This is a genomic window from Streptomyces sp. NPDC104307 (assembly GCF_055584045.1).
The window spans coordinates 166,741-209,682 of the sequence record NZ_JBVJMU010000015.1; the positions used below are offsets into that span (position 1 = coordinate 166,741).

Here is a 42,942-nt window from a genome sequence, read left to right on the forward strand (position 1 = left end):
ATACACGGCGAGCATCACCATCAGGCTTCGCAATCTGGCCGCGCTCCTCGGAAGCGAGCCGTACCGTGGCGCACAGTCGGCAGTCGATCTCCGCGCGCACATTCACGAAGTGACCGTCCGGCCCGCTCTCGCCAGCAATCCTACGGAGTCCCGATGGCCGCCCGGCCCGCACAAGATCATTTGGTCACCGATCGCAGCCTTCTTTCCACCAAGGCGTACGGCACGGGTAAGCACCTGGCTGCTCGTCAGTCCCTCTACCAGTGGCAGACCCCGAGCCACGACCTTCCGGGCATCGTTGTGGACGAACTGGCCGACGTACGCGGTGTCGTCGCCGACGTGGGTTGCGGTAACGGGAAGTTCGTCGCCCGGGTGCGGGACGACCGTCCCGACCTGAACGTGCTGCCCATGGACGTCTCTCACGGCATCCTCGGCGCCATCCCCGGAGCAGTCGTTGCGGACGTCCAACAGCTGCCCATAGCGGATGGAGTCCTCGGCGCGGTTCTTGCGCTGCACATGCTGTATCACGTCCAAGACCAGGCCAAGGCCGTACGGGAGTTGGGCCGTGTCCTGGCACCCGGCGGCATCGCGATCGTCTCCACGAACAGCCAGACCGACAAACGGGAACTGGAGCACCTTTGGCGCCGGGCCGCAGGCGATGTGCTGGGCATCCAGGAGGGCCCGGCCCGCGTGCAGTTGTCCGCCCGATTTACCCTGGAGGACGCTCCGGCGATCCTCGGTACGGTCTTCGGTGAGATCCGCACGATCCCCCTTCCAGGGGTGATCGAGGTGACCGACGCTGAACCGGTCGTCGCGCACTTGGCCTCGTACGAAGCCTGGGCCGACAAGATGGGCGTTCCGTTCGGGGATACGATCGAGCGCGCGCGGGAGCGCGTCAACGAGACCATTCAGGCAGAGGGCTCTTTTCGTATCACTTGCCTGGGCGGCATGCTCGTATGCCGAAAGAACGGTGATCGCGCACCCCAATCGAGGCCGCCGGGTCTTGTGCGGGATCAAGATTAGCTGGTGCACGATGCCTCCTCCAGGGCGTCTTCCCAGGTGTGCTGCTCGGCGTGCCCGGCGAACAGACAGCAGCCCTCACCGTCAGGACCCGGGGCGACTGCCGCGCAGTCCGGCAGCACGACGAGTTGCGCCTCGTCCGTCCCGTGCCAGCGGAGCCACAGCGCGGTCCCGTACGCGCAGGCGTCGGTGAGAAGACCGAAGTGGTCGCTGTCGTCGTGCGCGGACATCTGGCACTGCACCGCCCGGTCGACGTACGTGGCGGCCGACTTCTCCCGTGCTTCCCGTGCCAGGTCGAGGGGCACCCGGCGCCAGTGCGCGCACCGCATCATGACGTCACCCGAGAGGAGGCTCCAAGGTGCGGGGAGTGGTCCCTGCAGCGCGGGCACGTGCATGGCGGGAAGCGACCGGGGTTGTCGAGGGCCATGGGGACCTCGTCTTCCTGTACCTCTGCCACCTGGCCCCAAGTCCGGCCGGAGTCGCGGGAGACCCGGAGCGTCATGAGGGCTCTCGGTGCAGAGCCCAGGACCTGCGTCTGCGCCTTTCCTTCCGGCTCGTGCGCCAGAGCCTTGTCTCTCGTCGTCATGACCGAACTCCTCTGTGAATCCCGCAGCTCGTCTGGGGCAACATCCAGGAAAGCGCGCGAAGTCCGAGGTCTCCACGGCATCCATGCGGCAGTCTTGCCGCAGGTCCGTGCACGGGCTCTGAAGGCCCCGAAACCGCGGGAAGGCGGCGCCATGGGACTGGCGGAACGACGCAGGGCCCTGGGCTACAGTCAGGAGAAGTTGGCCGAGTTACTCGGTGTCGACCGCACTACTGTCGGCCGCTGGGAAAGCGGCAAAGTCGCCCCTCAGCCGACCCAGCGAAGGTCCTTGGCCACCGCCCTCGAAATCAGCCTCCAAGAGCTGGACGCTCTCCTGGTACCGCTACGAGGCGCAGACCGGACGGCCGCAGGGCACCAGTCCAGTGACCCCCCGAGCGCGGGAGACCCCGACGAAATGATCCGCCGCGAATTCCTCCGCATACTGACTGTCAGCGGGGTCTTTACCACCCTGCCGGTCGAGGAGGCCGAGGCCCTCACCGAGGGCGTCCGCCGTGGGGCGCCCGCCGACTTCGCACGCATGAACAGCCATCTCTGGCAGGTCTACCAACTGGCCCGATCCAAGGGCTCCGTGTACCCCGTCGTCCGTGACCAGCTGACGACACTGAACGAGGCGTTGGCGGGCCACCGTGGAAGCGCGCGGCCCCTTCTCAACGCAGCCTCCGACCTCTTCCAGCTGGCCGGAGAGGTGGCGTTCGACAGCAACCGGTACTCCGACGCAGCCGCGTCGTACTCGCTCGCGGCATCGATCAGCAAGGATGCCGAGGCGTACGACCTTTGGGCATGCGCGCTCGTTCGCCACGCCTACGTGGACATGTCCGATCAGCGCTACAGGCAGGCGGCGCAGGTGCTCGACGCGGCCGAGCGACTGGCCGGGCGGGGGGACAACAACCTCTCTACTCGGTATTGGGTCGCTTCCGTCCAGGCCGAGGCATACGCAGGCCTTGGCGACCTGGACGCGTGCGAGCGTGCGATGGATCAGGCGGAGACCGTCCGCGACCTCACTGCGGACAGCGTCAACGGGGGATGGCTTCGGTTCGATGGTGCGCGGCTGGCCGAGGAACGTGGATCGCGCTACGTACAGCTCGGCCGTCTCGATCTGGCGGAGAACGCCTTGAAGGATGCCCTGGAGCAGACGGCCCTTGCATCCGGGCAGTCGTACCGGCGACGTGCAGCAGTGCTCACCGACCTGGCCGCCATCGGCGCGAAGCGACAGGACGTCGAGCAAGTCGTGGCGTACGGCGGGGAAGCTATCGACCTCGCCCGAGCCTCCGCGTCCGGGTACGTCGCCCGTAGACTCCAAGCCCTGTGCGACGAGTTCGGTCCCTTGAGCCGCGACCACCGCGTGGCGGAGCTGGGGGCGGAGATCGCCACGCTGAGCACGCCGTGACGAGAGGGGTAGGCATGCCGCAGACCGAGGGTGCACGACTGTTCCGGGAAACCTGGATCGCGGGAGTGCACCAGCATTTTCCCGGGGAGCCGAAGGCCGGCTACGTCACCCCGTGGGAAGACACCCCGCAGTGGGAGCGCGAGGCCGCAGGCTCGGTCTACGACCAGGTCCGGCAGTTCGTCGAAGTCAGCGGCGGCCGCACATCAAGGTTGTCCCGTGAGCAGAAGAGCCGGTTCGTCGCGATGTGCTGGACGGCGCAGATGTTCAAGCACTTCGAGGAGCCGAAGCCGGGCTACGTAGCGGACTGGCCCGACCTGCCGTCCTGGCAGCAGGAGACGGACGCCGACATCTTCGAGGCCATCGAGAAGGCGTGCAGCTGATCATCGCTGGATGCCGGTGGGGGCAGAGCGTCGACCGATGGGCTTCTCCACGGTGACGCCGGACCATCCGCAGCCCGCAGCCCTCACGGCAGCAGCCGCTGCTCCTTCGCCACGGCTACCGCGCCGGCGCGGGTGTCGACGTCGAGCTTGTCGTAGATGCGGCCCAGGTGGGTCTTGACGGTGGCCTCGCTGATGAACAGGGCGCGGGCGATGTCGCGGTTGCCCAGGCCCCGGGAGAGCTGGCCGAGGATGTCGCGTTCGCGCTCTGTGAGGGTGGGCAGCGGTTTGCGCATGCGGGCCATGACGCGGCTGGCGACGGGCGGCGAGAGGGTGGTGCGGCCCTGGGCGGCGGAGCGGATCGCGGCGAAAAGCTCCTCGGGGCGTTCGGCCTTCAGCAGGTAGCCGGTGGCGCCGGCCTCGATGGCGCGGGTGATGTCCGCGTCCGTGTCGTACGTGGTGAGGACCAGGACGTGGGCGTCGTCGGTGGAGGCCACGATCCGGCGGGTCGCCGCGACGCCGTCGATGCCCTCGCCCAGCTGGAGGTCCATGAGGACGACGTCGGGGGTGAGACGGGTGGCCAGGGCGACGGCCTCCTCGCCGCTGCCTGCCTCGCCCACCACCTCGATGTCGGGCTCGCTGCCGAGGAGGGCGAGGAGCCCGGCGCGTACGACTGCGTGGTCGTCGCAGAGCAGGATGCGGACGGGTGTGGGGACGGGCGGATGTGCGGGCGGGGGCGCGGCGGTCATTCGGGGTCCTCGGGGGTGATGGAGGTGAGGGGGACGGTGGCCGTGACCACCGTGCCTTCGCCGGGCGCGGACTCGATGGTCAGGGTGCCGCCGAGCTGACTCAGCCGGGCGCGCATCGCGGGCAGCCCGTGCCCGCGCACCCCGCGCGCTTCGGTGGACGCGGTGGGCGTGAAGCCGTGGCCGTTGTCCGCGATGTCGAGGACGGTCCGGTCGTCGAGGTGGGTGAGGGTCAGGGCGGCCTCGGTGGCGCCCGCGTGCTCGGTCACGTTGGCCAGGGCACCCTGGGCGATCCGCAGCAGCGCGGACTGCACCCGGCCGGGCAGCGCGGCGGCGGGTGCGCCCTCGACGTGGCAGCGGACGGTCAGCCTGCCCTGCGCCTGCGCGGTCTCGCGGGCGGCGAGCGCGTGCAGCGCCGCGTCCAGGCCGCCGCCCTCCGCCAGGTCCGCCGGGGCCAGGTCGTGGACGAAGCGGCGGGCCTCCGCGAGGTTGCGTTCCGCGATGCCGGTGGCGGTACGGATGTGGCGGCGGGCGGTAGCCGGGTCCGTGTCCCAGGTGCGGTCCGCTGCCTGGAGCAGCATCTGCTGGCTCGACAGGCCCTGGGCCAGGGTGTCGTGGATCTCCATGGAGAGCCGCTGGCGCTCCGCGAGGGTGCCCTCGCGCCGTTCGGTGGCGGCCAGTTCGCGGCGGGTGCGCAGCAGGTCGTCGATCAGCTCGTTCTGCGTGGCGGCCTGGCGCTGCATGTGGACGAAGACGGCGGTCGCGACGGCCGCGACGGCGGGCGGGGCGAGGATCAGGTTCGGGTCGAAGCCGTCGGCCAGCCGCAGTTGCGCGGCGACGACGAACAGGGTGAGCAGCGCGACCAGAGCGAGCGCGGCGCGCGGCGGCAGGATGCGCAGCCCGGTGTAGAAGAGCGGCACCGCGCACCACGCGAAGCTCGGCGCGAGGACGACCAGCACCATCCACACGGCGACCAGCGCCCCCAGCCAGAGCAGGCTGCGCGGGGTCGGGCGGGAGCCGAGCACCGGCCCGATCACGTACAGGGCGGCCAGCGCGACGGACAGCCCGATGATCCACGGGGTGCGGGCCTCGCCGGGGTGACGCAGCAGGAACCGGGTCAGCGAGGCGCCCAGGAGCAGGAAGAACGCGGCGTGCATGAGCAGGGAGAGGCTGCGGGTGTCGGGGTCGGCCCGCTCATGTCCGGAGAGGCCCCGGGTGTCGGGGTCTCCGGATTGCCCGGCTGCGCCCGCAGAGTGGCTTCGCCGCTTCATCTCTTACCCCCTTCTCCCGGCCGTGCCCCGTTCCGCGCACTGTCGCTGACCTGCGCGGACACTCCATCGTCACCCCGAACGACCCGGTCCGCATCAACCGATCGGCCGATGGGGCCGTCAGCCGTACCGCGCGCGGGGTCCAGCCGGTACGCCGACCGTACGGCCCCGGGTCCGGCCCAAGGATGGAACACAGACCACAGGAACACTTACGGCCACTCCAGAGGAGCCCACCATGAAGAAGATGTCGCTGCGCACCCGCGTCCTGACCGGTGCCGTCGCCGCCGCCGCCCTCGGGGCCGGCACCCTCGGCGCCGTGTCCGCGAACGCCTCCGCCCCGGCCGCCGCGCCCGCCACCGCCGTCAAGGCCGACACCGCGAACCGGAACCTCCAGCAGTCCACGCACCTGACCGTGGACGCCGCGTCGAAGGCCGCGCAGGCAGCCCTGGACGCGGCGGAGAAGGAGCACCAGAAGGTCGCCGTCTCCGTCGTCGACCGCAACGGCAACACCATCGTCACCCTGCGCGGCGACGGCGCGGGCCCGCAGGCGTACGAGTCGGCCGAGAAGAAGGCGTACACCGCCGTGTCCTGGAACGCGCCCACCTCCGAGCTGGTCAAGCGGCTGACCCAGACCCCGAACCTCAAGGACATCCCTGGCACCCTGTTCCTCGCGGGCGGCGCCCCGGTGCAGGTCAAGGGTGCTCCGGTCGCGGGCATCGGAGTGGCGGGAGCGCCCAGCGGCGACCTCGACGAGAAGTTCGCCCAGGCCGGCGCCGCCGCCCTCGCCAAGTAGCCGGACCGGACACAGGAGAGACACATGAACGCCCTCGATCAGCAGCTGCTCGACGCCGCACGCACCGGCGACACCGATTCCGTGCGGACCGCGATCGAGGGCGGCGCCCGGGTGGACGTCCGCGACGAGGAACTGCGCACGCCGCTGCTGCTCGCCGTCCACGGAGAGCACGTCGAGGTGGCCCGGCTGCTCGTCGCGGCGGGCGCCGACCCCGATGCGCAGGACCGGCGCGAGGAGAGCCCCTGGCTGGCCACGGGTGTCACCGGCAGCGTCCCGATGCTGCACGCGCTGCTGCCGGCCGGGCCCGATCTGAAGCTCCGCAACCGGTTCGGCGGCATCGCGCTGATCCCGGCGAGCGAGCGCGGCCATGTCGCCTACGTACGGGAGCTGCTCAAGGTCACCGACATCGACGTCGACCACGTCAACCGGCTGGGCTGGACGGCGCTCCTTGAGGCCGTGATCCTCGGCGACGGCGGCCGGGCACACCGGCAGATCGTCGAGCTGCTGCTGGCCGCGGGTGCGACGCCGGGGCTGCCGGACGGCGACGGGGTCACGGCCCTGGAGCACGCGGAGCGCCGGGGCTTCGCGGAGATCGCGGCGCTGTTGCGGGATGCGCGGTGAGGGCCAGTCCTGCCGGGCAACCCCGTCCCGCCCGGCAGTCCCGTCACCCGGTGAAAGCCCGTCACGCGGTCGTCGCCCTCGCGGCGGTGGCGGTGCTCGTGGGCTGCGCGGCGGACCGGTCGCCCGCCACCCAGCCCACCGCGACCACCACCGCGACCACCACCCCGAGTGCCCCCACCGCGAAGCCCTCCGCCGCGAAGGCGCCGACCAACGCGGCCGGCACCACCCCCGACGGCACCCTGCTCGTCGCGGACTTCGGCGGGGACACCGTGACGTTCGTCGATCCGGAGCGCGGCGCGTTCGACCGGGTCGAGGTCGGCACCGCCCCGTACGGGCTGGTCGTCGGCGCGGACGGCCGGGCCTGGGTGGCGACGGCCGAGGGCGTCGCGGTCGTCGACACGAAGACGCGTACCCGGACGGCCCGCATCCCGTACCGGACGGCGACCGGCCCCGTCACGACCGGCGAGTACCGGGGCGGCGGCATGGGCATCGCCCTCGCGCCCGACGGCCGGCACGTCTACGTGGGCGTCAACGTGCCCGGCGCGAACGGGGTGCTGGAGGTCATCGACACCGGCACCCGCGCGGTCACCGGCACCGCGCCGGTCGGCCGCCGCCCCTTCGACGTGGACGTCTCGCGCGACGGCGGCGAGGCGTACGCCACCGGCCACGACTCCTTCGACGTGACCGCCGTCCGTACGGACACGCTGCGCACCCGGCGGATGGAGGTCGCCCCATACGGCACAGAGGGCGGTCTCGGCTCCTGGCTGAAGCCGCACTACGCGGCCGTACGGCCGGGGGACGGCAAGCTGCTGCTGCCGTTCGAGGGCGAGCGGCTGGCGGTTCTCGACCCGCGCACCGGGAAGGTCGACGTCGAGCGGATGACGGCCAACACCCACCAGCACGGCGCGGCGCTGACCCCCGACGGCACGCTGCTCGTCGTCGGCACCGGCCCGATCGCGTCCGACGACGAGGACGCGTCGCTGACCGTCCGCGCCCCCGACGGCACCGAACGCGTCGTGCCCCTGGACGGTCCGCACGAGGACGTGGCGGTCTCCGCCGACGGCCGCACGGCGTACGTCACCGGGGGCTTCACCCGGGACGGGTACTGGAACGGGATCACCGTCGTCGACCTGGCCGGTGGCACGGCTCCGGTCCGGCTGGCGGCGGGTAACCGGCCGCTGGGGATCGCGGTGCTCTGAACCCACGGCCCGGGAAACCTTGGTCCGGGCATCCCCCTACTCCGACATTCCGCACATAGGATCATCGGCGTGGATCATCGACATCCGGTACGCGGCACGGCACGCACACCCCGCAGGGCCGCTCCGGTCGTCCTGCTGCTAGCCCTCGCTCTCCTCGCCCCCGCCTGTACCGGCGGGGTGGAGGGCAAACCGGGCGCCCCCGGGGTGCGCGACCCGTACTTCCCCAAGCTCGGCAACGGCGGTTACGACGTCACGCACTACGGCCTCACGCTCGATGTCGACCCGGACGAGCAGACGCTGCGCGGCACCGCCGAGATCACCGCACGCGCCACCCAGGACCTCAGCTCGTTCAACCTCGACCTCGACGGTCTCACCGTGGACTCCGCGACGGTGGAGGGCAGGCCGGCCGCCGTCAACCGGGCGGGCAGCGAGCTGACGCTGCGTACGGATCCGAAGGCCGAGGACCGGCTCCGTAAGGGCGAGACGTTCCACACCGTCATCCGCTACTCCGGCTCCCCGAAGACCATCACCGACCCGGACAAGTCGGAGGAGGGCTGGCTGCCGACCGACGACGGCTCCGTCGCGCTCGGTGAGCCGACCGGCTCGATGGCCTGGTTCCCCGGCAACAACCACCCGAGCGACAAGGCCACGTACGACGTGTCGGTCACCGTGCCCAAGGGGCTGACGGCGGTGTCCAACGGGGTGCAGGCCGGGCCGCCGACGACGGAGGGCGGCCGCACCACCTACCGCTGGCACACCGCGGAGCCGATGGCGAGCTATCTCGCGGTCCTGGCCGTCGGGCGGTTCGAGACGAAGACCTCGACGATGGCGGGTGGCATCACGGTGTTCACCGCCGTGGACCCGGAGTCGGCGGAGGCGAGCGCCAAGACCGTGGCCCGGGTCCCCGAGGTCGTGAAGTGGGAGGCGGAGCACTTCGGCCCGTACCCGTTCTCCGCCACCGGCGCGATCGTCGAGCGAGAGGACGACGCCGGGTACGCGCTGGAGACGCAGAACCGGCCGTTCTTCCCCGGCCCGCCGAGCGTCGGGCTGCTCGTCCACGAGATGTCGCACCAGTGGTTCGGTGACTCGGTCACGCCCGCGAGCTGGCGGGACATGTGGCTCAACGAGGGCCTGGCGACCTACGCGGAGTGGCTGTGGGAGGAGGAGAAGGAGGACACCCCGGCCCAGGAGTCGTTCGACGAGGCCTACGCGGACGACGACAACTGGGCCTTCCCGCCCGCCGATCCGCCGTCCGGGTCCAACATCTCGGACCCGCCGGTCTACGGGCGGGGCGCCATGGTGATCCACAAGATCCGCGAGGCGGTGGACGACGACAAGAAGTTCTTCGCGCTGCTCGCGGGCTGGACGAAGGCCCACCGGCACTCCAACGTCACCACCGCCGACTTCACCGCGTACGTGGAGAAGGCGACGGGGCTGGACCTGACGCAACTGTGGAAGAAGTGGCTGTACGGCGGGAGCCGGCCCGCCGCGGACGGCTGACCGGCTCCCTGAGCAACGGATGGACGATCGGGGATCGGGCGTTACTTCACGTTGACGCCGGTCCAGGCGGCGTCAACGGCCTTCAGCTCGGCGCTGTCCGCGCCGTAGAGGTCGGTCGCAGCCTTCTCGGTCGCGGTGCGGGCGTCCGCGTAGTCGGTGGAGGAGGTCATGTACTCGGAGAGGGCCTTGTACCAGATCTGGATGGCCTTGTCCCGGCCGATGCCGGTGACGGTGGAGTTGTCGGAGGTCGGGGAGTCGTAGTCGACGCCGTTGATGGTCTTCGCGCCGCTGCCCTCGGCCAGCAGGTAGAAGAAGTGGTTGGCGACACCGGACGAGTAGTGCACGTCCTCGTTGCCGACGCTGCTGCTCCAGTAGTCGGCCGAGCCGCCGTCCTTGCTCGGCTCGTCCATGTAACGCAGCGGGGTGCCGTCGCCGTTGATGTCGATCTTCTCGCCGATGAGGTAGTCACCGACGTCGGTGGCGTTGTCGGCGTAGAACTCCACCGAGGTGCCGAAGATGTCGCTGGTCGCCTCGTTGAGGCCGCCGGACTCACCGACGTAGTCGAGGTTGGCGGTGGACGAGGTCAGCCCGTGGCTCATCTCGTGCCCGGCGACGTCGAGGCCGGTGAGGGCGCTCTTGTTGTCGGCGCCGTCGCCGTACGTCATGCAGAAGCAGCTGTCGTCCCAGAACGCGTTGACGTACGCGTCGCCGTAGTGGACCCGGGAGTACGCGGCCTTGCCGTCGCCCGCGATGCCGTCGCGGCCGAGCACGTCCTTGTAGAAGTCCCAGGTCTCGGCGGCGCCGTAGTGGGCGTCGACCGCGGCGGTCTGGCGGTCGTTGCCGGTGCCGTCGCCCCAGGTGTTGTCGTCGTCGGTGACCAGGTCGCCGGTGCCGCTCTCGCCCTGGTTCAGGTCGTACGTCTTGTGGCCGCCCCGGTCGCCGTCGGTCAGCTCGAAGCCGGAACCGGACTCGGTGGTCGACAGGTCCACCTTGCCGCTGTACTGGCTGTTGCCGACTCCGGCGGTCTCGATCTCCTCGTAGCTGTGCAGGACCTTGCCGGTGGTGGCGTCGGTGAGGATGCGCTTGCGGCTCGGGGTGCCGTCCTTCTGCACGCCCGTCTTCACCGACTGGAGCGCGAGGACGGGCTTGGAGCCGCCGGCCCAGATGACCTTGCGGGCGCCGGCCACCGTCTTGATCTTCGCCGTCGTGGACGGCACGGATATCTTGGCGTCGGTCGCCCGGGTGACGCTCTTGAGCTTGCCGTTGCTCGCGGTGTGGGTGACGAGGTCGCCGCCGATGACGGGCAGTCCGGCGTAGGTGCGCTCGTAGCGGGTGTGGACGGTGCCCTTGGCGTCCTTGATCACGTCACGGGCGATCAGCTTCTCCTTGCCGCCGAGCTTGAGCGTGGCGGCGGTCGAAGAGGCGTCGGTCTGAGCCGACTTGATGGCCGTGGTGCGCGCGGCGGCGGCACTGAAGGCGGGGGAGGAGGCGGAGGAGCCGTTGTCGGGGGCGGCCGTCCGGGCGTTCGCGGTACCGGTCTGCACTCCGACGACGACCATCGCGGCCACGGCGGCCAGGGCTGCGGCGCGACGGGTGTTCATGTGGGGGGTCATGGGTTCTCCGTTGCTCGTTCCGTGGGGGGTTACGAGCGGAGAGCGTGCCACCGAATGACCGACATTGACGGTGTACCAACAATTACCTCACAATTCTTTGACCAGTTCTTGTCCGACTGGGGTGCGTCGGTGTCCGCTATCCGGCGGACTTCCTTCGGTTGGGTAACACCGCGTGTCGTGGGCCCCGTTGGGCGTGATCAGTGGTATGCGGACACGCCGGAGCCCCCGGCCGCAGGACGTTCGGCCGGGGGCTCCGGTGAAGCGGTGGGACGGAGCGTCAGAGGGTGACGCCGAAGTCCTGGGCGATGCCGCGCAGGCCGGAGGCGTAACCCTGGCCGACGGCACGGAACTTCCACTCGGCACCGTTGCGGTACAGCTCGCCGAAGACCATGGCGGTCTCGGTGGCGGCGTCCTCGCTCAGGTCGTAGCGGGCGATCTCGGCGCCGCCGGCCTGGTTGAGGATGCGGATGTAGGCGTTGCGCACCTGGCCGAAGTTCTGGCTGCGGGTCTCGGCGTCGTAGATCGACACCGGGAAGACGATCTTGTCGATGTCGGCCGGCAGGCCCGCCAGGTTGACGGTGATCTGCTCGTCGTCGCCCTCGCCCTCACCCGTGACGTTGTCACCGGTGTGCACGATGGTCTGGTCCGGCGTCGCCTTGTTGTTGAAGAAGACGAAGTGACCGTCGGAGAAGACCTTCCCGGCGGCGTTGACCGCGATCGCGGAGGCGTCGAGGTCGAAGTCCGTGCCGGTGGTGGTACGGACGTCCCAGCCGAGGCCGACCGTGACGGCGGTGAGGCCGGGGGCCTCCTTGGTGAGGGAGACGTTGCCGCCCTTGGACAGGCTTACTGCCATGGGAAGTCCCTTTCATCTGTCATGTGCGGGCTTCGTGCCGTCACGAAGCTACCGTCACCCTCCATAACGCGGACAAGGGACCGAGAGGTTCCTTCCGTCTTTGCTTTCTTTGCCGAACGGTCCTCCGGGCACGACCGCGGTGCCGTCGTAAAGAAGGTGACGAACACCCGGTGGGCCAGGGAACATGGGTGTCATGTCCGGGCCCTATGTCATCCGCGGTGCGGTCTCCCTGCCGGAGGCCGAGCTCATGTGGCGTTTCTCGCGGTCCTCCGGGCCCGGCGGGCAGCACGTCAACACCACCGACTCCCAGGTCGAGCTGCGCTTCGACCTCGCGGCGACCGAGTCGCTGCCGGAGGTGTGGAAGGAGCGCGCCCTGGAGCGGCTGGAGAGCCGGCTGGTCAACGGGGTGGTGTCGGTCCGCTCCTCGGAGCACCGCTCGCAGTGGCGCAACCGCGAGACGGCTGCCGTACGGCTCACCTCGCTGCTGGCGGAGGCCACGGCGCCGCCCCCCAAGCCGCGCCGCAAGCGCAAGATCCCGCGCGGCATCAACGAGCGCAGGCTGCGCGAGAAGAAGCAGCGCGGCGACACCAAGCGCGGCCGCTCCGGGCGCGACTGGTGAAGCCGTGGCCGGTGGCCGGTGGCCGGTGGCTGGGTGGCCGGTCTCAGCCCAGCTGCCGGTAGCGCCCCCGGAAGTACGTCAGCGGGCCGCCGTCCTGCGTCGGCAGCTGCGCACTGAGCACCCGGCCGATCACCAGCGTGTGGTCACCCGCCACGACGCGCTGCTCCGTACGGCACTCCAGCGTGGCGAGCGCGCCCCCGGCCAGCGGCGCCCCCGTGATCTCCCCGCGTACATAGGGGATGTCCTCGAACAGCAGCCGGTCGCTGATCCGGCCCTTCATGGCGAACCGCCCGGCGATGTGCCGCTGGCTCTCCGACAGCACGGAGACGGCCCACAGCGGCTGCTCCGCCAGCAGGTCGTCCATCCGTGAGTCGTTGCGCAGGCTCACCATGACCAGCGGCGGGTCCAGCGAGACCGACATGAAGGCGGTCGCGGTCATCCCGACGTCCTCGCCGCGCCCCTGCTCGTCGAGCGGCGGCTCCTGGGCGGTGACCAGCACCACGCCGGCGGCCAGTCGGGCAAGGGCACCACGGAACTCGTCGTTGCTCACCCCCTCAGCATGGGGGACGGGCCGGGAACGCGGGGTGGGGGGCTTCGTCTGCAACACACCGGGCACGCTAGTCGTGCACGGGCCGGCGGCGCATCGGGCCAGGGAACCAGCCAGGTCCTAGGACCTGGCGGAGAGCTGGAGGTAATCCTTTACTATCTGTTGTGACTTGTCTCACAGAGCGCGATATTTGTTGACCCTGTGTACCGGGTGTACAGCTCACTGTGATTCAGTGGCCGTGACACTGCAGTAAGTACGTCAAGTACGCCGATATGAAACCTGGAGTGCTGTCGAGGTCTCGGGGAGTGCGAGCGATGGAGGCCGAGTCGGAGCCGTACGTCCGTCTTGCGACGATGCGGCAGCTGCACCAGGCCGTGGCCGATCTCAACACGGCGCGGAGCCTGGCCGACACGCTGCAGACCGTGGCCGACGGAATCGTCGCTGGTCTCGGCTACGAGCTGGCCTGCGTCAACCTCGTCCGTCCCGACGGTGACCTCGTGGTCGCCGCCTTCGCCGGGAACAGCGCCGCGGAGGCCCTGATCACCGGCCGCGTCGGCTCCCGCACCTCCTGGGAGCGCCGGCTCGCCATGGGCGAGATATGGGACGAGCTCCGCTTCATACCGCACACCGACGGCTGGGTCCTCCTCGACGACGACGTCCCGCAGTGGTACACCGAGGGCCCCGAGCCCCGCTTCGAGGACGAGTGGCACCCGCAGGACCGGCTCTACGCCCCGATGTACGCCTCCGGCGGCGGCTCCGACCTCCTCGGCGTCATATCCGTCGACCGCCCCCGCAACGGCCGCCACCCCGGCGCCTGGGGCCGCGAGGCCCTCCAGATGTACGCCTCCCAGTCGGCCATCGCCATCAGCAACGCCAGGCTCCGGGCCAACATGCAGCGCGCCCTGGTCCGCCTGGAGCGGGAACAGCAGGCGCTGCGGGCCAGCGAGGAGTCCTTCCGCCAGGCCTTCGAGTACGCCCCCAGCGGCATGGCCATCGCGGAGATGGGCGGCGACCAGCACGGCCGGCTGCTGCGCACCAACGACGCCCTGTGCCGGCTGCTCGGCCGCCCCGCCTCCGTCCTGCGCCGCTACTCCTTCGCGGACCTGGTCCACCCCGAGGACATCGGCACCCTGCTCCGCACCTCCGCCGAGGGCGGCCGTGCCGAGCTGCGCCTCGGCCGCCGGGACGGCACCTACCTCTGGGTCTCGCTGCGCAACTCCGTCGTCGCGGACACCGCGGACGGGCCGCGCTTCCTGCTCACCCACGTCGAGGACATAGAGGAGCGCAAGCGCCACGAGCTGAACCTCGCGCACCGCGCCTCGCACGACGCCCTCACCGGCCTGCCCAACAGCGCAGAGCTGCGCTCCCGGCTCAGCGCCCGGCTCTGCGAGCGCCCGAACGCGATGGCGTCCACCGACGTGCAGGCGCTGGACGCGGCGTACGGCGATGTGGACGAGGCCCGGCTGCACGGCTTCCCCGCCGACGGCTTCGACGCCGGGGCGGGCGTCGGCCCGTACGACCACCATGTGCATTCCGTCGCACCCGACACCGGCCAGGACGACGGCTCGAAGGGCCTCGCGGTGCTCTTCTGCGACCTGGACGGCTTCAAGTCGATCAACGACCGCTTCGGCCACCACACGGGTGACGCGGTCCTCATCGAGGTCGCCCGCCGGCTCACCACCTGTGTCCGCGACGGCGACACCGTCGCCCGGCTCGGGGGTGACGAATTCGTCGTGCTCGCGGACGGGCTGGGCTCTGCGGACGCCGCGGACCTGGCCGTACGCCTGCGTAACGCCATCATTCCGCCCATTCGGGTCGACGGCCGGGCGGTCCGCGTCGGGGCGAGTTTCGGCATCGGCTGGGCCGCCTGCGGCATGACCGCGGAGGAAGTGCTGCGCTCCGCCGACCAGCGGATGTACGTCGAGAAGCGGTCCCGCTCGAAGGTTCACCGGAGGGCCGGCTGACGTTCTCCGGGGCGTTGCGCGGGTACCCCGCCCCGGTCCCCGCCGCACCTTCGGCAATTCTTGGGCTGGTCCGTTCGGGGTAGGCTCGGCCGGTCGGCGTGGGCTGACGGTATACGGCGAGTGGCCGACGACATGGTGAGGAGTGACCCAGGGATGGCCGGGAACAACGGCGCGAGCACACCCGAGGACGACGACCCGTTCGGCTACCTCTACGAGGACGGGCGCGCGGCCGGTGCGCAGCCGCCCGGTCAGGGCGGCCAGGGGGGCTACGGCTACCCGGGCCCCGCCGCGCAGCGCGGTGTCCCGCGTACCTCGTACAACCAGGTGCGGACCGTCGGTGAGCGCCAGTACGGCCAGCAGGTGCCGCAGCAGGGGGCCTACGGCTACCCGCCGCAGGCGCAGAACAACGCCCAGTACGGGCAGCAGCAGGGCCAGTACGGACAGCAGCAAGGCCAGTACGGACAGCAGCAGGGCCAGTACGGGCAGCCGAACGCGCAGTACGCGGCTCCGGAGACGTATCCCGGCGCCCCCACCTCCCAGGTCCCGCACCAGGGCGGCCGCTCCAACGGCGGCGGCCCCGGCAGGGGCGGCCCCAACACCAAGGGCCTGCTGATCGGTGCGATCGCGGTCGTCGCGGTGGTGCTCATCGGCATCGGCGCCGCCCTGATGACGGGCGACGGCGACAAGGGCAAGAAGAACGAGGACGCGGCGTCCTCCTCCTCCGGCGCGGCCGGTGAGGTCGAGGAGTCCCCGAAGCCGCAGCAGTCCAAGACCTCCGAGGCGCCGCCCGAGCTTCCGAAGCAGGACGCGGCATCGCTCAAGCTCGGCGGTGACGCGAGCCTCGACAACACCGTCAAGGGCGCCAAGAGCAACAACGGGCAGTACATCAGCCTCAACGCGGTCGGCAGGTCCGCGACCTGGTCCGTCGAGGTGCCGGAGGCCGGTGAGTACACGCTGTTCGTGACGTACGGGGTGCCGGGCAAGGACGCCAAGACGTCCCTCACGGTCAACGCCGAGGACCCCCGCGACATCAACATGACGAACTTCGCCCACGCCCCCGAGGGCGATCTGGAGAAGGGCTGGACCCGGACGTACGCCTACGTCAACCTCACCAAGGGCGCGAACACCCTGATGATCTCCTGCAACGACGGCGACCAGTGCGATGCCAACCTGGACCAGCTGTCGCTGAAGGCCGGTCACCAGACGCGCTGACGCGCCCGCCCCGCGCATGACGACGGCCCCCTCGCCTTACCGGTGAGGGGGCCGTCGTCGTGGACGCTCAGCCCATCAGCGCCAGGAACCCCGCCACCGTCGCGGCCATCGCCTCGCGGCCCGGGGCGATGTACTTGCGGGGGTCGACGCCCGTGGTGTTCTCGGCGAGGTAGGACCGTACGGCTCCGGTGAACGCGGTGTTCAGGGCCGTACCCACGTTGATCTTGACCATGCCGGAGGTGGCGACGGCCTGGCGGATCTCGTCGTCCGGGACGCCGCTGGAGCCGTGCAGCACCAGCGGTACGGGGACGGCGTCGCGCAGTCGGCCGATCAGCTCGTGGTCCAGGGCGGCGGTGCGCTCGGTCATGGCGTGCGAGGAGCCCACCGCGACGGCCAGCGCGTCGACACCGGTCGCGGCGACGTACGCGGCGGCCTCCGCCGGGTCGGTGCGGACGCCGGGGGCGTGGGCGTCGAGCGGGGCCTCGCCCTCCTTGCCGCCGACCTTGCCGAGTTCGGCCTCGATCCAGATGCCGCGCTCGTGGCCCCAGGCGACGGCCTCCGCGGTGGCCCGGACGTTCTCCGCGTAGCTCAGCTTGGAGGCGTCGAACATGACGGAGCCGAAGCCCTCGTCGTGCGCCTGGTGCAGCAGCTCCACGGACTCGACGTGGTCGAGGTGGAGGGCGAGCGGGACGGCGGAGGTGCGGGCGACGGCGGCGGCGGCCGCCGCGATGGCGGAGAGCCGGCCGCCGTGGAACTTCACGGCGTTCTCGGAGATCTGGAGGATGGCGGGGGCCCCGGCCCGCTCCGCGCCGGTGGCGATGGCCTCCGCGTGTTCCAGGGTGATGACGTTGAAGGCGGCGATCCCGCGTCCCTGGGCCTGGGCGGCGGAGACGAGTTCACCGGTACTGACGAGCGGCATTGCTGACCTCTGTTGATTCCTCGGGCCCGTGGGGGCCCGGTGGGGGTGCGGGGCGGCGCTCAGGCCGCTCCGTCTGCGTGTTCCTCGATGGCGACGCGCGGCAGCAGCTCCTCGTAGGCCGCGCGGTCGAAGTCACCCGCGGTGGGGGCCAGCACGGTCGCCGTCGACAGTGCCACCGCCCGTCGCAGCCGGTCCGGCCAGCTCAGGCCCTCGACGAGGGAGGAGAGCAGTCCGGCCACCGCGGAGTCGCCGGCCCCGGTCGGGTTGCCCTTGACCGCGGCCGGCGGGGAGGCCCGCCAGCTGCCGTCGGGGGTGACCGCCAGCATGCCGTCCGGGCCCAGCGAGGCGATCACCGTGTGCGCGCCTCGGCGGCGGGCGTCGCTGGTGGCGCGGGCGGGTTCGCGGGAGCCGGTGAGCTGGGCCAGTTCGTCGGCGTTCGGCTTGATGAGGTCGGGGCGGGCGGCGATGCCCCGGCGCAGCGGTTCGCCGCTGGTGTCCAGGAGCACCGGTACGCCTGCGGCGCGGGCCGGCCGGATCAGTTCGGCGTAGGCGCCGACGTGTATGCCGGGGGGCAGGCTGCCGCACAGGGCGACCGCGTCGGCGCCGATGAGCAGCTTCTCGTAACTGCGGAGGAAGGCGGTCCACTCGTCGGCGGTGACGTGCGGGCCCGGTTCGTTGAACTGGGTGGTGTCGCCGGTGGTCCCGTCCACGACGGCCAGGGTGCGGCGGGTGTCGCCGGCCACCGGGACGAGCGCGTCGGTGAGGCTCGCCCGGCCGGCCGGGAGGTCCGCGAGCAGTTGCCGCAGTACGGAGCCGGTGGCGCCGCCCGCGAAGCCGGTGACGACGCTGTCGTGGCCGAGGGCCGTGAGGACCCGGGCGACGTTGATGCCCTTGCCGCCGGGCCGCTCGGAGAGATCGGTGACCCGGTGGCTGGCGTGCGGGACGAGGGCGGGTACGCCGTACGTCAGGTCGAGTGCCGTGTTCAGCGTGACCGTGAGGATCACTCGGCCGCCCCCTCGATCGTGCTGAGCGCGGATGCCGTAGCGGAACCCGCTGTTCCTGGTTGGTTCGCGGACGATCATGCCAAAGAGCCGGCGGCGGGCCCAGACCCGGGGGACAACCGCCGTCTCTTCGTTACGTTCTGTCCGCGATTCGGACCGGTGGCCGTCAGGCCGGCACCGGCACCGGCTGGACGACCCACTCGCCCTTGCGCATGACGCCCTTGAGCGAGAAGTCGGCGTCCAGGACGACCAGGTCGGCGTCCTTGCCGGGTTCCAGCGAGCCGACCCGGTCGTATACGCCGAGCAGCCGGGCCGGGTTGGCGGAGATCGACTGGACCACGTCACCGACCGGGATGCGGTCGATGGTGACGGCCCGGTGGAAGGCGGTGTCCAGGGTGAGGGTGGAGCCGGCGATGGAGTTGCCCTCGACGAGCCGGGCGACGCCGTCCTTGACCTCGACGGCGAGCGGGCCCAGCTGATACTGGCCGTCGCCGAACCCGGCCGCGTCCATGGCGTCGGTGATCAGGGCGACGCGGTGGGCGCCCGCGTGGTGGTAGGCCAGCTGGAGGGCGGCGGGGTGCAGGTGCGTGCCGTCGTTGATCAGCTCGACCGTGATCCGCTCGTCCTCCAGGAGGGCGGCGATCGGGCCGGGCGCGCGGTGGCCCAGGGGCGGCATCGCGTTGAAGAGGTGCGTGGCGACGGTGGCGCCCGCGTCGATCGCCTCGACGGTCTGCTCGTACGTGGCGTCGGTGTGCCCGATCGCGGCGATGACGCCGTGCTCGGCGAGCAGCCGTACGGACTCGATGCCGCCGGGCAGTTCGGTGGCGAGCGTGAACATCTTCGCGGTGCCCCGGGCGGCGTCCATCAGCTTGCGGACCTCGGCCGGGTCCGGGTCGCGCAGCAGGCCCTCGCTGTGCGCGCCCTTGCGGCACGGCGAGATGAAGGGGCCCTCGAAGTGGATGCCGGCCAGGTCGCCCTGCTCGACGAGCTCGGAGAGGATGCCGGCCCGTCCGGCGAGGAAGTCCATCTCGCCGGTGACGGTGGAGGCGACCAGGGTGGTGGTGCCGTGCTCGCGGTGGGTGCGGACGCCGGTGAGGACGTCCTCCACGGTGCCGGAGGTGAAGGAGGCGCCGCCGCCGCCGTGGTTGTGCATGTCCACGAAGCCGGGGACGATCCAGTGGCCGGACAGGTCGAGGCTCGGCGCGTCCGGTGCCGGACCGGCGGCGATGCGGTTGCCTTCGATGACCACCCGGCCGTTCTCGACGGTGCCGGTGGGGAGTACCACCCGGGCACCTGCGAGAACTGTGCTGTCTGCGCGTCCGGCCATCAGGCGGATACCTCCGTGGAGAGAAGATCCCAGGCGAGCAGCCCTGCGCCCAGGCATCCGGCGGTGTCCCCGAGAGCCGCGGGGACGATGTGGGGCAGCTTCTGGAACGTGATGCGTTCCTCGACGGCCGCACGGAGTGGTGTGAACAAGGTTTCCCCCGCCTCGGCGAGACCGCCACCGATGATGAGCGTGCGGGGGTCCAGCAGGGTGAGCGCGGTGACGAGCCCGGCGGCGAGGGCGTCCACGGCGTCGTGCCAGACCGCGAGGGCCGCCGGGTCGCCCGACTCCACGGCCTTGGCGCAGTCCGCCGCGTCGGCCTTCGGGTCGCCGGACGCGGTGGCCCAGGCCCGGCTGACGGCGGCGGCGGAGGCCAGCGTCTCCAGGCAGCCGCGCTGGCCGCAGGGGCAGTCCGGGCCGTCCGGGCGGATGACGATGTGGCCGATCTCGCCGGCCGATCCGTGGGCGCCCGCCTCGATGGAGCCGCCGATGCCGATGGCCCCGGCGATTCCGGTGCCCAGCGGGATGAAGACGAAGCGGTCGGCGCCCCGGCCCGCCCCGATCCGGCCCTCCGCGAGTCCGCCGGTCCTGACGTCGTGGCCGAGGGCGACGGGGACGCCGCCGAGCCGCTCACCGAGCAGTCGGCGCATGGGGACGTCGCTCCAGCCCAGGTTGGCGGAGTAGAGCGCGACGCCGTTCTCGGCGTCGACGATGCCGGGTACGGCGACGCCTGCGGCGAGAGCGCTCTCACCGAAGTGCTCCACGCCGTACGCGCGCAGATCCGCCGCGAAGGCGAGGATCGACTCCACGACCGCGTCGGGGCCGCGCTCTCTGCCGGTCGCGCGCCGTGCCTCGTAGAGCAGGGCGCCATCGGCCCCGACCAGTGCGGCCTTCATTCCGGTGCCGCCCACATCGAGGGCGATGACGTGTTTCACGGGAAACAGTTTCGCCCGAGGAACCCCAAAAGGTCTAGTCCACTATCGCTGTTTGTTGCGCATCCATACAAAATCGGCCCGCAACCGGGCGGCAATCAGCCGTGAACGCGCCCGCGTGCGCCCTCGGAGGTCACCCGACAGCCTCTCAGCCCGGCAGGATCACGCTGCGCGACAGGTTGCGCGGGTGGTCCGGGTCGTAGCCCTTCGACTCCGCGAGCGCCACCGCCAGTCGCTGGGCCCGGATCAGATCGGCCATCGGGTCGGCGGCGGTACGGGCCACGAGCGTCCCGCCGACCCCCTCGACCTCGCCCGCCAGCCCCTCGGGCAGCGCGCCGAACACCCAGGCCACCCGGTTCGGCCCGGTGATCGCGATCGGGCCGTGGCGGTACTCCATCGCCGGGTAGGACTCCGTCCAGGCGCCCGCCGCCTCGCGCATCTTCAGCCCGGCCTCCTGCGCCAGCCCGTAGGTCCAGCCGCGCCCCAGGAAGGTCCACTGCTCGGCCGCGACCACCGCCTCCTCCAGCGGCTCCGTCACCGCCAGCTCCGCGTCCACCGCGGCCTCTGCGACCGTCTTCACGCCCGCCGGGAGCGGCCCGGACGCTTCGAGCCCGGCCCGCAGGAAGGCGAGCGCGGTGGTGGCGAACCGGGTCTGCACGACCGACTCCTCATCGGCCCAGTCCAGGACCGCCACCGTGTCCGCGGCGTCCATCACCGGTGTCTTGGGGTCGGCGGTCAGCGCGACGGTCGGCGTCTTCCCGCGCAGCTCGGCCAGCAGCGCCAGCACCTCGCTCGTGGTGCCGGAGCGGGTGATCGCCACGACCCGGTCGTAGGACCGCCCGGCCGGGAACTCCGAGGAGGCGTATGCGTCCGTCTCGCCCTGCCCGGCCGCCTCGCGCAGCGCCGCGTAGGCGATGGCCATGAACCAGGAGGTGCCGCAGCCGGTGACGGCGACCCGCTCGCCCGGACGCGGCAGCCCCTCGGCCACCGCTCCCGCCTCTGCGGCACGCCGCCAGCAGCTGGGCTGGGTAGCAATTTCTGATGCGGTACGGGACATCCGGTACGGCTCCTCGCGGGGATGGGCGCGTATAAAGGTCTGGACCATTAGAGGGTGCTGGAGGGCTAAGGGCCTTGTGCCGGACCCTCGTTGACCGAGACCTACTTAGCAGTCGCTCCGCGTCCCGTGCAATGCTGCTGCGTTGCCGAAGCGATACCGGGGTGGTGTAGACCTCCTCGGAGGCGGTGGGGCAAAATCGCAGCTCATCCGGAGCGCCCCACGCCGACGTGGTGGAGCGGATGGCGCGATCGACAAGAACGGACTGGGTTGTGCAGCGGCGTTACTTGGGACTGACGGCGGCTGTCGCCGCTCTGGGGATGACGGCGGCGCTGTCGGGCTGTGGCGGCGGAAGCGACGGCGGAGACGTCACGCTGAAGCTGGTCGCGGCCGATTACGGCACCGGCGAGGCGAACAAGTCGGACAAGTACTGGGACGGTGTCGCCCGGGGCTTCGAGGCGTCCCACCCCGGCATCAAGGTCGACGTGACCGTCCTGCCGTGGACCGACATCGACCGCAAGGTCGCGGAGATGGTGAAGGCCGGAAAGGCCCCCGACATCGCGCAGATCGGCGCGTACGCGGACTACGCCAAGGCCGGGAAGCTCTACTCGGCCGACCAGATGCTCAGCGTCCGCACCCAGGCCAACTTCCTGCCGGTCCTCGCGGACGCGGGCCGGGTCAGCCAGGTCCAGTACGGACTGCCGTTCGTGGCCAGCACCCGGCTGCTCTTCTACAACAAGAAGCTCTTCGGCCAGGCGGGCCTTGACGCCCCGAAGACCTGGAGCGACATCGCGAGCGACGCCGCCGCGCTCAAGCAGCGCGGCGTGAAGTTCCCGTTCGCGCTGCCGCTGGGACAGGAGGAGTCCCAGGCCGAGACACTGATGTGGCTGCTCAGCGGCGGCGGTGGCTACACCGACGACGTCGGCTCGTACAACATCGACTCGGAAGAGAACATCAAGACGTTCGACTGGCTGAAGTCGAACCTCGTCGACAAGGGCCTGGTCGGTCCCGTCGCCCCCGGCAAGCTCAACCGGGCGAAGGCCTTCGAGGCGTTCACCAGCGGTGACGTCGGCATGCTCAACGGCCATCCGACGCTGATGCAGGAGGCCCAGAAGAAGGGCGTGGACGTCGGCATGGTGCCGCTGCCCGGTATCACCGGGCCGAGCACCAGCTCGATGGGCGTCGCCGACTGGATCATGGGCTTCAAGCAGAACGATCACCGGGTCGAGGTGGGCAAGTTCTTCGACTTCATGTTCAGCGACAAGAACGTCATCGACTTCGCGGACACCTACGACCTGCTGCCGGTCACCGACAGCGCCTCGGCCGCGATGGAGACCGACCCCAAGTACAAGCCGCTGTACAAGTTCCTGGACGCGCTCCAGGGCGCGCAGCTCTACCCGTTCGGAAAGACGTCCTGGGCGCAGGCCAGCGAGTCGATCAAGAAGAACATCGGTGAGGCGGTCGAGCCGGGCGCGAAGCCCGAAAGCGTGCTGGCGCGCATAGCGCAGGAGTCCACGGCGGCGGAGAGCGCGGAGTAGCGGAGCGTGGGTCACGGTCTTCGGGTTCGTGGCCCGCGGGCCGCGCAATATATTGGCTGATATGACCGCCCTCCCCCCGGACTCTCCCGACGAGCCCGCCCCGCCCACTCCCGGACTCTCCGACCGGGACCGCGCGGTGCTGGCCGTGGAGCGACAGTCATGGGCCGGGCCCGGGGCGAAGGAGCGGGCGATCCGGGAGCGGCTCGGCATCTCCCCGACCCGCTACTACCAGCTGCTGAACGCCCTGCTGGACGACCGGCGCGCCCTGGAGGCCGATCCGGTCACGGTGAACCGGCTGCGACGGGTGCGGGAGGCCCGGCGGGGGCGGCGGTGAGGTCCGGGGCGGCCCGGCGACCCCCGGAGGCGCGGCATCACCCGGGGGCTCCGCCCCCGCACCCCCGCGCCTCAATCGCCGGCGGGGCTTGATTTTGCCAGCCGTCCAATCGCTCGCGGGGCTTGATGTGCCCGGCCGTCCAATCGCTCGCGAGGCTTGATTTTGCCGGCCTCTTCGCGTGGCGGGCCGACGGCGGTCGGCCATTTCCAGCCCCTCCGGCGATTGAGGAGCGGGGTGCGGGGCGGAGCCCCGGTCGGGCGCCCGCCCCGGTCTGTCCCGCGCGCAGGCCACCGCCTATAGGCTCGGGCGCATGGGCAGCCACCCGCACACCCCACCCCTGCCGACCCCGACGACCCCCGCCGGACGGGAGGGCCTCGCCGCTCTCCTCGGCCGGCCGGACCGCGCCGTCATCGCGCTCGATTTCGACGGCACCCTCGCGGACATCGTGCCGGACCCCGAACAGGCCCGCGCCCACCCCGGGACCGTCGAGGCGCTCGCCGCACTCGCTCCCCGGGTCGCGTCGATCGCCGTGATCACCGGCCGCCCGGCCGGCGTCGCGGTCCGCTACGGCGGCTTCGCCGGGGTCGCCGGACTGGACCACCTCGTCGTCCTCGGCCACTACGGCGCCGAACGCTGGGACGCCGTCTCCGGCACCGTCCACGCTCCCGCCCCGCACCCCGGCGTCGCCGCCGTGCGGGCCGAACTGCCCGGATTCCTCGACAGGTTCGACTCCTGGCACGGCACCTGGATAGAGGAGAAGGGGCAGGCGCTCGCCGTCCACACCCGCCGCGCCGAGGACCCGCAGGCCGCCTTCGAGGCGCTGCGCGGCCCCCTCGGCGAGCTGGCCGCCCGGCACGGCCTGATCGTCGAACCTGGCCGGATGGTCCTGGAGTTGCGGCCCGCCGGCATGGACAAGGGCGTCGCCCTCACGCGGTACGTGCGCGAGACGGGCGCCGAGTCCGTGCTGTACGCGGGCGACGACCTGGGCGACCTGGCCGCGTTCGCCGCCGTGGAGAAGCTCCGCACCGAGGGCCCCGACGGCACCCCCGGCCTGCTGGTGTGCAGCGGCGAGGCGGAGGTGCCGGAACTGGCCGCGCGCGCCGACCTGTTGCTGCCGGGCCCCGGAGCGGTCGTCGGTTTCCTGTCAGCCCTGGCGCAGCGCCTCTAGCTGGTCCAGGAACCACTGCTGCGGCGGCAGCGCGGTGGCCGCCTCCGCCAGCCGCTCCGTGCGCTCCGCGCGTTCACCGTCCGCCATCGTCAGCGCCTCGTGCAGGGCGTCGGCGGTGGCGGACACGTCGTACGGGTTCACCACGATCGCGTCGTTACCCAGCTCCTCGTACGCGCCCGCCTCCCGCGACAGCACCAGCGCGCAGCCGTGGTCGGAGACGACCGGGACCTCCTTGGCGACCAGGTTCATGCCGTCCCTGATCGGGTTGACGAGCGCCACGTCCGCCAGCCGGTACGCCGCCAGCGAGCGGGCGAAGTCGTCCTTGACGTGGAGCACGACCGGGGTCCAGTCCGCCGTGCCGTGCTTCGCGTTGATCTCGTCCGCGACGCGCCGCACCTCTGCCGTGTACTCCCGGTACACCGCGAGGTCCTGCCGCGAGGGGTAGGCGAACGCGACGTGGACGACCCGGCCGTGCCACTCGGGCCGTTCGTCGAGCAGCGCCCGGTAGGCGAGCATGCCCCGGACGATGTTCTTGGACAGCTCCGTGCGGTCCACCCGCACGATCGTCTTCCGGCCGTCGCCCACCTGTTCGCGCAGCGCCGCCATCCGCTCGTCCACGTCCGGCTCGTGCGCGCGCCGGAGCAGGAAGTCCGCGTCGGCGCCGAGCCCGTGCACGCCGATCCGGGTGCGGCCCGTGCCGCCCAGGATCTCCGTGCAGCAGCCGATGAAGGCGTCCGCCCAGCGGCGGGTCAGGAAGGCCGCCCGGTCGGCGCCGAGGACGCCGTGCAGCACCTGCTCCGCGATGTCGTCGGGCAGCATCCGGAAGTAGTCGACGGGCGCCCACGGGGTGTGCGAGAAGTGGCCGATGCGCAGGTCGGGGCGGAGCTCGCGGAGCATGCCGGGCACCAGCACCAGGTGGTAGTCCTGCACCAGGACCGCCGCGCCCTCGCCCGCCTCCTGGGCGAGCGCCTCGGCGAAGGCCCGGTTGTAGGCCTCGAAGGACGCCCACTGACGGCGGAACTCCGCGTCGAAGACGGGTTCCACGGGGGTCTGGTAGAGCAGGTGGTGGACGAACCAGAGCACCGAGTTCGCGATGCCGTTGTACGCGTCGGCGTGCACGTCCGCGTCGATGTCCAGCATCCGTACGCCCGGCTCTCCGACCCCGCGCCGCACCGCCTCGCGGTCGCCGTCACCGAGCGCGGCGCAGACCCACATCTTGTCGTCCACCGCGCTCAGCCCCGAGACGAGCCCGCCCCCGCCCCGTTTCGCGTCGAGCGAGCCGTCCTCGCCCACTGTGTACGAGACCGGGCCGCGGTTGGACGCGACGAGTACCTGGGCGGCGGGCTGGGGGGCGTGCTCGGAGACCATGCGCGGAATCTAGCCCGATCCCGAACGGTCCAAACGTGCGTGCGGGCCGCGGGGCCCTCTCGGAGGCTGTCGGGTGACCTCCGGCAGGCCTCTCAGGCGGCGCGGCGCGAGACGTACTCCTCGATCTCGCGCATCGGCGGCCGCTCCTCGGTGTCCACCGGGTAGGTGTGCGGCACGAAGCCGTGCTCGCCGCGCTCGAACTGGGTCAGCTCGGGGCGCACCAGATGGCCGCGGGAGAGCCGCAGCGACGCGGTCCGGTAGATGGCCGCCGCCATCCGGCCGAGCGCCCGGCCGTCCTGGTGGCGGTGTTTGCGGACGCCGACGTCGACCTGGGCCAGCGCGTCCAGGCCGACCGTGTGCAGGGCGTCGACGAGCAGCCCCAGCTCCACCCCGTAGCCGACCGGGAACGGCAGCTGTTCGAGCAGTGAGCGGCGTACGGCGTACTCGCCGCCCAGCGGCTGGACGAATCCGGCCAGCTGCGGCCAGTGCAGATTGAGCAGCGGCCGTGCCACCAGTTCGGTGACCCGCCCGCCCTGGCCCGCGGTGTCCCCGAGCGGACGGTCGTACATCGCCTTGACGAACTGCACGGAGGGGTCGGTCAGCAGCGGGCCGACGATGCCGGAGACGAAATCGGCCGAGAAGTCCTTCAGGTCCGCGTCGATGAAGCAGACGATGTCACCGCCGGTCACCAGCAGTGACCGCCACAGCACCTCGCCCTTGCCGGGGACGGCCGGCAGCCGGGGCAGGATCGCGTCCCGGTGGATCACCCGGGCGCCCGCCCGGCGGGCGACCTCCGCGGTGTCGTCGGTGGAGCCGGAGTCGATCACCACGAGTTCGTCGACCAGCCGGACCTTCTCCATGAGCTCGCGCCGGATCGTCCGGACGATGTCCCCGACCGTCGCCGCCTCGTTGAGCGCCGGCAGGACGACACTCACGCTCCCCCGGCGCGGGTCGCCGCTCCGGGCGGCCAGGAGCTGCTCCAGCGGGCGGTCGGCGCACGACCAGGAACGCCTGGTCAGCCAGCGTTCGACCTCTTCCAGCACGGTCGATACTCCCTGTATGTGATCCATCTCGCGGTTCGGACGACTATCTCAACAGTCCGGTGCTTCGGTTACAGTCTGAACAACGCAGATGGCCGTGGCATGCCGGGGTCCATCCGCCGATAAACGCCTGGATCGATGGTCCAGTGCCATAGCGCTCATCCAGAGGGACAGAGGGAACGGCCCGTTGAAGTCCCGGCAACCATCCTGCCGACCGCGAGGTCAGGTGGGGATCGGTGCCAATTCCGTCTTGTGGCGAAATGCGTCACAAGGAAGATGAGGAGAAAGGGCCTCGCCATCATGGCTGTTCAGACTGTTGCAGCAACCACCGAATCTTCCGTGGACCTCGGTCCCGCCGCGGCACTTTCCTGCCGCGAGTGCGGAGAACGATTCCCGCTCGGTCCCCTTTTCGCCTGTGCGACCTGTTTCGGTCCGCTCGAAGTGGCGTACGACCTGCCGACCGGTTCCCCGGACGAGCTGAAGAAGCGCATCGAGGCCGGCCCGGACAACATCTGGCGCTACGCGCCGCTGCTGCCGGTCCCCTCCGACGTCGCGGACAAGCCCAACATCAACCCCGGCTTCACCAAGCTGGTCAAGGCCGACAACCTCGCCCGTGAGCTGGGCGTCACCGGCGGCCTGTACGTCAAGGACGACTCCGGCAACCCGACGCACTCCTTCAAGGACCGCGTCGTCGCGATCGCCGTCGAGGCCGCCCGCGCCTTCGGTTTCACCACGCTCTCCTGCTCCTCGACGGGCAACCTCGCCGGTGCGGTGGGCGCCGCCGCGGCCCGCGCCGGTCTGCGCTCGTGCGTGTTCATCCCGCACGACCTGGAGCAGGGCAAGGTCGTCATGGCCGCGGTGTACGGCGGTGAGCTGGTCGGTATCGAGGGCAATTACGACGACGTCAACCGGTTCTGCTCGGAGCTCATCGGAGACCCGCTCGGGGAGGGCTGGGGCTTCGTCAACGTCAACCTCCGCCCGTACTACGGCGAGGGCTCCAAGACGCTGGCGTACGAGATCTGCGAGCAGCTCGGCTGGCGGCTGCCGGACCAGATCGTCATCCCGATCGCGTCCGGCTCGCAGCTGACGAAGATCGACAAGGGCCTCCAGGAGCTGATCAAGCTCGGGCTGGTCGAGGACAAGCCGTACAAGATCTTCGGCGCCCAGGCCGAGGGCTGCTCGCCGGTCTCCGCCGCCTTCAAGGCCGGTCACGACGTGGTCCGCCCGCAGAAGCCGAACACGATCGCCAAGTCCCTCGCCATCGGCAACCCGGCCGACGGCCCCTACGTCCTGGACATCGCCCGCCGTACGGGTGGCGCGGTGGACGACGTGAACGACGAGCAGGTCGTCGACGCGATCAAGCTCCTGGCGCGCACCGAGGGCATCTTCGCGGAGACCGCGGGCGGTGTGACGGTCGGCGTGACGAAGAAGCTCATCGAGGCCGGTCTGCTCGACCCGACGCTCACCACCGTCGTCCTGAACACCGGTGACGGCCTCAAGACGCTGGACGCGGTGGCCGACACCTCGCAGGCGACGGCGACGATCCGGCCGAGCCTGGACGCCTTCCGCGCCGCCGGTCTCGGCACCGCCGGCTGATCCCACCCAAGACTCCAGGAAGGGCACCCACCATGAGCGTCAAGGTCCGTATCCCCACCATCCTCCGCACCTACACGGGCGGCCAGGCCGAGGTCCCGGCAGAGGGCGCGAACCTCTCCCAGGTCATCGAGTCCCTGGAGAAGGACCACCCGGGCATCGCCGCCCGCGTCCTGGACGACCAGGGCAAGCTCCGCCGCTTCGTCAACGTGTACGTCAATGACGACGACGTGCGCTTCGAAGGCGGCCTGGAAGCGGTCACCCCGGACGGCGCGGGCGTCTCGATCATCCCGGCCGTCGCCGGCGGCTGCTGAGCCCCGGGACCCGGGCGGTCCCACCGCACCGAGTGCACCGAGTGCGCCGAGCCACCTGAATTGCCCTCTCCGCGACAGAAGCGGAGGGGGCAATTCTGCATGGTTGAGCGCGGTACAGTGTGGGAAGTCCCCTTCGCTGCCCGTGCCCCCCGCATATGAGAATGCGCCCGGCCACGACAAGATGCAGCCAAAGTACCTGAGCCTCTTGCGCCATAAGTCGCCTTTGCCTGGCCCGACTTGCCCTGGAATCTCATGAATTCCTCATATTCGGGTGATCGGCGTGCCTGAGAATTCTCGTCCGATTGACCTGTTGCAGAGGGCAGTTGGGCAGATACATTCGGCCGCGGTCGACGCGTTCCGGCGCACGCACCCTCTCCTGACGGAGGGTGAGTTCTGACCCGGGCCCGCGAAGTGCGGTCCTGTGCAAGGGCCAGTAATAGGGGAGTTAGGCATGGCTCAGGGCACCGTCAAGTGGTTCAACGCGGAGAAGGGGTACGGCTTCATCGCGGTCGACGGTGGTGCGGATGTTTTCGTCCACTACAGCGCGATCCAGATGGACGGATACCGCACCCTCGAAGAGGGTCAGCGAGTTGAATTCGAAATCTCGCAGGGCCAGAAGGGGCCGCAGGCGGACATGGTCAAGCTCGCCGTCGGCTGAGCTCGGCGCGGTCGGCCAACGACACTACTCACGCACGGAGGGCCCGTACCCCTGGGGTACGGGCCCTCCGTGCGTCCCGAGCCACTCCCTGAGGGGGTAGGCGCTTGCACTCTCGGGGGTCGAGTGCTAATCATTGGGCTTAGCACTCTCCGGGTGAGAGTGACAGAAACTTGGACCGGGCCGGTGAGGCCCGCAGGTCTGCCGGGGCAAGGAACCGGCAGACGGCAGGCCGTCCGTCGCGGGCGCCACTCGGTCCGGAGAATCCACCCCTGTCCGGGAGGACCACTTCATATGGCCAAGATCATCGCGTTCGACGAGGAGGCCCGGCGCGGTCTTGAGCGCGGCATGAACCAGCTCGCCGACGCCGTCAAGGTCACCCTCGGCCCCAAGGGCCGCAACGTCGTCCTTGAGAAGAAGTGGGGCGCCCCCACGATCACCAACGATGGTGTTTCCATCGCCAAGGAGATCGAGCTGGAGGACCCGTACGAGAAGATCGGTGCGGAGCTGGTCAAGGAGGTCGCCAAGAAGACGGACGACGTCGCCGGCGACGGTACGACCACCGCCACCGTTCTCGCCCAGGCGCTCGTCCGCGAGGGTCTGCGCAACGTGGCCGCGGGTGCCAACCCGATGGCTCTCAAGCGGGGCATCGAGAAGGCCGTCGAGGCCGTCTCCGCCGCCCTCCTGGAGCAGGCCAAGGACGTGGAGACCAAGGAGCAGATCGCTTCGACCGCCTCCATCTCCGCCGCTGACACCCAGATCGGCGAGCTCATCGCCGAGGCCATGGACAAGGTCGGCAAGGAAGGCGTCATCACCGTCGAGGAGTCCCAGACCTTCGGTCTTGAGCTTGAGCTCACCGAGGGTATGCGCTTCGACAAGGGCTACATCTCGGCGTACTTCGCCACGGACATGGAGCGCATGGAGTCGTCCCTCGACGACCCGTACATCCTGATCGTGAACTCGAAGATCAGCAACGTGAAGGACCTCCTTCCGCTGCTGGAGAAGGTCATGCAGTCCGGCAAGCCGCTGCTGATCATCGCCGAGGACGTCGAGGGCGAGGCCCTGTCGACCCTGGTCGTCAACAAGATCCGTGGCACCTTCAAGTCCGTCGCCGTCAAGGCTCCGGGCTTCGGTGACCGCCGCAAGGCCATGCTCGGTGACATCGCCATCCTGACCGGTGGCACCGTCATCTCCGAGGAGGTCGGCCTCAAGCTGGAGAACGCCGGTCTCGACCTGCTCGGCCGCGCCCGCAAGGTCGTCATCACCAAGGACGAGACGACGATCGTCGACGGCTCCGGTGACAGCGACCAGGTCCAGGGCCGCGTCAACCAGATCCGTGCCGAGATCGAGAACTCCGACTCGGACTACGACCGCGAGAAGCTCCAGGAGCGCCTCGCGAAGCTGGCCGGCGGCGTGGCCGTCATCAAGGCCGGTGCCGCCACCGAGGTCGAGCTCAAGGAGCGCAAGCACCGCATCGAGGACGCGGTGCGCAACGCCAAGGCCGCCGTCGAGGAGGGCATCGTCGCCGGTGGTGGCGTGGCTCTGCTCCAGGCCTCGGCCGTCTTCGAGAAGCTGGAGCTCTCGGGTGACGAGGCGACCGGCGCCAACGCCGTCAAGCTGGCGCTGGAGGCCCCGCTCAAGCAGATCGCCGTCAACGGTGGTCTTGAGGGCGGCGTCGTCACGGAGAAGGTGCGCAACCTGCCGATCGGTCACGGCCTCAACGCCGCGACCGGCGAGTACGTCGACATGATCGCCGAGGGCATCATCGACCCGGCGAAGGTCACGCGCTCCGCCCTGCAGAACGCCGCGTCCATCGCCGCGCTCTTCCTCACCACCGAGGCCGTCATCGCCGACAAGCCGGAGAAGGCCGCTGCCGCGGGCGCTCCGGGCGGCATGCCGGGCGGTGACATGGACTTCTGATCCTGACGGATCGGTAGTTCAGCACGGCAGCACAGCACCACAGCAGTACGAAGCCGGCCCCCGGGGAGCGATCCCCGGGGGCCGGCTTCGTACACGGGCCTGCCCGCTCAGGGCGTGAACACCATCTCCGGGAAGCGTTCGGAGGGGCCGTGCAGCAGGCGGTCGTCGTGCCCGCGCAGCCACCGCCCGAAGAACGACGCCGCGTACGCCCGGCTCGCGGCCGCCGCCCGCTCCGGCCGCACCGTCCCGACCGCCCCGGCCAGTCCGCCGCCCGGCTCCGCGCCCTGCCGGGCCAGCTGCGGCAGCAGCAACTCGGCGTCGGTGTAGGAGGCGTGGCGCGAGCCGGTCAGGGTGACGTCCGCCCGCCAGCCCCGGGTGTTCTTCCAGAACGCCGCCCAGGACGGCTGCTGCCGGTAGTCGCCGGAGCCCTCACCGGCCGTCCCCATCAGGAGCAGCGGCCGGTCAAGACCGTCCGTGGCCACCGTGCTCAGCCGGCTGCCGTCGGGCACCTCGCCGCCCACGTAGTCCAGCTGCCCGTCCATGTTGATGCCCGCCCTGATCCGCCGGTCGTCGTGCATCGTCTGGGCCGCGGTGAAGCCGCCCGCGGAGTGGCCGAACATGCCGGTCCGGCGCAGATCGAGTACGTCCCCGAAGCGCGTCCGGTTCAGTTCCGGGAGCCGGTCGAGCACGAACCGGGTGTCGGCCACCCGGACCGCCACGACTTTGCGCAGCAGGGCGCTGATCGCGTCCGGATCGCTGGGCGGCGCCCCGTCGAAGATCCGCATGGTGGCGAGGCGCCCGTCGGGGAACTCCACCTCGGTCGCCTCGTAGGTGTGGTCGATCGTGACGACGGCGTACCCGTGGCTCGCCAGATCGTCCACCAGGGCGGTGTTCCAGGTGCGCGGGTCGCCGAGGCCGCCGGAGTACAGCACGACGGGCAACCGGCCGGCCCGCGCGGCGACCGGGGCGTCGCGGCGGGCGTGGCTGAGCGTGGCGCCCCAGTCGACGGACCCGGGCGCCATCCCCAGGTTCAGGGCGGCGGCCCCCTCCGCTCCGCCGAAGTGCGCGGCGGCCGCGGCCGTCATCTGCGGCTCCCGCCGCCCGGAGCCGCCGGGTGCGGCCGGGTAGCGGACGCTGATCATCAGCTCGCGGCGCGCGCCGGTCCCCGGCAGCCAGGGCTCCGCGCGGGAGGGGTCGACGAGGTGGTGCACGGTGGAGCCGACCTCGAACGGTCCGGTGGGCCGGGGCAGCCGCGCGGTCGGCAGCGCGGTGCGGGTCCGCCGCCCGCCGACCGCGTAGGACGGGATGGCGCCGGTGGCCACCAGGGCGGACGCCGCGAGGGCGGTGGTGAGGACCTGCCGGCGGTTGGCGGTACGAGTACGCGGGACTGCGGACACCTGGGGCTCCCCGTTCGGGCGGCGCTGCGCGGCACGGTCTCATGTCTCGTGTCGCGGGTTGCGCGGTACGTGTGCGAACGCCTCCACGATGCCCCGCGCGTACCGTCCCGCGCGTGATACCCAGGTGCTCATTCGGCGGCGTGCGACTGGCACCCGGGTAGGGGATGCGGGAGTGTGCCCGGGGCCGCGTCAGGAGTGGAACGCCAGGTACGGGGCCAGGGCCAGGAGCATGGCGGCCATGGCGTACTTGAGGCGGCGGGCCGGGACGGAGCGGGCGATGCGCCAGCCCACGAGCACCCCCACCAGTTCCGGTACGCCGACCACGGCGGCCAGGGTCCAGTCGATGGAGCCGTGCTGCACGTAGCCGATGGTGCCCACGCTCGCGATCACCACGGACTGCGCCTGCGCGGCGGCCAGCGCGGAGAGCACCGGGAGCCCGCAGACGACCAGGAGCGGCACGCTCAGCATCGGTCCGCCCAGGCCGAAGAGCCCCGCCGCGACGGCCACCGTGACCCCCACCGCGACGGTGAGCGCGAGCGGTACGCGCACCGGGTCCTCGGCCGCCCGCGAGGTTGCCGTGCGGCGCTCGCGGAGCCACACCAGCAGGCCGGTCACCGTGACGGCGCACGCCAGCAGGATGCCGAACAGCCGCCCCGAGACGTGGGTGTTGAGCAGTACGCCGACCGGGGTTCCGACGAGCGCGCTCGCGGCGAGGACCCAGGCGGTGCGCCGCGTGACCGGGTCCCTCAGCTGCCCGGACCTGGTGTACGCGGCGGTGCCGAGGACGCCGGTCGCCACGTGGGTGACGATGGCGGTGCCCGCGACACCGGCCGGGGTGAGCCCGGTCAGCAGGAACATGCCGATGGTGGGCAGCACCCCGCCCGGCCCGATCGCGGTGATCCCGATGCCTCCCGCGAGGCCGAACAGGGCGAGCAGAACCAGGGTGAGGGTGTCGGGGGTCCAGGGCATGGCGGTGCCTCCGCGGGCAGTGCAAGGGGTGGGGTGTCGCCTCGGTCAGACGAGGGCGCCGGGCGGGGAGTCGCCCCGGTGGAGCAGCGTGTGCAGGGCGAACCGGTCGGCCCGCACCCGCAGGGACTCGGTGTCCACGGGGCGGCCGTCGGCGAGCCGGGTGAGGCGGTCGATCACGAACAGGGCCGCTCCGGCGGGGATGGCGAGGAGGCGCGCGGTGTCGGGTTCCGCGGTGACGGCGTGCACGGTGATCTCGGCGCTGCCGAGCCGGGTCCCGGTGGTCTCCTCGATGAGCGTGAAGACGTCCCGGTGGGCGAGGTCGCAGCCGAGGAGGGGGCGTCCGATGTCGGGGGCGAGCCAGGTCGAGTCGACGGAGAGCGGCCGGCCGTCCAGGCTGCGCAGCCGTTCCAGGTACACCGCCTCGGATCCGTCGGGCAGTTGGAGCCGCTCGGTGACCGCCTTCGGCGCGTGCGGGACGAGCCGGGCCGCGCGCACCGTGTTCGCCACGGTGCCGTAGTCGACGAGGGTCTCCGCGAGGCCGGTGAGGCGGTCGAGACCGTGCCCGTACTTCGCCGTCACGATCTCGGTGCCGATGCCCCGCCTGCGGGTGATCAGCCCTTCGTCGCGCAGCAGTCCGAGGGCCTCCCGGATGGTGTTGCGGGAGGCGCCGAGCAGCTGGCCCAGGGCGCGTTCGTCGGGCAGCATGCCGTCCTCGTAGCGGCCGGAGGTGATCCGCTGGCGCAACGTGTCCGCGATCTGCCGCGCACGTTCGGCGCGGGGCAGCGGCTGCCTCTCCCGGCGCGGGGGCGGTGCGTGCTGTTCGTCTCGCATGGGGTGTCTCGTCACCTCCTCTCGGGCCCCACGCTACCCGGCGAAAGTCCGCTGCGATGTTACGCCGAAGTTACGCCACCCAAGCTGACCTGCGAAAACGTCTGAGCTGCGGCTTTGCCCCCGACTCGTTGCGCTCCGCCGGTCCGGGCGGTCAGCGCGCTCGCGTGCCGGGGGCGGTGAGGGCCCGGACCATCCGCACGAGCGCCTCGCGGGTGGCCTCGGGGGAGCCGTCGGCGCCGCTCAGGGCCATGCGGGCGAGCTGGGGCATGGTGAGCCACCAGGTCGCGAGGGCGAACGCGGCCCCGAACAGCCGGCCGGGCTCGAAGTCCGCGGTGACGGTGCCGTCGAGCTGGAGGGCGGCGATCTGCGCGGCCTTGCCGGCGTAGTGGGCGGCGCGTTCCGTCTCCGCGACGACCGGTGCGCGCCCGTCACGCAGCCCTTCCCAGGAGAGCAGCCGGAGCAGGTGCGGGTGGGCGCCGTGGTAGTCGTACAGCCGCCCGGCGAAGTCGCCGAGGTCGCCGTCTCCCGGTTCGGGCAGCGGCACGGCCTCGGCTGCCTTGGCCAGTTCGGATTCCAGTACGGCGGTGAACAGCTGCTCCTTGCCGCCGAAGTACTGGTAGATGCGTTCCTTGTTGACCTTCGCCGCAGAGGCGACGCGGTCGACGCGTGCGCCGGTCGGGCCGTGCTCGGCGAACTCCTCCACGGCGGCTTCGAGGAGGAGGCGTTTGGTGCGTGCGGTGTCCCAGGCCATGTCCGTATCCTTACGCGGCGCTTCGTGCGGCGTCCCGCGCGGCGAAGACCTCGCGTGCGGCGGTGATGCCGTTCAGGGCCGCCGGGAAGCCGGCGTAGGCGGCCAGGTGGGTGATCACCTCGGTCGTCTCCTCCCGCGTGCCTCCGGTGTTGAGGAAGCCGTGGATGTGCACGCGCAGCTGGGGCCCCGCCGTTCCCAGGGCGGTGCACATCGCGACCGAGGCCATCTCGCGGGTCTTCAGGTCGATCCCGGTGCTCTGGTAGACGTCACCGAAGACGAACTCGATGAGATAGCGGCCCAGTTCGGGGGCGATGTCGTTGAGGGAGTCCACCACCTGCTGTCCCGCGTGCCCGTCGACCTCCTCCAGGGCGCGCAGCCCTCGGGCGAAGCGCTCGGACGCACCCTCGGCCGCCGGTCCGGGGGCGCCGGGAGCATCTGGGGTGCCGGGCGCGGCCGGGTGCTCGGTGAACACCGCACGCGCGGCGGCGATGCCGTTGAGGGCGGCGGGGAAACCGGCGTAGACGAGCGCGTGCATGACCACCTCGACGATCTCGCGCCGGGTGCAGCCGACGTTGAGCGCGCCCGCGATGTGGAAGCGCAGCTGAGGCTCGGCGTTCCCGAGGGCGGCGAGCGCCGCGACGGTCACCAACTGCCGCTGGGGCAGCGTCAGTCCGGGCCGGGTGTACAGGTCGCCGTACGCGAACTCGACGGCGTAGCGGGCGAGGTCCGGAGCGATGTCGGACAGCGCTTCGAGCGGGGTGGGCGCGGAGCCGCCGATCACCTTCAGCACGTCCAGGCCCTCGGACAGCCGGGACGGCAGGGACGGCCGGGACGTTTCGGTGGGGTGCGGGTGGGACATGTGGAGCTCCTTGCCAAGGGTGGGGCCGGTGAGCATTTCCAACTGACGAGTTGGAAGGTAGCACGCGTGATCACGAAAATCCAACCATCGAGTTGGATGCTCGGTGAGCGGAAACGGCCAGGAGCAAGACCGGTCAGGAATCGAGAAGCCTCGGCTGCGGGGCGGCCCTTAGCGTGATGGACATGGCAATCAACGGTTCCACCGCATCCGACACCTCCCTCGCGTCCGTCACCGTCGAGGTGGCCGACCTCGATGCCGCCCGCCGCTTCTACGCCGCCTTCGGGGTGGACGCCTACATAAGCCTGCGGGCGTCCGAGGCGCACTCCACCGGATTCCGTGGCTTCACTCTGGGGGTCACGGTGTCCGGGCCGGCCACCGTCGACGGCTTCGTCGGCGCCGCTGTGGACGCCGGGGCCACGGTCCTCAAGCCCGCCGCGAAGTCGTTGTGGGGCTACGGCGGCGTCGTCCAGGCCCCGGACGGGACGATCTGGAAGATCGCGACCTCGGCGAAGAAGGACACCGGCCCGGCCACCCGCGAGATCGACGAGGTCGTCCTGCTGATCGGCGTCGAGGACGTGAAGGCCACCAAGGAGTTCTACGTCGGCCGGGGCATGACCGTGACCAAGAGCTTCGGCGGCAAGTACGCCGAGTTCGCCCCCGGCCAGTCCAGCCCGGTCAAGCTGGCGCTGTACAAGCGCCGCGGCCTGGCCAAGGACCTCGGCGTCCCCGCCGACGGCACCGGCTCGCACCGCATCGCCCTCGGTGGCGGCGGCTCCTTCACCGACCCGGACGGCTTCGCCTGGGAGGCCGCCGGGTCGCCCGCTCCCGCGCCGTCCACCGCGCCCGAACCGTCCTGACGCACGGCTCCGCCCGTCCTGACGCACGGCTCCGCGCTCCGCGCCCCTGCTCCCGCCCCGCTGCTCCCGCCCCTCTCATCCGCGTCCGAGGGGGAAGCGGTCGGTCGGCGCTCCGGGCTGTGGAGTCAGGCGCGGAGCAGATGGGCCGAGACGGTCCAGAGGCGCTCGGCGGTGGCGGGATCGAGCGCCCATTCCTTGACGCCGTGCGGGTGCTGCGCGAGGTCGGCGTCGTTCGGCACGGTGTAGGCCTCTTGTGAGTCGTCGAGGTAGTGGCCTCCGGAGTGGGCGAACTCGGGGGCGTGGGCCGCCACGATGCTGGTGGCGGCCCCCTGTTCGACCGATTTGTAGGTGAAGACCCCGGCGGCCTCGGCCGCGTCGAGCGACTCCTTCTGCTCCGGGGTGAAGTTCCGTTGCAGTCCCGTCGCGATACCGCCGGGGTTCACCGCGTTGGCGACGATGCCGTCGGATGCCCAGAGGCGGGTCGCCTCGACGGCGAAGAGGGAGTTCGCCGTCTTCGACTGGGCGTAGGCGATCTGCGGGTCGTAGGCGCGACGCTCGAAATGGAGGTCGTCGAAGTCGATGCCGGAACGCATGTGGGCTGTCGAACTGACCGAGACGATCCGTGCTCCGTCCCGGTCGGTTGCTCCGCGGGCCAGGGCGTCGTGAAGGCCGGTGGCCAGAGCGAAGTGGCCGAGATGGTTGGTCGCGAATTGCAACTCCCATTTCTCATGCGTTCGTTCGAGCCCACCGGTGATCGCGCCCGCGTTGTTGATCAGCAGGTGAAGGGGGCCGCGCCATGCGTCGACGAACCGTGTGACGGTGGTCCTGTCGGCGAGGTCGAGCCGGACGACCCGGGGCCGGATCCCTCCGGTCGACTTCGCGATGGCCTCGGCGACGGCGTCACCTGCGGTCGTGTTCCGGACCGCGAGCGTCACTTCCGCCCCGGCGGCGGTCAGCACCCGCGCCGTCTCGATCCCGAGTCCGGAGGAGGCTCCCGTCACGATCGCGCGGACGCCGGTGAGGTCACCGCCCCGCAGCACCTCCTCCGCGGTGCTAGAGGCGGTGAAGCGCGTGGAGATGAGCCTGCGAGTAGTCACGCCACCTACTATACGTACTGCACTCACTTTGTATAGTTCGACTACCGCTCGTATGCTCACCCCATGAGCAGCCCCGATTCCGCCCACTCCTCGGCGGCAATCGCCCCGAGCGACCGCCGCACCGCGGTTCTGGACTCCGCCATGGTCACGTTCGCGCGATTCGGCTACCGGAAGACCTCGATGGAAGAAGTGGCGCGGGCGGCACGCATCTCCCGGCCCGGTCTCTACTTCCTCTTCTCCTCCAAAGAGACTCTCTTCCGTGCCGCAGCCGCCCAGTCCCTGGAGCGGGACATCGCCGCGGTCCAGCACGTCCTGGCCGACACCGGCCGCCCCCTTCCGGAGCGTCTCGCCGAAGCGTTCGACCAGTGGGCGGGCCGCTATGTCGGGCCGCTGGCGCGCGACGTGGCGGCGGTCATCGAGGACAACCCCGACCTCCTCGGAGAGATCGTCGAAACCGCGCCGCGACGTTTCGAAGAACTGATCACAGGCGCGATCGCCGTCGAGTCAGGACAAGAGGCGGCCTCCCCTGTCGCACAGACGATGATCAGCGCGTCGATCGGCCTCAAGCATCAGGCCGCGTCACGGGAGTTCTACCTCGACCGGCTGAAGGTCGCTATCGGTCTCCTGGTGCGCTGACCTCTCCCGGTGCGCAGATCTCGCAACGAAGCGTCCTCGTAACGCAAAAATCCAACGAAGATGTGTACGTGGACAGCAAGTCGGAGGAAACATCTCGCAGGAGTCTTGTGGGCCGTGAGGTGCGGGTCCTACTGTCGCCTCACCTCCCCGGCGGCCATCCCGGGCTGCCCCGGCCGCACCTCAGAGAGACGGGCCTGCGATGTCACGGAAGATCACCGGTACTGAAGTGAGCCCGCGAAGACCGCGGCGAACAGCCCTGTACGCGACGGCGGTTGCCTCGATGACCGCCGCCGCAGTCGGCCTCGGCGTGCTGACGGGCGCGCCCGCACCGGCCGCCCCGCGCACCCCAGCCACGGCATCGACTGCCGGGGCATCCACTGCCACCGCATCCCCCGTGACCCGCGCCGCCCTCGACCCGGCGCTCGTGGCCGGCCGGGGCGCCGACGTGCCGTTCGTCGAGCAGGAGGCCGAGAGCGCCGCGACCAACGGCACGGTCATCGGCCCGGACCGGGCCGCGTACACGCTCCCGGCGGAGGCGTCCGGCCGCAAGGCGGTCAGCCTGGAGCCGGGCCAGCACGTCGAGTTCAGGCTGCCGCGCGCCGCCAACGCGATCACCGTGCGCTACAGCATCCCGGACGCGCCGAACGGCGGCGGGATCACCGCACCGCTGGACGTCGCGGTGAACGGCAAGAAGCGCTCCACCATGACGCTGACCTCGCAGTACTCCTGGCTGTACAACCAGTACCCGTTCTCCAACGACCCGGGCGCCGGGCTGCTCCACCCGGACTGGTGGATCACCGAGTGCTCCTGCGTACCCAGCGAGACGACCCCGGCCCCGGTCATCGCCAAGCCGTACCGGCCCAGCCACTTCTACGACGAACAGCGCCTCCTGCTCGGCCGTACGTACCGCGCGGGTGACACCGTACGGCTGACCGTCCCGGCGGGCAGCAGGGCCGCGTCCACGACGATCGACCTGCTGGACTCGGAGCTGGCCGGCTCCCCGCACATCGAGCTGCTCGCCGCCAACGTCCTCGCCTTCGGGGCCGATCCCACCGGCCGGCGCGATTCGGCGGCCGCGATCGACAAGGCCATCGCCTTCGCGAAGCGCACCCACCTCAAGGTGTACATCCCGCCGGGCACGTACCAGGTGAACCGGCACATCGTCGTGGACAACGTCACGATCGTCGGCGCGGGCAGCTGGTACACGAAGATCAAGGGCCATGAGGTCGCCCTCGACACCCCGGCCGCCGACGGTTCGGTCCACACCGGAGTCGGCTTCTACGGCAAGGACGCGGCGGACGGCGGCAGCCGCAACGTCCACCTGTCCGGCTTCGCCATCGAGGGCGACGTACGGACACGCATCGACACCGACCAGGTCAACGGCATCGGCGGCGCGCTCAGTGACTCGACCATCGAGGGCCTGCACATCAGCCACACCAAGGTCGGCATGTGGTTCGACGGGCCGATGAAGAACCTGCGGATCACCGGCAACACCATCGTCGACCAGATCGCGGACGCCATCAACTTCCATACGGGCGTCACCGATTCACGCGTAGCCCACACCTTCGTACGCAACTCCGGTGACGACGGCCTCGCCATGTGGTCCGAGAAGACGGCGAACGCCCGCAACACCTTCGACCACAACACCGTCCAGACCCCGGTCCTGGCCAACGGCATCGCGATCTACGGCGGCACCGACAACACCGTCTCGAACAACCTGGTGGCCGACCCGATCCGCGAGGGCAGCGCGCTGCACGTCGGCTCCCGCTTCGGAGCCGAGCCCTTCGCCGGGAAGCTGAACCTCACGGCCAACACCACGGTCCGCGCCGGTACGTACGAGCTCAACTGGAACATCGGCCTCGGCGCCCTCTGGATCTTCGCCCTGGACAAGAGCATCGACGCGGACATCCGGGTCACCGGCAACAACTTCCTCGACAGCACCTACAACGCGATCATGCTGGTCTCCGACTGGGCGGTGAAGGACCAGTACGTCATCAAGGGCGTCCACTTCAAGGACATCAAGGTGGACGGCACCGGCACCTCGGTGCTGAGCGCCCGCGCGGCGGGCGGCGCCACGTTCGAGAACGTGGACGCGCGGAACGTCGGCGCGGTGGGCGTCAACAACTGCGGCTCGTTCAACTTCCCCGCCACGGGCTCTGAGTTCGCCCTGACGGACCTGGGCGGCAACGACGGCGACTGGCTGGCCCCCTGGCTGCTCCCCAACACGATCACCTGCGACGACCGTCCGGCCGTCGTCCCGCCACCGGCGCCGGGAGCGTGGTGACACCGGCGCCGAGAGCTTCGTGACGCCGGCCGGCAGGCAGGAGAACCACTGACGACCGGCTGGGCCGCCCACTCCCCGGGACGGCTCAGCCGGTCACTGCCCCACCCGCCCGTCGACGCACTCGCGCAGCAGGTCGGCGTGGCCGCAGTGCCGGGCGTACTCCTCGATCCGGTGCACGAGCAACTCCCGTACGGCGATGCCGTCCTTGCCCAGCCGGGTGCCCAGGTCCGGGTGCCCGTACAGGGCGGCGTCGGTCGCGGCCTGTTCGCGGGCCAGGTCGGCCCAGGCGGCGTCCACCACGGCCGGGTCCGCGACGGCTCCGTCGAAGTCCGCGTCACGCTTTCCGTAGAGCTTCGGCTTCGGGTCGCCGTCGCTGATCCAGTTGAGCCAGTCCCGCTCGACCTCGGCGAGGTGCCGCACCAGGCCGAGGAGCGACATGGTCGACGGCGGAACGGCCTTGCGGGCCAGCTGTTCCGCGTCCAGGCCCTCGCACTTCATCCGCAGGGTGAGGCGGTAGTCCTTCAGGAAGTCCTGGAGGGTGGCCAGTTCGCCGTCCGGGCTGACTCCTTCGCTGTTGCGGGGGTCGTCGTCGGGGTCGGCCCACATGTCGGGATAGACGGTGGCCTGGCTCCATCGTGCGGGTTGGTCGCTCATGCGTTCCATGGTCGTCTGCGGAGACCCGCGACCGCCAGTGGTTTGCCGCCCGGCGCGCCTTGTCCGGTCCGTGCCGCCCGGCCCGCTGGTCAGCCTGGTCAGCCCCTCTTCTGCCGCTCGGCGCGGGGTACGAGTCCGGCGCGTACGGCGCTCATCCTGGCGCGTACGCCGTGGTCGGGGACGGCGTCTGCGGGGCCGGTGGAAACATCGGGGGAGTTGCCCCGGCAGTTTCCGCACAGTCCGCCGGGCATCGCTTGCGCACTGCCGGGTGCGCGGCATTCGCGGCATTCGAGGGTGCGCAGGACGATCCGGGGTGCCGGGGAGGCTTCGCGTACGGGTGGGAGTTTGTCGAGGAGGCGTCGGCGGAGGAGGGCTGCGGCGTGGTGGATGCGTGGTGGGAGGCCCTCGGTCAGGGCGTTCAGGACTTCCGGCTCGGTGGCGCCGCGCTCGAACCATTCGCTGACCTGCGGTTCGAGCGTCACGCAGTCCGCCTGGGAGAGCGTGAGCGCGGGTGTGTGGCGGCCGAGGGCGGCTAGCAGGATGAACGCGCGGGACCGGGTGGGGCGTTGGGATGTCCGCTCCTGATCCTGCGGTACGTCGCCCCGGGTGAACGCGTCCCACCACTCGTCCCCGCGTGAGGTGCGGGAGAAGAACGTCCGGGTGACCCAGATCAGGGCTTCCTCGGTCGCGACGCACTCGCTGCCCCGGCGCAGGTGGCCCGCTTCCTGGAGCCGGTTCAACGTCGTCCGCAGGGCGCACTGCCCGTACGGGAGCACTTTGGCGAGGGTCTTCACGGAGATGTCGGCACCGTCGCACAGGCCGTCGATGTACGCGGCGACGGCGGCGTCACGGGGGAGCAGGTGGGTGAAGTCGTGATCGGTGCGGGGGCGTTGGCCGGGCGCCGAACGCTTGCCGTACCCGGGATTGGCCATCGGGTGATCAAGCGTGGGAACAGAGGAGGGGGCAGCACTAAGCTGGCTGACAGCCATCAGATCGGGCCTAACGATCGAAGTGGTCAGGCCCCTGTTCGGTGCTTGGGTTCCAGTGGTCGTCGCAACACCGCCTGGTTTTTAGGTGGTGAGTAGATCACGTAGACGCTCGGCTGGGGTATCCCAGTCGAGCGTCTT

42 protein-coding genes and 1 riboswitch (1 of these 43 only partly in view) are annotated in these 42,942 nt (G+C 70.9%); of the genes, 21 read left to right on the plus strand and 21 right to left on the minus strand.

The genetic code is table 11. The annotated features are described in order from the left end of the window. Both ACZ601_RS30140 and ACZ601_RS30145 read left to right on the plus strand, forming a co-directional pair. Positions 1–394 carry the end of a hypothetical protein gene (locus ACZ601_RS30140; RefSeq protein WP_469543926.1) on the plus strand. The gene continues 1,244 nt to the left of window position 1, outside the view, so only the last 394 of its 1,638 coding nucleotides appear in the window; the start codon falls outside the window, past its left edge; it ends in the stop codon at positions 392–394. Then, complete coding sequence (locus tag ACZ601_RS30145) at positions 307–1,020, plus strand: class I SAM-dependent methyltransferase (RefSeq protein ID WP_469544035.1); 714 nt, start codon at positions 307–309, stop codon at positions 1,018–1,020. The genes ACZ601_RS30140 and ACZ601_RS30145 overlap by 88 nt, the downstream gene beginning before the upstream one ends. Here the strand turns inward: ACZ601_RS30145 and ACZ601_RS30150 are convergent. Then, positions 1,017–1,412: a hypothetical protein gene (locus tag ACZ601_RS30150; RefSeq protein WP_469543929.1), complete on the minus strand. Its 396-nt coding sequence runs from the start codon at positions 1,410–1,412 to the stop codon at positions 1,017–1,019. The genes ACZ601_RS30145 and ACZ601_RS30150 overlap by 4 nt on opposite strands. A 342-nt stretch (positions 1,413–1,754) precedes the next feature. Here ACZ601_RS30150 and ACZ601_RS30155 point away from each other — a divergent pair, with 342 nt between their 5' ends. Together ACZ601_RS30155 and ACZ601_RS30160 are read left to right on the plus strand one after the other, a co-directional pair. Beyond that, positions 1,755–3,008 carry a helix-turn-helix domain-containing protein gene (locus ACZ601_RS30155; protein ID WP_469543931.1) on the plus strand — a complete coding sequence of 418 codons (1,254 nt, stop codon included), beginning with the start codon at positions 1,755–1,757 and terminating at the stop codon, positions 3,006–3,008. A 14-nt stretch (positions 3,009–3,022) separates the two neighbouring features. Beyond that, entirely contained in the window at positions 3,023–3,388 is a 366-nt protein-coding gene (locus ACZ601_RS30160; protein ID WP_469543932.1) for a hypothetical protein, read from the plus strand. An 83-nt stretch (positions 3,389–3,471) separates the two neighbouring features. Here the strand turns inward: ACZ601_RS30160 and ACZ601_RS30165 are convergent, their stop codons facing one another. Next, positions 3,472–4,134, minus strand: coding sequence for a response regulator (locus ACZ601_RS30165; RefSeq protein ID WP_469543934.1), 663 nt, complete (start codon positions 4,132–4,134; stop codon positions 3,472–3,474). Next, on the minus strand, positions 4,131–5,402 hold the full coding sequence (locus ACZ601_RS30170) for a sensor histidine kinase (RefSeq protein ID WP_469543937.1): 1,272 nt from the start codon (positions 5,400–5,402) through the stop codon (positions 4,131–4,133). Before ACZ601_RS30170 ends, ACZ601_RS30165 begins: the two co-directional genes overlap by 4 nt. Positions 5,403–5,634: 232 nt before the next feature. On the opposite strand from ACZ601_RS30170, the gene ACZ601_RS30175 reads away from it, so the two are divergent. The 4 genes from ACZ601_RS30175 to ACZ601_RS30190 all read left to right on the plus strand — a co-directional run bounded on the left by ACZ601_RS30175 (position 5,635) and on the right by ACZ601_RS30190 (position 9,512). Then, on the plus strand, positions 5,635–6,192 hold the full coding sequence (locus ACZ601_RS30175) for a GlcG/HbpS family heme-binding protein (protein WP_469543940.1): 558 nt from the start codon (positions 5,635–5,637) through the stop codon (positions 6,190–6,192). Between the two features lie 24 nt (positions 6,193–6,216). After that, positions 6,217–6,813, plus strand: a complete 597-nt coding sequence (locus ACZ601_RS30180) for an ankyrin repeat domain-containing protein (RefSeq protein ID WP_469543942.1) — start codon at positions 6,217–6,219, stop codon at positions 6,811–6,813. Positions 6,814–6,863: 50 nt separating this feature from the next. After that, a complete protein-coding gene (locus tag ACZ601_RS30185; RefSeq protein ID WP_469543945.1) occupies positions 6,864–8,012 on the plus strand; it encodes a YncE family protein in 1,149 nt (382 codons plus the stop codon). Between the two features lie 69 nt (positions 8,013–8,081). Beyond that, a complete protein-coding gene (locus ACZ601_RS30190) occupies positions 8,082–9,512 on the plus strand; it encodes a M1 family metallopeptidase (protein ID WP_469543948.1) in 1,431 nt (476 codons plus the stop codon). 41 nt (positions 9,513–9,553) lie between these two features. Here the strand turns inward: ACZ601_RS30190 and ACZ601_RS30195 are convergent, their stop codons facing one another. After that, the gene (locus tag ACZ601_RS30195; protein WP_469543951.1) at positions 9,554–11,125 is read right to left on the minus strand and encodes a M4 family metallopeptidase; all 1,572 of its coding nucleotides are present in this window, start codon (positions 11,123–11,125) and stop codon (positions 9,554–9,556) included. A 277-nt stretch (positions 11,126–11,402) separates the two neighbouring features. Continuing rightward, positions 11,403–11,978: a TerD family protein gene (locus tag ACZ601_RS30200; protein ID WP_024493494.1), complete on the minus strand. Its 576-nt coding sequence runs from the start codon at positions 11,976–11,978 to the stop codon at positions 11,403–11,405. Between the two features lie 184 nt (positions 11,979–12,162). Between ACZ601_RS30200 and arfB the strand changes: the two genes are divergently transcribed. Beyond that, the gene (gene arfB, locus ACZ601_RS30205) at positions 12,163–12,597 is read left to right on the plus strand and encodes an alternative ribosome rescue aminoacyl-tRNA hydrolase ArfB (protein WP_328865984.1); all 435 of its coding nucleotides are present in this window, start codon (positions 12,163–12,165) and stop codon (positions 12,595–12,597) included. Positions 12,598–12,640: 43 nt separating this feature from the next. On the opposite strand, the gene ACZ601_RS30210 is transcribed toward arfB, so the two are convergent. Beyond that, positions 12,641–13,147: a flavin reductase family protein gene (locus ACZ601_RS30210; protein ID WP_327338274.1), complete on the minus strand. Its 507-nt coding sequence runs from the start codon at positions 13,145–13,147 to the stop codon at positions 12,641–12,643. 311 nt (positions 13,148–13,458) lie between these two features. Between ACZ601_RS30210 and cdgB the strand changes: the two genes are divergently transcribed. Together cdgB and ACZ601_RS30220 are read left to right on the plus strand one after the other, a co-directional pair. Continuing rightward, entirely contained in the window at positions 13,459–15,108 is a 1,650-nt protein-coding gene (gene cdgB / locus ACZ601_RS30215) for a diguanylate cyclase CdgB (protein ID WP_440576138.1), read from the plus strand. 153 nt (positions 15,109–15,261) lie between these two features. After that, positions 15,262–16,320 (plus strand): carbohydrate-binding protein, encoded by a 1,059-nt coding sequence (locus ACZ601_RS30220; protein ID WP_469543956.1) that lies wholly within the window; start codon positions 15,262–15,264, stop codon positions 16,318–16,320. A 67-nt stretch (positions 16,321–16,387) separates the two neighbouring features. Here the strand turns inward: ACZ601_RS30220 and ACZ601_RS30225 are convergent, their stop codons facing one another. The 5 genes from ACZ601_RS30225 to ACZ601_RS30245 form a co-directional block, all read right to left on the minus strand. Next, the gene (locus tag ACZ601_RS30225) at positions 16,388–17,239 is read right to left on the minus strand and encodes a class II fructose-bisphosphate aldolase (protein WP_440576140.1); all 852 of its coding nucleotides are present in this window, start codon (positions 17,237–17,239) and stop codon (positions 16,388–16,390) included. Between the two features lie 59 nt (positions 17,240–17,298). After that, a complete protein-coding gene (locus ACZ601_RS30230) occupies positions 17,299–18,243 on the minus strand; it encodes a 1-phosphofructokinase family hexose kinase (protein ID WP_469543961.1) in 945 nt (314 codons plus the stop codon). A 163-nt stretch (positions 18,244–18,406) separates the two neighbouring features. Further along, complete coding sequence (gene nagA, locus ACZ601_RS30235) at positions 18,407–19,567, minus strand: N-acetylglucosamine-6-phosphate deacetylase (RefSeq protein WP_469543963.1); 1,161 nt, start codon at positions 19,565–19,567, stop codon at positions 18,407–18,409. Further along, positions 19,567–20,499, minus strand: coding sequence for an ROK family protein (locus ACZ601_RS30240; protein ID WP_469543966.1), 933 nt, complete (start codon positions 20,497–20,499; stop codon positions 19,567–19,569). Before ACZ601_RS30240 ends, nagA begins: the two co-directional genes overlap by 1 nt. 145 nt (positions 20,500–20,644) lie before the next feature. Next, positions 20,645–21,553 carry an SIS domain-containing protein gene (locus tag ACZ601_RS30245; protein WP_469543971.1) on the minus strand — a complete coding sequence of 303 codons (909 nt, stop codon included), beginning with the start codon at positions 21,551–21,553 and terminating at the stop codon, positions 20,645–20,647. 269 nt (positions 21,554–21,822) lie between these two features. On the opposite strand from ACZ601_RS30245, the gene ACZ601_RS30250 reads away from it, so the two are divergent. The 3 genes from ACZ601_RS30250 to otsB all read left to right on the plus strand — a co-directional run bounded on the left by ACZ601_RS30250 (position 21,823) and on the right by otsB (position 24,590). Then, positions 21,823–23,088 carry an ABC transporter substrate-binding protein gene (locus ACZ601_RS30250; RefSeq protein WP_469543974.1) on the plus strand — a complete coding sequence of 422 codons (1,266 nt, stop codon included), beginning with the start codon at positions 21,823–21,825 and terminating at the stop codon, positions 23,086–23,088. A 61-nt stretch (positions 23,089–23,149) separates the two neighbouring features. After that, a complete protein-coding gene (locus tag ACZ601_RS30255) occupies positions 23,150–23,422 on the plus strand; it encodes a DUF3263 domain-containing protein (RefSeq protein WP_469543976.1) in 273 nt (90 codons plus the stop codon). A 310-nt stretch (positions 23,423–23,732) separates the two neighbouring features. Next, the gene (gene otsB / locus ACZ601_RS30260; protein WP_469543979.1) at positions 23,733–24,590 is read left to right on the plus strand and encodes a trehalose-phosphatase; all 858 of its coding nucleotides are present in this window, start codon (positions 23,733–23,735) and stop codon (positions 24,588–24,590) included. Here otsB and ACZ601_RS30265 read toward each other — a convergent pair. Together ACZ601_RS30265 and ACZ601_RS30270 are read right to left on the minus strand one after the other, a co-directional pair. Beyond that, positions 24,567–25,958: an alpha,alpha-trehalose-phosphate synthase (UDP-forming) gene (locus ACZ601_RS30265; protein WP_469543982.1), complete on the minus strand. Its 1,392-nt coding sequence runs from the start codon at positions 25,956–25,958 to the stop codon at positions 24,567–24,569. The genes otsB and ACZ601_RS30265 overlap by 24 nt on opposite strands. 92 nt (positions 25,959–26,050) lie before the next feature. Next, a complete protein-coding gene (locus ACZ601_RS30270) occupies positions 26,051–27,001 on the minus strand; it encodes a glucosyl-3-phosphoglycerate synthase (RefSeq protein WP_469544038.1) in 951 nt (316 codons plus the stop codon). Between the two features lie 152 nt (positions 27,002–27,153). Then, positions 27,154–27,281: riboswitch (SAM riboswitch) on the plus strand. Between the two features lie 17 nt (positions 27,282–27,298). On the opposite strand from ACZ601_RS30270, the gene thrC reads away from it, so the two are divergent. The 4 genes from thrC (at position 27,299) to groL (ending at position 31,480) form a co-directional block, all read left to right on the plus strand. Further along, positions 27,299–28,594, plus strand: a complete 1,296-nt coding sequence (gene thrC / locus ACZ601_RS30275; protein ID WP_440576317.1) for a threonine synthase — start codon at positions 27,299–27,301, stop codon at positions 28,592–28,594. A 32-nt stretch (positions 28,595–28,626) separates the two neighbouring features. Next, positions 28,627–28,905 carry a MoaD/ThiS family protein gene (locus ACZ601_RS30280; RefSeq protein ID WP_073732972.1) on the plus strand — a complete coding sequence of 93 codons (279 nt, stop codon included), beginning with the start codon at positions 28,627–28,629 and terminating at the stop codon, positions 28,903–28,905. A gap of 451 nt (positions 28,906–29,356) precedes the next feature. Next, positions 29,357–29,563, plus strand: coding sequence for a cold-shock protein (locus ACZ601_RS30285; protein WP_003967346.1), 207 nt, complete (start codon positions 29,357–29,359; stop codon positions 29,561–29,563). 291 nt (positions 29,564–29,854) lie between these two features. Next, complete coding sequence (groL, locus tag ACZ601_RS30290; protein WP_440576316.1) at positions 29,855–31,480, plus strand: chaperonin GroEL; 1,626 nt, start codon at positions 29,855–29,857, stop codon at positions 31,478–31,480. Between the two features lie 107 nt (positions 31,481–31,587). On the opposite strand, the gene ACZ601_RS30295 is transcribed toward groL, so the two are convergent. The 5 genes from ACZ601_RS30295 to ACZ601_RS30315 form a co-directional block, all read right to left on the minus strand. Further along, complete coding sequence (locus ACZ601_RS30295) at positions 31,588–32,877, minus strand: alpha/beta hydrolase family protein (protein WP_469543989.1); 1,290 nt, start codon at positions 32,875–32,877, stop codon at positions 31,588–31,590. A gap of 189 nt (positions 32,878–33,066) precedes the next feature. Continuing rightward, the gene (locus ACZ601_RS30300) at positions 33,067–33,846 is read right to left on the minus strand and encodes a sulfite exporter TauE/SafE family protein (RefSeq protein WP_402142938.1); all 780 of its coding nucleotides are present in this window, start codon (positions 33,844–33,846) and stop codon (positions 33,067–33,069) included. A 45-nt stretch (positions 33,847–33,891) separates the two neighbouring features. Next, entirely contained in the window at positions 33,892–34,677 is a 786-nt protein-coding gene (locus ACZ601_RS30305) for a GntR family transcriptional regulator (RefSeq protein ID WP_469543993.1), read from the minus strand. A gap of 151 nt (positions 34,678–34,828) precedes the next feature. Next, positions 34,829–35,428, minus strand: coding sequence for a TetR/AcrR family transcriptional regulator (locus tag ACZ601_RS30310; RefSeq protein WP_469543995.1), 600 nt, complete (start codon positions 35,426–35,428; stop codon positions 34,829–34,831). Positions 35,429–35,438: 10 nt separating this feature from the next. After that, positions 35,439–36,287 (minus strand): carboxymuconolactone decarboxylase family protein, encoded by an 849-nt coding sequence (locus ACZ601_RS30315; protein ID WP_469543998.1) that lies wholly within the window; start codon positions 36,285–36,287, stop codon positions 35,439–35,441. Between the two features lie 176 nt (positions 36,288–36,463). On the opposite strand from ACZ601_RS30315, the gene ACZ601_RS30320 reads away from it, so the two are divergent. Beyond that, entirely contained in the window at positions 36,464–37,144 is a 681-nt protein-coding gene (locus ACZ601_RS30320; protein ID WP_469544002.1) for a glyoxalase, read from the plus strand. 125 nt (positions 37,145–37,269) lie between these two features. Here the strand turns inward: ACZ601_RS30320 and ACZ601_RS30325 are convergent, their stop codons facing one another. After that, complete coding sequence (locus ACZ601_RS30325) at positions 37,270–38,241, minus strand: SDR family NAD(P)-dependent oxidoreductase (RefSeq protein WP_469544004.1); 972 nt, start codon at positions 38,239–38,241, stop codon at positions 37,270–37,272. 141 nt (positions 38,242–38,382) lie between these two features. Here ACZ601_RS30325 and ACZ601_RS30330 point away from each other — a divergent pair, with 141 nt between their 5' ends. Continuing rightward, a complete protein-coding gene (locus tag ACZ601_RS30330; RefSeq protein ID WP_469544041.1) occupies positions 38,383–38,877 on the plus strand; it encodes a TetR/AcrR family transcriptional regulator in 495 nt (164 codons plus the stop codon). A 280-nt stretch (positions 38,878–39,157) separates the two neighbouring features. Next, positions 39,158–41,161, plus strand: a complete 2,004-nt coding sequence (locus tag ACZ601_RS30335; RefSeq protein WP_469544007.1) for a glycosyl hydrolase family 28-related protein — start codon at positions 39,158–39,160, stop codon at positions 41,159–41,161. 93 nt (positions 41,162–41,254) lie between these two features. Here the strand turns inward: ACZ601_RS30335 and ACZ601_RS30340 are convergent, their stop codons facing one another. Both ACZ601_RS30340 and ACZ601_RS30345 read right to left on the minus strand, forming a co-directional pair. Beyond that, complete coding sequence (locus ACZ601_RS30340) at positions 41,255–41,824, minus strand: DinB family protein (protein ID WP_469544010.1); 570 nt, start codon at positions 41,822–41,824, stop codon at positions 41,255–41,257. A gap of 89 nt (positions 41,825–41,913) precedes the next feature. Further along, complete coding sequence (locus ACZ601_RS30345) at positions 41,914–42,747, minus strand: hypothetical protein (protein ID WP_469544013.1); 834 nt, start codon at positions 42,745–42,747, stop codon at positions 41,914–41,916. Positions 42,748–42,942 lie beyond the last annotated feature (195 nt).

Excerpts from the sequence above, each read along its gene's own strand:
- nagA (WP_469543963.1), bottom strand. The coding sequence starts at position 19,567 with ATGGCCGGACGCGCAGACAGCACAGTTCTCGCAGGTGCCCGGGTGGTA.
- ACZ601_RS30310 (WP_469543995.1), bottom strand. The coding sequence starts at position 35,428 with ATGGCCTGGGACACCGCACGCACCAAACGCCTCCTCCTCGAAGCCGCC.
- ACZ601_RS30345 (WP_469544013.1), bottom strand. The coding sequence starts at position 42,747 with ATGGCCAATCCCGGGTACGGCAAGCGTTCGGCGCCCGGCCAACGCCCC.
- thrC (WP_440576317.1), top strand. The coding sequence starts at position 27,299 with ATGGCTGTTCAGACTGTTGCAGCAACCACCGAATCTTCCGTGGACCTC.
- ACZ601_RS30280 (WP_073732972.1), top strand. The coding sequence starts at position 28,627 with ATGAGCGTCAAGGTCCGTATCCCCACCATCCTCCGCACCTACACGGGC.
- ACZ601_RS30285 (WP_003967346.1), top strand. The coding sequence starts at position 29,357 with ATGGCTCAGGGCACCGTCAAGTGGTTCAACGCGGAGAAGGGGTACGGC.
- ACZ601_RS30245 (WP_469543971.1), bottom strand. The coding sequence starts at position 21,553 with ATGTCCCGTACCGCATCAGAAATTGCTACCCAGCCCAGCTGCTGGCGG.
- ACZ601_RS30300 (WP_402142938.1), bottom strand. The coding sequence starts at position 33,846 with ATGCCCTGGACCCCCGACACCCTCACCCTGGTTCTGCTCGCCCTGTTC.
- ACZ601_RS30195 (WP_469543951.1), bottom strand. The coding sequence starts at position 11,125 with ATGACCCCCCACATGAACACCCGTCGCGCCGCAGCCCTGGCCGCCGTG.
- ACZ601_RS30315 (WP_469543998.1), bottom strand. The coding sequence starts at position 36,287 with ATGTCCCACCCGCACCCCACCGAAACGTCCCGGCCGTCCCTGCCGTCC.
- ACZ601_RS30150 (WP_469543929.1), bottom strand. The coding sequence starts at position 1,412 with ATGCACGTGCCCGCGCTGCAGGGACCACTCCCCGCACCTTGGAGCCTC.
- ACZ601_RS30255 (WP_469543976.1), top strand. The coding sequence starts at position 23,150 with ATGACCGCCCTCCCCCCGGACTCTCCCGACGAGCCCGCCCCGCCCACT.
- ACZ601_RS30335 (WP_469544007.1), top strand. The coding sequence starts at position 39,158 with ATGACCGCCGCCGCAGTCGGCCTCGGCGTGCTGACGGGCGCGCCCGCA.
- ACZ601_RS30225 (WP_440576140.1), bottom strand. The coding sequence starts at position 17,239 with ATGCCGCTCGTCAGTACCGGTGAACTCGTCTCCGCCGCCCAGGCCCAG.
- ACZ601_RS30220 (WP_469543956.1), top strand. The coding sequence starts at position 15,262 with ATGGCCGGGAACAACGGCGCGAGCACACCCGAGGACGACGACCCGTTC.
- ACZ601_RS30175 (WP_469543940.1), top strand. The coding sequence starts at position 5,635 with ATGAAGAAGATGTCGCTGCGCACCCGCGTCCTGACCGGTGCCGTCGCC.
- ACZ601_RS30160 (WP_469543932.1), top strand. The coding sequence starts at position 3,023 with ATGCCGCAGACCGAGGGTGCACGACTGTTCCGGGAAACCTGGATCGCG.
- cdgB (WP_440576138.1), top strand. The coding sequence starts at position 13,459 with ATGGAGGCCGAGTCGGAGCCGTACGTCCGTCTTGCGACGATGCGGCAG.
- ACZ601_RS30265 (WP_469543982.1), bottom strand. The coding sequence starts at position 25,958 with ATGGTCTCCGAGCACGCCCCCCAGCCCGCCGCCCAGGTACTCGTCGCG.
- ACZ601_RS30165 (WP_469543934.1), bottom strand. The coding sequence starts at position 4,134 with ATGACCGCCGCGCCCCCGCCCGCACATCCGCCCGTCCCCACACCCGTC.
- arfB (WP_328865984.1), top strand. The coding sequence starts at position 12,163 with ATGGGTGTCATGTCCGGGCCCTATGTCATCCGCGGTGCGGTCTCCCTG.
- ACZ601_RS30320 (WP_469544002.1), top strand. The coding sequence starts at position 36,464 with ATGGACATGGCAATCAACGGTTCCACCGCATCCGACACCTCCCTCGCG.
- ACZ601_RS30340 (WP_469544010.1), bottom strand. The coding sequence starts at position 41,824 with ATGGAACGCATGAGCGACCAACCCGCACGATGGAGCCAGGCCACCGTC.
- ACZ601_RS30305 (WP_469543993.1), bottom strand. The coding sequence starts at position 34,677 with ATGCGAGACGAACAGCACGCACCGCCCCCGCGCCGGGAGAGGCAGCCG.
- groL (WP_440576316.1), top strand. The coding sequence starts at position 29,855 with ATGGCCAAGATCATCGCGTTCGACGAGGAGGCCCGGCGCGGTCTTGAG.
- ACZ601_RS30330 (WP_469544041.1), top strand. The coding sequence starts at position 38,383 with ATGGTCACGTTCGCGCGATTCGGCTACCGGAAGACCTCGATGGAAGAA.
- otsB (WP_469543979.1), top strand. The coding sequence starts at position 23,733 with ATGGGCAGCCACCCGCACACCCCACCCCTGCCGACCCCGACGACCCCC.
- ACZ601_RS30155 (WP_469543931.1), top strand. The coding sequence starts at position 1,755 with ATGGGACTGGCGGAACGACGCAGGGCCCTGGGCTACAGTCAGGAGAAG.
- ACZ601_RS30180 (WP_469543942.1), top strand. The coding sequence starts at position 6,217 with ATGAACGCCCTCGATCAGCAGCTGCTCGACGCCGCACGCACCGGCGAC.
- ACZ601_RS30200 (WP_024493494.1), bottom strand. The coding sequence starts at position 11,978 with ATGGCAGTAAGCCTGTCCAAGGGCGGCAACGTCTCCCTCACCAAGGAG.
- ACZ601_RS30170 (WP_469543937.1), bottom strand. The coding sequence starts at position 5,402 with ATGAAGCGGCGAAGCCACTCTGCGGGCGCAGCCGGGCAATCCGGAGAC.